This window comes from uncultured Bacteroides sp., assembly GCF_910585845.1.
In the GTDB taxonomy this organism is placed as follows: domain Bacteria; phylum Bacteroidota; class Bacteroidia; order Bacteroidales; family Bacteroidaceae; genus Bacteroides.
In genome coordinates this window covers 57,672-115,342 of record NZ_CAJUHF010000006.1, presented here as the reverse complement: position 1 = coordinate 115,342, position 57,671 = coordinate 57,672, and the positions used below count along the sequence as shown (strand labels likewise).

Genomic DNA, 57,671 nt, shown 5'->3' with positions numbered 1-57,671 from the left:
ATTAGGCGGAATTTGTATAACTTCTTCACCATATATAGCTTGTAGTGCTTTATACTCACCTATGTTTATACTGTTTGAACGGCGTATCACTGCTTCTTCCACAGCAATCAATGCTTGTTCGTTTTTACCATGTAAATAATACAATACAGGCAAAAGATAATCTCTTACATTCCCTATATTTGAATACTTCGAAGTGGCAAGCCCATAAATCACCTGATCCATATCTGACAATTCTTCAAGGTAGGGTAATCCATAATCTATAATGGCACTTGCCATGTCATCTACCCCATCACTGACATCTACATCTATGGTAAATTTCCATTCTTTAAAATAATGTTCAGGCATAAGATAACCAATGGGACGACTAATCATAGGAGCATACATCTTGAGACAACTACTAATTCCATCTCTAAGTTGTAACATCACCTCATCCACATCCTTATAAATAACTCCTACAACAGGATTCAGATAAGTTACATGCCTTTCACCATGAGTAGCCGTAGTAAATCCTATATCTTGCACAACATTGCCATCTTTAATACGTATAAAATTATTAAATCTTGCTTTTTTAAAGCCATATTGGGAAAAATGTTTGTCCAATAATAATCGTATTTTCTTTTTTTGCTCTTTCATCAGAAATAATGTTTAATTACTACTACATAATGACTTGTAAACTGTTTATCTATATAATTTTGAAACTTAGGGACCTTAATTGCATTTGCTCCCCGTGGAATAAGAGTTGATTTATTCGTCAGATATTTAGGTATATTTATCTTTTGATTTGGAGTAAATCCTGCATGTGGGCCGGTTTTTACCTCAACTAGATGTAACTGTTCATCTAATGAACCTACAAAATCAAATCGAGTTCTAACACCATCCAGTTCCACCGTAACTTCCTGTGCATGAACAATTCCACCTTCTGCCTTAAATTCCCTCATCGCTTCCTGAACACCCAAATCACCTTTCTGACGGGGAGTCATCGGTTCATGATTCAATAGTGGATCATCAGACGCAGGTATAGCACTTTCATTAGAGGGTTTAGAAGTTACTCCCGCCTCAGGATGTTCTATATCACCAATCGATGTGTTTTTAAGAGAGAATGGATTACGTCCTTTTGCAATATCCGCTCCAGTCCATACATTTTTTCCTTGGAAATAAGAAATTGCCCCTCCAATGATTGCTCCGGACGCCATTCCTGTTGCAGCTCCCATAAACATCCCTGTTGTTGCATCCCTCATGACATCCCAGAAATCACCTCCGGACAGAATCGCATTACCACCTCCAAGTACAAAACCGGATGACGCTCCTGACGCCGCTCCAATAACAGCACCTCCTGCAAATCCGGATAAACCTCCTAAAGCAGTAGATACAGCACCACCCGTTACATATCCCAAGGCACCAGAAACCGCACCAACACCAAAATATCCCAGTCCCTGCCAGAAATTATCTATACGATTCCAATTCATCGCGACATTTATGATTCCTCCAGCGACTGCAGCGGCTACGAACCACCATACTTCACCATTCTCATCTACATAACATAACGGATTGTTCATGCCGTATGTGTAGCGATTGAACCCTTGCAGGTTATCCGGCAGTTGCACGTATGGATCCGGAGAAAGGAAACGCCCAAGAATAGGATCGTATAAACGGGCATTCATGTTAACTAAACCAAAGACCGCCAAATGTTCATGACCGGTATATCCACGCCCCAGCAGAAGATCAGGCACCGATTCCGGCGCATAAACCGATTGATTGACCGGATTACGCAATCTACCCCATGCGTCATAACTATATTCAGTCAGTAAAGTGCCAGTATTGTTTGTAATGTGAGTTATACTTCCCAAATAATCCCGGCAAATATAATTCAGTTGCCAAGCACCTCCCTGTTTGACATAGACTGCATAAGCATCGTAATAACTGCCACCAAAATACAACTTTTCTTTGGTTTCTCCAACTTTATTGTCAATTTCATAAACATTTCCAAGATAATAACGTGTCAGGTAATTATTTCCGTCCTTTTTAATCTGCATCTTTACGCGTTGATTATCCACGTTGTACGAGAATGTAGCTTGATAACCGTTCTCCGTAATCGAATTAGGACGCATGAAAGAGGTGTAAGTAATCTCCTGCTGTTTGGAGAGTGTATTGTACAGCCCGTTAACTGGCGTGATGGCCTGTACCTTATATTTGTCATATTCTAATGTACCGGCATCACTTTTCGATATAATATTACCTAGATTGTTATAAGAAACTGTTGCATTCTTATAACCTGTCAGCCTATTCAAACCGTCATACGTAAAGTTCTCGGTAAGGTTCCTCGTCATGTCTTTACGGAAATTCAGGTTTCCGTTAATCGGTTCAAAATCATAAGCACTATTTAAGAAAGTGCCACTTGCCGTCGACGAAGCTGTTCGTCCAGTTGGGAGACCATATTCATCATAAGTGTAATTCCGCGTTATATTGCCGGTTACAATTTTAGTCGGATGACCGAAAACATCTACTGCCTGCAAATCCCAAATAGAAGTGTTTCCTACTTTGACCGTCTTAAGATGATTGTTTACATAGGTATAATTCTCCGAAGCAATCGTTTCTGTCTGAGATACATAAGTTGTTCCCGTAATTCTTCCATTGACATACGAATAATTCTTCTGCAACCACTTACCATCCACTCCTACTTCTTTTTCCGTCAGAATATTTCCATAGCTGTCGTATGTATAATTAAAAGAAGTGCTGTTCGTTCCTGATACAGAAGATAATAATTGGTCAGAATTATATGTATAAGTAAATGTAGTTTCCGGAGTAATCCGTTTTAAAACCCTGCCAAACTTATCAAGCGTTGAACTAATCGTTTTCCCTCTTGCATCCGTTTCCGTATTCCTGTTGCCATATTCGTCATATCCATAGGTTATTGTCCCCGCCGACGGATCAGTTATACTGGCTAATCTTCCATACGTATCATAGGTGAAGGTCGTACAAATATCATTCGATATACGAATAGTGTCAGGTTTTCCATTACTCAAGTAACTATAGGTAATATTACCGGATGTATCGCTGACTTTTATTAATCGGCCTAAATTATCAACCGTACGAGTTGTTGTTATCCCATTTTTGGTTTCTGTAATAGATGTTCTGGCGTAGCTGATGAGATCTTCCTTCCCAGATGCATACCGTATCTTTACCGGACGGTCGAACTCGTCATACGTATAAGTGTTCCAAAGTGTTGCCGAAGTCCCTACAAACGGTAAAGATTCTTTTTGCAATAAACAATTCCGGTCGTAATAGGCATCTTTGTATACAATCTTACCGTCAAACCGAGTAGTTCCTGCCCTGACAACTTTATCAAAAATGTTGTAATAAGTAGTAGTGGTGGGGCTTAAAGTGGATGACTTCACAACAGAATACAAGGATTGTGGAGCTGTAGATTGCGCCCATGATATATGATTAGTCTCAACCACATTGTCCGGATATGTCGTCTTAATCAAATTGCCCATATCATCATATTCATATCGGGTAATCTGATTTTTATGATTTTTCTCCTGAATCACTTTCCCGCGTCTATCGTAGGTATAAGTCGTCTTAAACCCATACGAATTTGTCATTTCCGAAAGAGACTTTCCATTGGTAGAGTACTTATAACTGACAGTTATAGGATTTGTAGACGTATACGGTTTACTTGATTTTGTCAGAACATTGCCAAAGGAGTCATAAGTATAGCTTTCTTCTAAAGTGGTGGATGTAGTATTAACAGAAGAAACTTTCTTAACCAGATTATAATTGGAATCATAAGTAAAATCTTCCTGCTCCATCCAAGGAGATTTCTTTTTATCCTCTTTCTTTATTGTTTTTTTTAGTGGTGCCCCAAGCAATATCAAATCCGAAGTCACGACATCGTTATAAGTTATGGTTTGTGTTTCAGTAGTATTTCCCATAACTTTCGTAATACTCTTAGGATTTCCATTTGAATAGTTATAAAATAGTTGCCCAATAGATATGCCCCTCAAACTGTCAAGCTCCATTTTAGCAAATAGTTGCAATTCAAAACGCTTGTTACTTTTGTTTATTTTTATATAGTTATTAGTTATTTCATGCACTAAGGTACCACTGGTCGTTTGTACTGTCCGCTTGGATAAATAAGGAGTGAAACAAGTTGTGTTATAAGAGTATAGACTGATTGTTTTCATTTTCTTATTATAATCCGTCTCTTCAATATTCTTAAAACACAACAATCCTTTCCCTTGCCTATGTACACAAATATCTGTATACTTATAATTTAATGCTTGATAATAGTTTCCAGCAGTAGTATTTTTAGCACTAACGACATACAAGGGTATCCGTGTTTTTACTACCGGGAAAGCTACAGATGTATTGGTCTCTGTATAATATCCTCTTTCCGTTATCGGTACATACTGAAAGTTAATTTGCTTATTATAACCATCTGTGATTCTTTCTACTTGCAAGCGCAGTTTATCATTAAATGTGAGAATCATATTCATGTCCGCATAAGCAGACAATATAAATTCAACACGTCCATCGCCATCAAAATCCTTAACGGCTATATTTGTTTGACCGGTTTCGATATTTTCTCTAATATCACTATACTCCATTAATGTTGAAGTATAGTATTCATTATCAAATCCGGTTCCATTAAAAGTACCTACCTTTATACGCAACTTACTGTTTCCCGAAGGGGGATCCAAATGTATAATTTCGTCCTTTCCATCCTTGTCACAATCGCCTACTATAATTTTGGCTTCAATATCATGGTTTGATATTGTTTTTTTCACGAATGAACGTCCTGTTGACAAATAAAGAGAGACATCAGAAGTATTGCTTGAACTTTGACATAAAACATCCGTTTTACCATCCCCATTGAAATCTCCGAAATAATTAAAACTCCAGTTCTTGAGTCCCGTACTATTAAAGGATGTCAACTTGGTAAACGTACTGCCACTTAATGTATAAACCCACGAACTACTGCCATTCATGGCCAATACATCGGATTTTCCATCACCATTGAAGTCAACTATATAGTTATTATTGGGATAACAATAAACATATTCACTTCCCCAGTTATCAATACCACCGGAAGCTATAACAGAAGCACTTTCATTATATAGTTTGGCGTCCCTTGTGAGGAGTTCCATCTTTCCATCACCATTGAAATCACCAACCATAATTCTTGAATCGCTATTATTGAATCCGCCAGTGTTTGTAAAAGATTCACCATTGAATATGAAATATTCAAACCGATAATTATTTTTTCCAGCCTGGTGTAGACGTATTACATCCAATTTTCCATCACCATTCAAATCCGCATAAATAAGCCCAAGAAAATCTTTAATCAGCGGAATCGAACACTTTTTAGAAAACGAAACATTGCCATACATTGAGTAGGCCAGATATAAAACAGCATTGTCAGAAGAGCTATAATACGAAGATGGAGTTTTGGTCGGATAAGTCATCATATCCGCTAAACCGTCTCCATTGAAATCTTCAAAATTAGGATAGATCCCTTCACGACTCACGTTAACATAAGAGAAATACTCATCGGTGTTTTTCGAATATTCACCATAGTAATCTCCCCAATCAATTACGGTCGAATTATATTTAGATCCATTTAATCCATATTCTTCTATTTCACTTAATTTAGAATAATAATGATCGAATATATACTTAAACTTATATTCACAGATAGCAACTCCATCATTCGTACATTTTATACCGGTCAACAGCACTTTCTGGCTTATAATATTACCAGCGACATAAGAATCTATTATGTCATTGCGTGTATTGTATATAAACTCAATACGATTATATGGACTTACATTAGCCGTGGAATTACCTGTATATTCTATACTTGACAAATAAAATTCACCCGTATTTATGTTCGTATCATAGTGATAGAGCATATAGTTCCCATGACGGTCAGTTACTTTCGACAGAAGCCAATAAAGTGCATTCGTACTATTCTGCGCCCGAATATATGAATCACTATTTGTTCCGTATTCATACACCAGTCCGTCTTTGGTTCTTACCCGGAAAGCATCTCTTGCATTTATAGTCATATAGTCAACCCTACTAAATTCTTCGATTTCCGGAGCATAAGTGGAGCCTATTGTCAAGTTATTGCCTGATACTAACATTAACCTCTTTCCATCCAACATCAGATTATCAGATGTATTAAGCTTTAGTTCATCAGCTTCTCCATCAAAATAATAATTTTTCCCAACCCGTGTTATAGCAGATGTAGCACTTATATTCCAGCCATAGCCCATTATCCCATTGCCAGACTGGCTATTATAAACTACAGATATCTGTGGTTGCATCCGATTAGTACCATCAAGCACTTTAATGGGAATTTGATAGGTAGCCGCACCCGATGGAGATACATCTGCTATCCCTTCTATTTTGCCGACTTTCAAAGATGTGTTAAGAGAACGATCCGGATCAGGTATTTCCTGATAAACAACAGGCTGCACATTAGTAGCCAATGAATAGTTATTCACATTACCCCAATGAAAAACAGGGAAATCATTGAATGAATTTGCCGCATAAGCAAAAACGCTATAACCTAATGATAGCAGTATCAGAGACAGTAATATTCGGTAATGTCTTTTCATAATAGTAGTTATTTAGTTTAGATACTTATTTCTTGACAATCTTCCAAGTGGTAACTTTTTCATCAATCATTATTTGCATAATGTAGATCCCATTCGGAGCATCGCTAATGTTGATATTTACCCGTTCCGTAGCTGTGTTTTCCTTCCTTATTAATTTGCCATTCATATCATATAAAGTAATGGAGATTTGATTGTCATAGCTAACATTTGAAATATTAATATTCAAGTCGCCTTCTGTGGGATTGGGATAAATTTGTATTTCGTGCTCAGATATCATGTCAGAAAACGGTTCTACACTACCTGCATCTTCCATAGCTTCATTTCTGGTGAGCACAATTTCTCTCTTGGTACGGTTTCCTGCATTGTCGTAACTGTAACGAATCTTATTTTGTCCATACAAATTACCTATACAACAAAACAAAATGGGGAGTAACAAATATTTTTTCATACGTATCTATTTAAGGAATTTCAATTGTAGTTTTAGGTAAAAGAAAGCAAGGTGATGGGCAAAGCCCACCACAAAATCACGCGATTTGCCACAGATTTGTCTTAAGACATACCTGCCTATCTCTTCTTAAAGTATCATAAAGGGAAATATCCCTCCAATGCGATTTCATCAGAGATTATTTCCAATCTATAATCTCCTGAATCGGCTCCATTTAAATCAATGGAAACATTTGTCGGATTGACGAGTAATTCGGAATAGACCGTTTCTCCCGTAACATCACTGACCACGTTGACCGTAACGGCGGAGAATGTAGCTTGAAAATCGACTGTCACTACCTTATTATATAGGTAGGCATACACAGGTAGGAAAATAGGACTACGTGTCACGGGCATATCCTCCGGATCTACGTTATTGTCGTTTTTTATATCTTTATAGAGGGCAATCTCCATAACGATGTTAGAACTTTGGGCATAAACAGAACCTCCCCAAGCGAGAAGTGAAATCAGAATAAATAGTAATCTCTTCATAATCTTTGCTTTTTGGAATTATTAATGCTGTAAAGTTAAGACAACTCCACCCTAAACAAGTGTATCGAAAGTGTATCATTTTTGAGAGAAATACCTTTTGGGAGGCAGAATAATGCTGTTCCAGATGTCATATTCTAATAATTTTCAAGAAAATCCCTCAATCTGCCAGTCTCAGGTGGACAACCGATTTTCTTTTTGATTTCTTTTTCTTTTCGGTAAATACTATTCCGTGTCAATTGTATTATATATACTAAGTTAGCGATAGGAAAATCTGTCAATAGTAGACAACATAAGTGTATCTCTGTCTTTGATAATTTATATTGGCTGTTCAGTCGTGTGATAATACTGTTACAACGCACGTCGGTTTCGACTATGAGACATTCCCAATCCTCTTCGGATAGTTGCTCGTCCGATTTATCGTAAGTTTTATAAGAATTGATTATTCTTTCTATTTTTGCAAAAAGTTTAGAATGGTCAAATGTTTCTTTCACCAAAGCATTCCGTTTTTTCTGAAGTATATCCAATTCCTCTTGAAGTTGCCGCGCTTTTTCTTTTTCGGCTTGTTGTTGGTTGATTTCTTGCCGCAACGAGGTAATTATGGCATCCATATTGTAGAGTTCCTTTTTAGCTTGCCGATATTTTTCTTGCAACGTTTGTTGCTCTTGCCTCAAATAAGACTGCTTTTGTTCCAAACAACGTGTTCTCTTGTAGTGTTTGTATAGAATCATGCAACCGATTATAACAAGACAAAAAAGTATCGCGCTTGCTGTTATCCACTTTTGTTGCTTTTCCTTATTATGCTGCATGGCATTCATATATTGTTGTTTTGCCACATTTTTTTCCGCATTAAGTATTTCTTCGCTCTGTTGCGTAGCATGTAGACTGTCCGAATAGAGCGCATATTTATCCATTAAGGTGAGTGCCTTGTCCGATTCTCCCTGCATACGGGCTATTTCAGCCAATCGCATACAAGTATTGGCTTTAGTGCCATATCCTCCACCCGCCAAACTCTTATTAAGATAAATGACAGCGGAATCATATTTCCCGTTTTGGAAATAAGCATCACCTAAAAGAAAGAAAGTTTTGTAACACCGGACGGTATCCTTTCTTAAAAGCAAGTTTAGTTTGGCATATCGTACAGCCTCTTCTTTTCGTTCCATATAGCTATATAGCGAACTAAGCGAAGCGGCTATATTGGCTTGTGCTCGTTTATGTCTCAAAAGGCCTGCCATATCAAATGCTTTCAGAAGTTTTTCTTCGGCTTCGGGATAGCATGACATTCCTTTTTGCGTGTTGATTTTTCCTTGATATGTCAATGCATCTATCCAAAGACTTGTATCTTTTAATTGTATTGCGATTTTCTCATTCAGGCGGTAAATAGAAGCGGCTTCTTCTGTCAGGCCTTGCAGGTAATACAAATATCCGGTATGGTTATAAGCTATACCTAACAATCTCATCTCGCCTGTTTCCTTTGCCAATGGTATGGCTATCAAATATTCCATAATGGCTTTTCCACACAAATTCATATCCCTATACACACATCCCCGATAGTAATGTGCCTTCGCCTGCATCCGCGAATCGCCAATCTTGTTATAATATGCTACAGCATAACTAATCAACGAATCATCCTTCTGTATAACAAAGTTCTTATCCCTTGCTTGTGTCAGCAGCAATGCATAATAAGCACTGTCATCCCGTGTAGCCAATTCCCCCATCGGAATACCTTGCAAGATACGCAATGCGCTATCCGGTCGCGATTGCATCAACAAATCAGCCTCCATTAATCGTCGGTCATTTTCCTGCCGGACGCTGCATTCTGTCAGTAAGAAAACTATCAAAAAAAGTAATGCTAAGGCGGTCTTATTTTTCATTGTATTTGTAATTCTATTGTATATTATTGCGCAAAGATAGGATTTTAGATTAATAAGTATTCCAAATTGCCATAATTCAATGAATTATAAGAGCCTGTTTGAAAATGACATCAATCGCCATTCAGACTTTCGATATGAGCATGATAGAGTTAAGGTTTAGCATGACAGAGTTAAGGTTTAGTATAACAGAGCTAAGGTTTAGCGGCATAAACGTGAACTTTGCCACTCCGTAAACTTTAGCCACTTCCGGCTGAGCAAACCATTTTTCATCTTCCAGTGCCTTATGTTTCACCACAATGTAGTGTAAGTCATGTTCTTAACTAAAAGGTGAAAGACATGAAAGATGAAAAGTGATATAAAAACATGGGTAGAGAGAGTAAAGCATATACTTCTTTACTTCTTCTAAACCAGTACAGGCATGAGATTTCTCTACATCAATGCGAAGTCCAGCTGCTTCTTCTCCAGATTGGCACGTGCCACTTTGACCGTGATGGCATCTCCCAGACTGTACGTGCGGTGCTTGCGACGTCCGCGCAGACAGTAGTTCTTCTCGTCGAACTCGTAGTAATCGTCGTCGAGGTCGCGGATGGGTATCATGCCCTCACACTTGTTCTCGTTCAGCTCGACGTACAGACCCCACTCCGTGACACCGGAGATGACACCGTCGAACACCTGCCCCATGCGTTCCGTCATGAACTCTACCTGCTTGTACTTGATGCTGGCACGTTCGGCGTTGGAAGCTATCTGCTCCATGTTGCTGGAGTGGTCGCATAAAGCCTCGTACTTCTTCTCCGAAACGCTGCGTCCGCCATCCAGGTACTTGGTCAGCAGGCGATGCACCATCATGTCCGGAAAACGGCGGATGGGCGAGGTGAAATGGGTATAATAGTCGAATGCAAGCCCGTAGTGCCCGATGTTGTGCGTGGAGTAGCGCGCTTTCTGCATGGCACGGATGGACACGGTTTCAATGAGATTCTCCTCCTTCTTGCCCTGAATGTCATCCAGCAAGTGGTTGATGGACTTGGAGACGTCCGTCTTGCTGCCGCTGGTGCGCAGTTTGTAGCCGAAACGGGCGATGAATTGCGCCAGGTTGTCCAGCTTCTCCGGGTCGGGCAGGTCGTGGATACGATAGGGGAATACTTTGGGTTTCTTGCTTTTCGGCACACGGCCTATCCGCTCGGCTACGGTGCGATTGGCAAGTAGCATGAACTCCTCTACCAGCTTGTTGGCATCTTTGGACTCCTTGAAGTAGACGCTGACGGGTTTTCCCTTCTCGTCTATCTCAAACTTCACTTCATAGCGGTCGAAGTTGATGGCTCCTGCCGCGAAGCGTTTCTGCCTCAGTGCCTTGGCGATGGTGTCCAGCATGAGAACCTCCTCTTTGAAGTCGCCCTCCTTGGTCTCGATGATCTGCTGTGCCTCTTCGTAGGTGAACCGGCGGTCGGACTTGATGACCGTGTGCACGATACGCGAATCCTTCACGTCGCCTTTCTCGTTGATGTCGAAGATGGCGGAGTAGGCCAGCTTCTCTTCGTTGGGGCGCAGGGAGCAGATGAAGTTGCAGAGTCGTTCGGGCAGCATCGGGATGGTGCGGTCCACCAGATAGACGGACGTGGCGCGCTTCTCGGCTTCCTTGTCGATGATGCTTCCTTCGGTGACGTAGTGGGTGACGTCGGCGATGTGCACACCTACCTCCCACAAGCCGTTTTTCAGCGGGCGGATGGAGAGGGCGTCGTCGAAGTCCTTGGCATCTTTGGGGTCGATGGTGAAGGTGGTCACGTTCCGGAAGTCCTCCCGTCTGGCAATCTCCTCATTGGAAATCTCGGCAGGGATTCTGTCGGCGGCTTTCTCTACGGACGAGGGGTAGACGTAAGGCAGTCCGAACTCGGCGAGGATGGCGTGCATCTCGGTGTTGTTGTCGCCTGCCTTTCCCAGGATGTCCAGCACTTGTCCGATGGGGTTCTTGGCTTTGTCGGGCCATTCCACGATCTTTACGATGGCTTTGTCGCCGGTCTTTCCGCCTTTCAGCTTCTCTTTGGGGATGAAGATGTCGTTGGCTAGCGTACGGTTTTCCGTCACCAGGAAGGCGTAGGACTTGGCCACTTCCAGTGTGCCGACAAAGGTGTCGTTGGCGCGTTCCAGTATTTCGATGACTTCGCCTTCTGCTTCGCGTCCGCGGCGTTTGGCGTAGAAGGCGATGCGTACTTTATCGTTGTTCATGGCGTGTGCGGAGTTTCGTTCGGCGATGAATATCGGGTCGCCTCCTCCTTCGGGGATGAAGGAATTCTTTCCGTTGCTTTTGCGCTGGAAGGTTCCTGTCATTTCTATGCCGTGGTTGTTGAGTTTGAATTTGCTTTTGTCCACTTCGGTGATGTAGTCGTCCAGCAGCATGTCGTTCAGGATGTCCTTGCAAAGCATTTTCAGTGGATGCGTGGTCAGACGCAGTTGTTCGAATATGTATTTCAGGGAGAGTATTTCGTTGGGTTTCGAGTGGAAAAAATCCATTAATACGTTTACAAGCTCTTTTTTCTTCATGCGCTTGCCGGCTTTCTTTTCTTTCTTCTTGGACATAGTTTTTCTTTTCTTTATGATCGTTTTTTCTTTTCTTTATGGATGTACTTTGCAAAGTAAACAAATAATCGGTTAGATTGGTTGAAAGCGCGCTTGATTTTTCCATTTTCAGACAAAAGAACAGAAGAACGTATGGTGGAGCCGGGCTGTGTCGTGACCATCTGTGTAATTCCTTTAAATGAGAAAGTAGTATCTGCATGATTGCTTATCAATGAGAAAGCAGTATCTGCATGGTTGCTTCTCAATGAAAAAGCAGTATCTGCGTGGTTACTTATTGCTTTTATTCATTATATTTGCGGCGTTTTTCCTTAACAATCAGGAGCGAATGCGGTTTCTTCATCTCCGCATGCGGTGCATCGGCAAAAATAGGCTGAAAGAGATGCTTGGCGAAGGAACGCTGATCAATATTCATGTAGAACCTAAGAAATGATGGAAAGTATATTAATCACAGGAGCCAGTGGATTTATTGGGAGTTTCCTTGTGGAAGAGGCTTTGAAGCGGGAGTTTAACGTATGGGCGGGCGTACGCGTGAGCAGCAGCCGCGAGTATTTGCGCGATCCGGCGATACGATTCCTTGAGCTGGATTTTGCGCATGCCGAACGGTTGCAGGCGCAGCTGAGGGAGCATAAGGAGGCGCACGGAAGATTCGACTATGTGGTGCATTGCGCCGGTGTCACCAAATGCACGGACAAGCGGGATTTCGACCGGGTCAACTACCGGCAGACGAAGCTGTTTGCCGACATGCTGTGCGCGCTGGACATGGTGCCGCGGCAGTTCATCTTCATCAGCACGCTGAGTGTCTTTGGCCCGGTGCAGGAGAAGACGTACCGACCCATCACGGACGAAGACGTTCCCCTGCCGAACACGGCTTACGGGCAGAGCAAGCTCAAGGCGGAGCGTTACTTGCAGGGGTTGTCCGGATTTCCTTACGTCATCTACCGCCCTACGGGGGTCTACGGGCCGCGCGAGAGGGACTATTTCCTGATGGCGAAGTCCATCAAGCAGCATGTGGACTTTGCCGTGGGATTCCGCAGGCAGGACCTGACGTTTGTCTACGTGAAGGACATTGTGCAGGCGGTCTTCCTCGGCATCGAGAAACGGGTGTGCCGGAGGGCTTATTTCCTGGCCGACGGGCAGGTGTACAGGAGCCGCGCTTTCTCCGACCTGATCAGAAAAGAGCTGGGCAATCCGTTTGTTATTCGGCTGGTATGCCCGTTAATTGTATTGAAAATCGTATCTTTGCTCGCTGAATTTTGGGCGGTGCGCAGGAAGAGGAGCTGTACGCTCAATTCGGACAAGTATAATATAATGAGACAACGCAATTGGCAATGTGACATCGACCCTGCGGTCCGCGAGTTGGGATTCATTCCCCGCTATGATCTGGAGAGGGGTGTGAAGGAGACGATTGCTTGGTATAAGAACGAGGGATGGCTTTAGATTTATTTAAAAAAGTAGAGACCCGGAAGGGGTTGTTTGCGGTAGAGAAGGTGACGCTCATTTATGATCTGTTGACTTCTATCTTGATATTGTTCCTTTTTCAGGAGATGGATCATCCGGTGCGGATGCTGGTAGACCGTGCGATGATAGCGGGGATGACTTTCCTGCTGATGTATCTTTATCGGTTGGCGCCGTGCAAGTTTTCGGCGTTTGTGCGTGTGGCTATTCAGATGTCCTTGCTTTCTTATTGGTATCCGGACACGTTCGAGTTCAACCGTCTGTTTCCGAATCTCGACCATGTCTTTGCTTCGGCGGAGCAGTGGATGTTTGGCGGGCAACCGGCGGTATGGTTCAGTCTTCATCTGCCGTATATCTGGGTGAGCGAGCCGTTCAATATGGGGTATTTCTTCTATTATCCGATGATACTGCTCGTGGTGTTGTGGTATTTTGTCTATCGTTTCGAGCTTTTCGAGAAGTTATCGTTCGTGCTGGTGACTTCTTTCTTCATTTATTATCTGTTTTATATTTTTGTTCCGGTGGCGGGGCCTCAGTTCTATTTTCCGGCTATCGGCGATGTGAATGTGGCTCAGGGGGTGTTTCCCAGCATTGGCGATTATTTCCATCATCATCAGGAGCTGTTGCCGGGGCCGGGCTACGAACATGGTTTCTTCTATAGTTTGGTGGAGGGTTCGCAGCAGGTGGGCGAGCGGCCTACGGCGGCTTTTCCCAGTTCGCATGTGGGCATATCCACGATATTGATGATTATGGCGTGGCGTGGCAGCCGCCGTTTGTTTGCTTGTCTGCTGCCTTTCTATTTGCTGCTGTGCGGGGCTACGGTCTACATTCAGGCGCATTATCTGATTGACGCGATTGCCGGGTTTGTTTCGGCTTTCGGGCTGTATGTGGTGGTGACGTGGATGTTCAAGAAGTGGTTTGCGAAGCCGATGTTCAAGGTGTGAAGGGGCTGCGGGCCACGGGCTGCCGGAGGGCAGATCATGTGCTTGGCACGGACATACGAAACCAACAATGCAAGCATAACGGAGGTAAAAAACCTACAATTAACGTTTCGCAGCGCCACGGAGCCGGTATGTTAAAACTATAGCTCCATTTTAACACCAGTCTTTATTACTGGCGAGGTACTGGGGAGGTACTGGCGAGGTACTGGCGCCAAAGTGGCGGAAAAACGGCGAAATTTTGATAAAATCATTAAGCTTATTTAACCGGTTTTCGTGAACCGTTTTTGGGGCGGAGGCGGGGAAGGCTCTTGTTGCGGGGCTTCGGAATTTATATCCTACGGGGTGAAAAAATCCGTCCCGTGGGATGACAAAATCCGTCCCGTGAGGTGAGAAAATCCGTCCCGTGAGGTGAGAAAATCCATCCCGTAAGGCGAAAAAAAACGTCCCGTGAGACGAATCGGTCGGTCTCACGGGACGAATCTTTCAGGCAGATATCCGTTTTCAGTTCTTATTTCCGGTCTCGGTTCCCGGCGTGGGGTTGTCGTCTCCTCCGGGGGTGGTGCGCAGCGTGCGGAACGTGGTGTAGTAGCTATAACCCGTGCCGTTCTTGTTCTTGGCGTAGGCGCGCACGTAGTAGTAAGTGTAGGCTTTCAGACCCGTCACGTTGACTTGGAACGAGTTGTCGCTGTTCAGCTTGGCGGACACGTGGTTTCCGTTCTCCAGCGTAGGCTCCGAGGTGTTTTCGCTCCAGCAGAAACCGACTTCGGTGATGTCGATGGCTTCGCTTCCGTCGCCGCCGTCGGTGGTGATCTTGCCGCTCATGGTGGCGGTGGTGCTGCCTATGGTGCCCTCTTCCACCTGCATGAAGGTGCTCGGCACGGAGGAGGAGGAGGTGACGAACGTCGTGGGCGAACTGTATGAGGTGCCTTTGGCATTGGTGGCGTACGCACTGATGTAGTATCGGGTGCGGTAGGCAAGTCCGGTCAGCTCGGCCGTGAACGTGTCGTCCTTCGAGGCGGAGGCGACCTTGGTGACTCCTGCGGCGCCCATGACGGGGCTGACCACGGTGGTGGAGTAGACGAAGCCCCGTTCCGTCACCTCAAGCCCGCCCTTGTTGGAGATGACGGCTTGCGCGGTGGCGTGGTCGTCGTGGACGGCGGGCATGGTCATGTTCACCACTTCCGGCTCCTTGGTCAGTGCCGTGGTGAATTCGAAGGCGGGGCTGTAGCCTGTGCCGTTCACATTCTTGGCGTAGGCACGCACGTAGTACTTCTGCCCTTTCTCCAGCGAGGTCAGTTTCAGGCTGAACGCGTTTCCGCTTCCCTCGTACTTCATCACCTGGTCCGCTTCCAGTGTCGGCGTGGACGAGGTGCGGCTCCAGCAGATGCCTTTCTCGGTCACCTCGCGTCCGCCGTCGGTGCTGATGCCGACGTTGACGGTGGCTTCGGTCTCGCCAATTCCGGTGATGTCGATGGTCACGGTAGGCTCGTAGGTGCGTCCCAGGGTGAAGAGGACGGCGTCGCTGTAGAACGTACCGTCGCGCGTCACGGCGTATGCGGTGGCGTAGTACGACGCTCCCTCGTTCAGGTCTTTCAGTTCAGCGGTGATGCTGTTGCCCTGCGTCCGGTCGGCGACGTGCGGGCCGTCTGTGGCGGGTCGGGTGGAGAAGATGCTGTAGCAGATGCCTTTCTCGGTCACTTCTACGCCGGCGGGCACCGTCAGACTGCTGCTCAGCGTGGCGGAGGTCACCTCGATGTGGCTTGCCACGGGCGTCGTAAGGGTGGCCACTTGCTTCTCTTTGGTCGTGAAGGTCAGGATGTTGCTGTAGCCGGTGCCTTTCTCGTTGATGGCGTACGCGCGCAGGTAGTAGGTGGTCTGTGGGTTCAGGTCGTTGATGACTTCGCTGAACTTGTCCGTCTCGGCGGTGCCGGTCACGGTCTTCAGGTTCTCGATGGTAGGCACTTGGCTTTCGGTGCTCCAGCAGAAGCCATATTCCGTCACCTTGAACCCGCCGTTCGTGCTGATCGTGGCGGTGGGCGTGGCGGCAAATGCCGTGACGTCTCCCATGATGCAGGTCAGCTGGGGTATCTTCAGCTCTTCGGTGGTGAAGATGACCGCCTGTCCGTATCCCGTCCCTGTGTTGTTGGTGGCAAATGACCGGACGATGTAGCGGGTCTGGGGTTGCAGGTCGACTAACCGGGCGCTGAACTCCTCGGCCTCCAGGCTCACGGTACGGTACTTGTCGAGGAGAATGGTCGGTTCGGGCATGCCTTCCTGATAGACCTTATAGGCAAAACCTCGTTGCTTGATGTTCTGTCCTCCGTTGTCGGTGATGTCGCTGCTCAGCGAGGCGGCGTTTTCGCTCACTCCGGTGGCAAGGGTAGCCTCCAGCGTGGGGGCGCTGCTCGATAGGGTGGAGAACTGGATGACTTCTCCCCGGGCTACGCTGCCCCCGCTGCGGGCGCAGATGCTGTAGCAGTAGTCATTTCCCGGATTCAATCCTTCGATGAGGCAGGTGTATCTGCCTTCCGAGGCGTTGTCCGGCGTGGCGGCAAGCTCTTCCGCATCCGTCAGCGAACTTCCTTTGGCAAAGAGGAAGAAGACTTCCACCTTGGCCACGCTGCCGGTGTGCTCGATGACGTTGCCCGACAAGAGAGCCGCGAAGCGGGTCATGTCGGCGGCACTGTTGGTCACCAGCGTTGGCGGGTATGTTTGCGGTTCCTTGTCCTCGCTGCACCCCGTCAGGCAGGGCAGGAGCAGCAACAGGGAGAGGAGCGCATGCTTTATCTGATTCTTTTTCATGTTGAGTTTTTTCTGTTTAGAGTTTTTCAGTTCCTGAGTCCGTACGGAAGAGGCGGACCCTTCGTGCGCGGTCTCAGGAGCTTGGGTAGAATGTTAGAATACGAGTCCCACGCCGGCGGTCACTTCATGATACTTGAAGTTGACGGTGTGGAAACCTGCCGAGATGCAGAACTTGCCGAAGCGGAGGATGCCGCCCAGTTCGCCCGCCACGCCGGTGGCGGAGTTGTCCGTGTCTTTCACCTGCGTGCCTGCGTCATACTCCTTGTCGCCTATGGTCATGGGGGCGGCAAGTTCGTAGGTCAGCGTGCGTGCACCGTATCCGGCACCGGCATAGAGGTAGAACTTCTTGCCCAACTGGCGGAAGTAACCTGCCGTGACGGACATGCGCGATTTGTTCTTCACGCCCTCGCTGTAGAAGGGTGCTCCGGTGGCTTCGCTGCCTGCTATCACGCCCTCTTCGTTGCACTCCAGTTCGCCGCTTGCCGAGCCGAAGTCGCTGCGGAAGCCCACGTAGAAGCCGTTCTTCCGTCCGAAGCCCAGCATGGCGCCGAAGGTGGTGCCGTTGGGGTTGTAGCCCGCCTGTAGTATGACGAGGGTGTTCATGGGCACTTTGGGCTTGATGGTCGACTCCATGTGGAACGTGGGGCGTACGGTCTCTCCGGCAGCCACGCTCAGCACGGTGTCGATGGGGAAGTAGGTCGCCTTCTCGATGCGCACCTTGTAGTCCTTGATGGCCATGCGGTCGCTGCGGTAGGGGGTCTTGCCCACCAGCACGCTGTCGATGTAGACGTCGGCATCCTGCTCGGGCAGGGAGAAGATCTCCACGTAGCCGAACTTGGGTTTCAGGGTGACGCTCTTTATCACCTGCTCGCTGCCCAGGGTGACGATTCCGGCGTCGGGCTGATACATGGGAGCTTCCACGCGGTAGGTGTGTTCGCCCTTGGGCATGGTTGCGGAGAAGAGTCCGTTTTCGATAGGCACCTGTTCGTCGTCTACGTATACATTGGCGTTGGCAGGTTCGGGACGCAGCACGAAGAACTGCATGTTGTTCTCCACCACGGGCTTGTCTTCCTTGTCGCCGGTGTTGAGCACCATTTCATAGACGGTGCCCTTCTCGATGATGTCCGGATAGAAGTAGTTTCGCATGATGCCCAGCTGGTCGTGCAGGATGGAGATGCGTCGTGCGCCTCGGGGCACGTAGAGCCAGATCTCTCCGGTCTTGTTCTCGCGTGCCGTGATGCCGAGGGCGTCGGGTTCGAACATCAGGTCCTTCACGTTGGTGACGATGCGTATCAGGGCGCAGATTTCACCATTCTGGTCCTTCTTCGGTGCGGTTACGCGTGCCGTGATGTCCGTCTCCATGCGGTTGAACGATGCCACGGCTATTTTGCTTTGCTGCGCCAGTGCGGCGGGGCAGCAGATCACTGCCACCGCAACCGCTGCCAACCAGCATTTCAGTCTGTTTGATTTCATTCTAATTGTTCGTTTTCACGTTGTTGTTTCGTTTTCTTTGTTTTCTTTGTTTCTCAGTGCTTGGCGTGTCCGCTTCGTGCGGTGTGCGCTTAGCGTCCTACGGCCACTTTCTGACCCTCCAGCATGTAGATGCCACTGTCCAGTCCGTGCACTTCGTTCACGCCTTCGCATGCCTCGACGATGCGTACGGTGCGTCCCGTCACGTCGTAGATGCGGATGGTGCGGTCGGCGTCGGTGTCGATGTAGAGCACTCCGTCGCGGCTATAGGCTTTCGTAGCCTTGTCGGGAGTGACGGGCAGACCCGGTATGCCGGTGATGTTACCGTTGCCGCCTCCGATGCTGTAGAACTTGGGGGCGCCGCTGGCTGCTGACGGGGTTTGGCCTTCGTTGCTGACGAGGTAGGCTTGGAACGGATAGACAGCGTTCGTAGTGCCATTCTCACTATAATTCTTTACGAATACGCTGCCGTAAGGGTAAGTCTTGTCATCACCATAATATCGGTTGTCTTCATTCAATACATAGACAGTGTCGTGCTGTGCCACTCCTTCGTATGTCGGTACGAAGTCGAACTTGGTGCCTTTGCTGCGTATCAGCTTTCCGGCTGTGGGTTGCAGCGTGACTCCGTTCGCCTCATCGGTAGCCGAGAAGTTGACGTAACCGGAGATGTTGTTCTCGCTCGGATACTTGTCGTTGTTGGGCATACAAATCAGGTAAGCCTTGTGCGCCTTGATTTCGGTTGCGGCTTTGTAGTTGCCGTCCGTGCCAAGCTCATAGAGCCAGAAGGGAAGCGTACCTGCCGTTTCCAATGCCGGGCTGCCGAAAGGAGCCAGAGCGATGGTGTCTTTCTCGTAGTAGCTATCTTTCTCATAGGAGATTTCTTTGACGTCGAAAGGCAGTACCAGAGTCTTCCATCCTGCGGCCTCACCGTAACCGCTGGTTGTGTTGAATTGCTTCCGATAGTTTATCATCTGCGTCTTCATCTCTTTGTTGACGGAGAAACTGTACTTGTTGTTCTCTCTGGAATAGGCAAGGTCGATGCGCTTTGTCATACCGCCGTAGAAGATGTAGCCGATGTTATCAGCATTGCTTACTGTACCGTCTTTGGGCAGGTAGAGGTTGTCTATCTGTCCGAACTTATCTTTGGGGAATTCTGCAATGGAGTTCCAGTGGACATCCGGCAGATGCCAGTATCTGTTATAACTGCCGTTTTCGCTTTGCACGTATTCACTGCCGTAGCAGTAGAATGGAGCACTGCTGTCTCCCCATACCAGAGAGGCGTTGGGAGTGATGTTCAGCGAACCTCTAATTTCAGCATTGTAGAAGGCTCCGGAATTAATCTTGGTTACGGTGCTTGGTATTTCCACACAGTTGAATTTGGCATAGTAGAAAGCATTTTGTCCGATCTCAGTGACGGAGGCAGGCAGACGCAGTGTGTCGATGCGGCAATATCTGAGCGCGCGCGCGCCGATGGTCGTCAATGCAGCAGGGAAGTTGATTTCTTCGATATAGCAATTAGCAAAAGCACCCTCAGCCAGGCTTGTTACGGTTTCCGGCAACTTCACGGTTCTTAGTTTTCCATTTCCTGCAAACCAGTTGTTGATGGTCGTAAGCTGGGTAGCAGAGAGGTCTACGGTTTTCAGTTGATTACCGTCGAATGCATAATTACCGATTGTGGTAAGTCCGGCAGGGAAATTGATTTCCTCGATAGGACAGCTGCTGAAAGCGTTTTGCCCGATTTCAGTAACAGTATTGGGCAGTTTTACGATACGTAAGCTATCTATGCCGCTGAACCAGTTATCTATTTTAGTAAGAGAAGTGGCAGACAGATCGATACTTCTGATTTTCTTACAGTAATTGAAAGCTTCTTTTCCTATGTTCTTTAACGTAGCCGGGAAAGTGACTGCTTGCAAGCTGTCGCAGGAGTAGAAAGCATAGGTTGGTATTTCTTCCAACTTGGTGACCGTGAGGTCGATGTTACGGAGCTTATCGCATTCTCCGAATGTATAGTCACCCAATACGGTTAATGCGGCACCGTTGAGGTCAATGGTCTCCAATTCTTTACAGTTTTGGAATGCGCCGCTATCATATCTATACATACTGATGTATTTTCGGAAGTTACTGTATTCATTAGGTAGATTTCCTAAAGTATAGCTTCCACTATTATTGGTAATTTGTTTTAAAGATTTGGGTAATTTGGCACTTTTCAGCTTGCTGCTACCAAACATACCCGGTTCAATCGTTGTTATTCCTTCGGGCAATGTGATGCTTGTGAGACCAGTGCTGTGGAAACAGCCAATCCCTATGGTAGTCAATGCTGAAGGCAGGGATATCGCAGTCAGTTTGGAACAAGCGGCAAATGCCTCAGCTTCTATTTCCGTCACACTTTGGGGGATTGTGATGCTCTGCAGGAAACCACAGTGGTAGAATGTCTGCTTGGCTATTTTGGTTATGCCGGTAGGTAGGGTTACGCTTTTCAGCGTGTCGCAATCATAGAATGCTCCTGTTCCGAGGCTCTTGATGGAGTTGGGCAGTGTGATGGCGCTCAGGCTGTCGCAGTTGAGGAAGGCATAATCGCTGATAGCTTCCGGTGCGGCTCCTTCGGCAAAGGTTATTTCCTTGATACCGGTGTTACTGAAACCGCCAATGGTCTTCATGGTAGTGGGGAAGGTCACTTTCTTCAATAACAGACATCCGTCGAAGGAGTTATTGCTCAGACTCATGACACCTTCTTTCAGGATTACTTCCGTCAGTCCGCTATTCTTGAATGCACCCGGGCTGATGTTTTGTACACCGCCGGGAATGGTTACTTTACCTAATGAGGAACAGCCATTAAAAGCGTAGTCTTTAATATAAATCAATCCATTAGGTAATACGATGTCTTTCAACTTTTCACATTCGTTGAATGTATACTCCTTGATTTCCGTCACATTGGCCGGAAAATTGATGGAAACCATATTTTTGCATCCGGCAAAGGCATACTGGCCGATAACAGTGACATTGCGTTGCAGGGTAATATTGGTCAGGCCGGTATTTTGGAATGCACTTGCCCCAATGCTTGTCAAAGGTTCAGGTAGGGTGAGTTGGGATAGTGAAATACAATTCTCAAACGTATGGTCGCCAATGATGGCTATTTCACTGGGAATATTGATGCTTTTCAGAGCTGTACAACCTTGGAAGGCACTTGATATAAGTCGGGTACCTACATTGCCTTTGAATTCAACAGAAGTTAATCCCGTACAACCACTACAATCGAAATAATTCGCATTCACCTTGGCAGGGATGGTAAGTGAAGTCAATCCCGTACAGTTTTCCAAACTTCCAATCTGGGTTACAGTTTCGGGAAATGTGATTTGTGTCAGGCCTGGGCATTTAATGAAAGCACTATTCACGCGTTCCAAGGTAGAGGGCAACGTGATAGCGGTCAGTGAAGGACAGTTCTCAAACATTCTGTTCATTAGAAACTTGATTCCCTCGGCTAAAGTAACGTTTTTCAATTTAGGGCAGTCTAGGAAAGTTGCTAAACCACCGTAACTTTCATTATAGTTTATATAGTCATAATTAGGGGTGTCCATAGTCCCGTTAATATTGTTCCAACCTATTTCGGAAGTCCAGCTGTTGCTTGTATTTATCTTATTCTTATTACCCAAGGTCGATGGTAAGGATGCACTTACCAACTCTGTACAGTTGCGGAATATGCTATTTCCCATTAGTTCAACTCCTTCGGGGATGGTAACAGAAGTCAGTTTCACACAGTTACCAAAGGCTTTGGAGCAGATATAGACTAATGCTTCAGGGAATACGATTTCTTTCAGGTTAACGCATTGATAGAAAGAGGCACAACCGAATTTGTCGTAATCAGCATAGTTTGAAGAATAATTTTCGGGCCATCCTGAAAGTTGTGTCTTGTCCGCATTCCAAGGATTATTTTCACTCCAACTTCCAATCACCCACACGTCTTTGGGCATTACAATCTTTTCCAAAGCTGTCATGGCGTAGAACATATAGTCGCCTATCACATCATTTTGGGTGAATTTATCAGTCAGGTAATAGCTGTCGCCTCCTTCTACGATTTGTGCGTTCTTTATATCGAGGATTTTTAGTGTACCCCCCAGGGCGCGGATAATTTTGATGTCGCTACCGTTGATAGGCCCGCTCACTGTGAGTTCTGTCAATGTGTTCAGTTCGGCATCGCTGATATAATTAGTCAGCGTTCCGGCTTCTTTCAATGTGACACTTTTGGCTTGCAGGCTGCCGATGCCTATAAGCAGCATGCACACACATGCGTAGAAATGTTTCTTTAGTCTCATGATATATCTTTTTTATATTATTCTGAATAATGTTATTTGTTTAAACTCCTGCTCTTCGGTTCCGGTGTCGGATTGTCCCCTTCTCCCGGACCGGGCTTGTCGGCATCCTCGGTAGTGAATCTTTGTTCGCTACTGTAGCCTATGCCTTTGGAGTTGATGGCGTATGCACGTACGCGGTAAGTGGTTTTGCCTTTCAGTCCTGTCAGCTTGGTCTTCATGTTGCTGCCGGAAGTGGTAATCACAATCTTGGTACCATTGTCCACGGTCAATTCCGTGCCGTTGTCCACCATGTAGATAAATCCTTTTTCGGTAATCGGCAGATTGCCCTCATCGTCAATGCTACAGTTGAGCCATGCCGTGGTGGCATACACTTCGGAATAGCTAATCCAGCCGAGACCAGGGCGGCGGGTATTGTCATCATCTCCCGGTGTCGGGTTGTCTCCCGCGCTTGGCGGCAGTTTGGCTGTGTTGAAACTGTTGTAGTAACCGGTTTCCACCGTTCCGTTCTTGTTGGTCACGTAGCCGAGCACATAATAGGAAGTATTCTCCGTCAGTCCGGCAATGGTACCTGTCATTGTCGTTCCGTTAAGAGTGCCTTTTACGGTGGTTTCGTCGCCTCCACTTGAGGGGCGCCATTTGAAGCCGTAGTCGGTCAGAACAGCTCCTCCCGTAGAGTTGACTTCAAACTCGAAACTCAGACTGTGGGCTTCTGCCTTGACGCATTTCAGATCGCCTAAAGTAGCAGTGGTACTGCTTCCCGTCTCGAACAAGAGCATGCTGCTGTATCCCGTACCGATGCTGTTCTTCGCGTATGCGCGTATATTATATAAGGTGTTGTATGACAAACCGGTCAGTGTGGCGGTGAAACTGTCTGCTGCATCTTTCGATACGAATTTGAGCGAGCTGTTATCGTCTACTGCCGGTGTCCCTCCCACAGAAACAACGAATCCGCGTTCGGTGATCTTTTCTCCTTCGCCACCCACGTTGGATATGGCGGCCGATGCCTGTGCGTTGTCATCGTTGATGGCAGAGATGTTCAGACCGTTCAGCGCCGGTTCGGTGTGTTTGGTGGTGGTGAACTGTTCTATCGAACTGTAGCCTGTTCCCTTGCCGTTGATGGCATATGCACGGACGTAGTAAGTAACGCCGCCTTGCAAGCCGCTGAGGCTGACAAGGATGTTATTGCCTGCTTCGGTGGAGATAACTTTGGTATCGTCTACGGTCGGTTCGGTGTTTGTGCTGCTGTAGCAGATACCTTTCTCGGTTACTGCCAGTCCGCCGTTGGTGGATATGGTAGCACGCACTTTCGCACCTGTATCCGTTTTGTCATATACCGTTGGCCTATCAAGCGAGGGGGCATGGGTGGTTTCGGTTGTCACTGCAATGTCGCCGCTGTAGAACGTACCGTCTCGTGTGATGGCGTATGCGCGGGCATGGTAGGTCTTTCCTTCTTCCAGCCCGGTGATGGTGACGGATATGTTCTTCTCTGTACTGCTATCCGTGACCTTGCTTCCGTTTATTGTCGGGTTCACGGTTTCCGCGTAGCAGATACCTTTCTCCTTTATTGTGCTAAACGATTCGTATGCCATCTGTGCGGTGATGCTGACAGATGAGGAGGTACGGTCGGTGACGGTTGCTTGGGTGAGTGATACCACTTGCTCTTTGTCGGTGGTGAACTCTACGGTTGCACTGTATCCGATGCCTTTTTCGCTCTTGGCGTATGCACGCATGTAGTATTTCGTGCTTGCCGTCAGTCCTGCCAGCGTGGCAGAGAAACCTTTGGTTCCGTTCTGTGCCTGTATGCTTTGGCTGCTTTCGAGAGTCGGTTGGCGACTTTCGGTGCTGTAGCAGAAGCCGTATTCAGTGACGGTGAATCCGTGGTCTTCGGTGACGGTTCCCATGCAGACGGCTTCGTAGGCGGTGGTTTCCACCGGCTTGTCGGCAAGGCTACCCGAACCGTTGGCTATTACCATCGGTATTTTTTGCTGGCTGGTAGTGAAGCGGTCGGATTCGCCATAGCCTGTTCCTACGTTGTTGGTGGCGTAGGGACGGACGATGTAAGTCGTATTGGCTGCAAGATCCGACAACATGACTTCAAATTGATCACCCGTTACCGGTTTGTTTTGGGTGTTGTAGTCGTCGAGAACCGGATCGCCAGCGTTTTCCACGTATATGGCATAGACAAATCCGCGTACTGTAGGTTCGTAACCACCGTTGTCTGTGATGGTGGCAGTGAGAGTAAAGCCCGATTCAGTCACATCAGTTGCTTTGGCAGCACTTAGTGAAGGCTGAATAGCGTCTTCAGTGTCGAAACTACTGGTCTTTCCCTTGACGATGGATTTACCGCTTCGGGCAAAGATGCAATAGTAATACTTCACTCCGGGGGTCAGTCCTTCAACCTTGGCAGTGTAGTTACTGCCGTCTTCCGGAGTCGCGTTCACTTCTTGTGCGTTGCTTAGGCTGGCAGATGTGGAGTAGAGGAAACCGATAGTCAGGTCTCCTGTACTGTCAGGGTGCTTCATGACTGTTCCTTGAAAGGTCGCTCCGAAACGGTTTACCCCCGTCACACTATTGGTGGTCAGGGTAGGCGCGTAGACGGATGGTTCCTTGTTTTCATCACAGCCCAGTGCAAACGGTAACAAGAACAATAGCATACATACATGTCTTAACATATTCGCATGCTTAAATGCGTATTGTTGTCCCATAAAATAAATATATAAAAGGTATTTAATATTCTTCGTTACAAATATATACTTTTTTTGTCTGATCACTCTATTTTTTGTCTTAATATTCAAAATATGTTAGAAAATACTTATTTCTTGTAACGGAAAACCGTTACAAATTTATAGAAATTGAGACATTGCATCTCCCCAAAAATAGTTTTAGTCTTCTTTTTCGAGTTAATACTTTGGATTTTGTTCTTTCAACGGTGTATTTTGTTCTGGAGAATTTTTAGTGAAAAATTAGTGGGGTTTTACTAAATTTCCGTTGTCCTTTTGTTAAGCTTTAGCAGGGGGTATAGGGTCAATTTTTGATGAATTCTGATTCTATTCATATGATACGACATGGAGGTATGTCAAAACTCACTATAAATTATCCGGATTGCCACAAATATATTTAATGATCAAGTTAGATAATTTGTGATAATCCGGATATTTGTAATAAATCGGTTCTGACATACCTTCACGGTATGCGACTGTAAGAATTAGCAGAGGATTTTTAGAAATGGCTCAGGTCTATCAGCCCGAAGTTCGGGTCTTTTTCCGGTTGCCAGGTACGCACGTGGATAACCGGTTCTTTGGGATTATTCAGGTCGACCATCAGGAACAGGTATCCCGTGTCCCCATAGCTGGACGAGAAGTAGTCCTGCTTGATCTGTATACCATAGATTTCGCCTCCTACACCCGACTTGCGCACTTGGTTGTCGGCGAAACGCAGGTTGATGAACTCCGAGCTGCGGAAGATGTGTTGCAGTTTCTTCATATACTCCGACTTGGTCTGACGGGTGTATTTCACGGCCTGCTTGCTCATGGGTTGTCCTTCGTTGGCCACGGTATGTTTCAGTACCGAACCGGTGATGATCAGCGCGTCGTCCGAGAAGATACTGTTGATGTATTCGTAGCGTTTCAGGGCGTATGCCGTCTTGTAGCTTTCCAGGAAATTGATAAGCACGTTGCGTACGGTATCGTTCCATGAAGTCTGGTTCATGATGTCGTCCACGGCAGGCTTGTTGAGGCCGAAGGAAAGGCAGTCTATTTTCCCCTCCTTGTTGAGGGTGAAGACGACGTCTTCCACAAAGGTGCGCTGGTTGCTCTTGAACTTGAAACTCATAGGCAGGCTGCGGCACGTGATCTCTCCATTGCACTCCAGGAATTTGAATTGTGGTTCGCTGATAATCTTGGCTTGCCCGTACTTGATAAGACGGTTGAACATGTCGTAGCCGCTTTCGGTGCAGAGTGACTGGATGCCGTCGTAGTTGCGTGTGCGTATGGCACTCTCCACCTTCTTCATAGTCTCTTCGTAGGCAGCAGATTCTATGTTCGATAAGAAATGCATGCCACTGTTCGTGGTCGTGGCACTGTCGGCATCGGCCATCAGGACGTTTTCCGTCTTTTCTTCACCGGGCTTAGGCTCTTCTCCTTCCAGTTTCAGTGCGCAGTTGCGCATGGATATGGGATTGATGGTTCCCATGACTTCCGCCAGTTCGTTGTCGATGTTGGCTTCGCCCTCGAACATGTATTCTGTGCGCAATTGCAGGTTGCGTGCGCTGGCAAGTGCCGGCAGTTCTACGATGCCCGTGCCATCCTTGGCAGAGAAGATGTTGGACCAGTCTCGTCCGTCGAAGTAGGTATAATCATAGTTGCGTGCCGGTTGTCCTTTGTAGGTCACTCGTAGATTGATGGTCTTCAGATCACCGTCCAGATGTGTGCTCTCCATGCTCACTTTCAGGTTGGAGAAGATGTCATTCATCTGTTTGGGTATCCACGTGGCGAGTAACAGCTCTTTGCCATCATCTTCGTCTTTTGTAGTGAGGAAGTTTCCATCGGGATAGCTTTGCAGCAGGACGAGAGCCCAATAGTAGTAGCGTAATGCGTCTGCCACTTGTGCTTTTTTCTCGGCATGCATACCCTCCTGCACGAAATCGAGTATTTTAGTTTTTCGTCCGTCGAAGATCTTTTGTATCTCGGCTACCTTGATGTAGCGCATGACAACGGCTTCCGGTTCATTCTGTATCACAATGCGCCGGGTGTTGTTCAGCGTGGCGCGCGAATAGGTGTTGATGACCGATTTGAATGTCTCGTCTACGGTTGCTTGGTCGCCATTCGTTCCGCCTTCCGTCAGTTGTTCGAACTTGGAAGATACATTGGTGGAGATCTGACTGATGAGTGCAGCAAGGGCTTCATTGTCGGCTTTCTTCAGCGTGGAGGCGTTTCCGGTCCCCCAGATGTAGTCTTTGCTCGACTGTATTTCCTCAATGGACTGCCCGTTTGCAGTAATGGCGAAAAGCAAGAATGTAATAATGGCAAATGCGCTCCTTTTCATATTGTAGTATGTTTTCCTGTTATCAAATACCCTGCAAAAGTAGGCTTTTTTTCTGTATTTCAAGTTTTCGGACAATTATTTTTTTATTCCGAATGTAGGAAGTATTTTCAGAAAAGGCTCCGCAAGTATTTTCAAGGCAATAGTTCTTCTATGGTTGCAAACAAGTCGAACAGTTCTTTTTGAGTCTCTGCGCGTAACATTGCGATGCGCGTTTCCCTGAAATTGGGTATTCCCTTGAAGAGCGGACTTGCCGCCAAATGCCGGCGTACGTGTAGTATGCCCCTTCTCTCGTCCAGCAATCGGACACTGTCTTCCACTTCTTGCCGCAGCACGTTCAGTTTCCATTCGGAACTGAGCGGCGTTAACTCTTCGCCTGTCTCCAGATAGTGTTTCACTTCCTTGAAGATCCATGGCCGTCCGAAGCTGGCACGTCCTATCATGATGGCATCCACTCCGTAAAGGTCAAAACACTCCTTTGCCCGTTGGGGGGTAGTGATGTCACCGTTGCCGATGATGGGAATATGCATGCGCGGGTTCTTCTTCACTTCGCCAATCAGCGTCCAGTCGGCTTCGCCGGTGTACATCTGTGCACGGGTACGGCCATGTATGGTGAGTGCGGCGATGCCACAATCTTGCAACTGTTCGGCAAGTTCTACAATGATTTTGCTGTTCGCATCCCAACCTAAGCGGGTTTTTACGGTGACGGGGATGTTTACAGCATCTACTACTGCGCGGGTAATTTCCAGCATCTTAGGGGTGTTTTGCAACATACCTGCGCCTGCACCCTTGCCTGCCACCCGCTTTACGGGACAACCAAAGTTCAGGTCCAGCAGGTCCGGACGAGCCTCTTCTACGATGCGGGCAGCTTCTACCATCGTTGCCGTATCCTTGCCGTATATCTGTATGGCGACGGGACGCTCTTCATCACTGATGTTCAGTTTCTGTTCGGTCTTGCTGACGGAACGTATCAGGGCATCGGCCGAAACAAATTCGGTGTATACCATGTCGGCGCCGAAGTTCTTGCACATCAGTCGGAAAGCAGGATCGGTGACATCTTCCATTGGGGCTAAAAATATGGGGCGTTCGCCCAAGTCTATATGGCCTATTTTCATGAATCTATAGAAGTAATATGATTATTTCGCTGCAAAAATACGGAAAAAAGAACGCTCTGCTACAAAAAAGAGCTACCTTTGTCTCCGAAGTCTCATTTTAAGTAATGAAGAATAATGAAACTGAATGATTTTGAAATCATGGCGCCCGTCGGCTCCCGCGAGTCGCTTGCGGCGGCCATACAGGCTGGAGCCGATTCCATCTATTTCGGCATTGAGAATTTGAATATGCGTGCCCGTTCGGCAAATACGTTCACTATCGACGATCTGCGGGAGATAGCCCGTACCTGCGACGAACATGGGATGAAGAGTTATCTCACAGTCAACACCATTATATACGATCAAGATATTCCACTGATGCGTACCATTGTAGATGCCGCCAAGGCAGCGGGTATCTCTGCCGTGATTGCGGCAGACGTGGCTGTGATGAGTTATGCAAGGCAGATCGGACAGGAAGTGCATCTCAGTACCCAACTGAACATCTCCAACGTAGAAGCGCTCCGCTTCTATGCCCAGTTTGCCGATGTGGTGGTACTGGCACGCGAACTGAAGCTGGAACAAGTGGCGGAAATCTACCGGCACATTTGCGAAGAGAACATCTGCGGACCCAGTGGTCAGCCTATCCGTATCGAAATGTTCTGTCATGGCGCGCTCTGCATGGCGGTCAGTGGAAAGTGCTACCTCTCGCTGCATGAGATGAACAATTCGGCCAACCGGGGTGCCTGCATGCAGGTGTGCCGCCGTTCGTACATCGTGCGCGACAAGGAGACGGATGTGGAACTGGAAGTAGATAACCAATACATCATGTCGCCCAAGGATCTGAAGACTATCCATTTCATGAACAAAATGATGGATGCCGGCGTACGTGTCTTCAAGATAGAAGGTCGTGCCCGTGGGCCTGAGTATGTGCGTACGGTAGTGGAGTGCTACAAAGAAGCCATCCGCGCTTATCTGAACGGCACTTTCACCGACGAGAAGATTACTGCCTGGGATGAACGGCTGAAAACCGTCTTCAACCGTGGTTTCTGGGACGGATATTATCTGGGACAACGTCTTGGCGAATGGACCAAGAACTACGGCTCTGCCGCTACCGAACGTAAGATATACGTAGGAAAAGGTATCAGGTATTTCTCCAATATCGGTGTAGCGGAATTTCTGGTAGAAGCTGCCGAACTGAATGTGGGAGACAAACTGCTGATTACAGGACCTACCACAGGGGCAGTGTTCACTACACTCGAAGAAGCACGGGTTGACCTGAAGCCCGTACAGACCGTGAAGAAAGGGGAACATTTCTCGATGAAAGCGGGTAAGATACGTCCCAGCGATAAACTCTATAAGTTGGTCTCTACCGAGGAACTGAAAAGATTCAAGGGACTGGACATTGAGAAAACCCGTGGATGACGTGAGGTATGATGGCGTGTCTTTTTACAGTTTAAGTATGACTTTATAGTTTAGTTATGGGAAAATATATCTATGAATTGGAGATGAAAGTGCGGGACTATGAGTGTGACCTGCAAGGCATCGTGAACAATGCGAATTACCAGCATTATCTGGAGCATACGCGCCACGAATTTCTGCTGTCAACGGGTGTGAGTTTTGCCAAACTGCATGAGCAGGGAGTAGATCCGGTAGTGGCACGTATCAATATGGCATTCAAGACCCCGCTGAAGAGTGGAGACCTGTTTGTCTCCAAACTTTATATGGTAAAAGAAGGCATCAAGTATGTGTTCTATCAGGACATCTTCCGGAAAAGCGATAATAAAATAGCTATAAAAGCGACAGTGGAAACCGTATGTGTGGTGAATGGGCGTTTGAGCGACAGTGAGTTGTTCGATACTATCTTTGAACCTTATCTTGCCGCCAACCGTTAACCATCTGCCCTTCATCATTAACCATCCCCTGCCATGAACAACGACGAACGTATTTGCAGCATAGCACTCACTCTCTGCCCCGGTATAGGACATATCGGGGCAAAACGTTTAATTGACGGCATGGGTAGTGCCGCCGAGGTTTTTCGCCAGCGTAAGGAATTGCCTGATTTGCTGCCTGGCGTAACTCCCGCTGTGGTTGCTGCACTGGATAGTCCTGCGGCTTTCTCTCGTGCCGAGCAGGAGATGGAGTTTGTGGAGAAGAACCGTTTGATGTGTCTTACACTGAAAGACGAAGCCTATCCCTCGCGCCTTCGGGAGTGTGACGATGCTCCGGTGGCTCTTTTCTTCAAAGGGAATGTTGACTTCAATCGTCTCCATGTTATTGCCATGGTAGGTACGCGCAATGCCACGGAATATGGTAAACAGTTCTGTGCCGATTTCCTTCGCGAACTGGCAGCGCTGTGTCCCGATGTGCTGGTCGCGAGCGGATTGGCATACGGCATTGATATCCATTCGCACCGTGCGGCATTGGCAAACCATCTTTCTACGGTGGCGGTCTTGGCGCATGGTTTAGATCGCATTTATCCTTATGTACACCGCAATACGGCCGTCGATATGTTGGCAAATGGGGGACTGCTTACTGAATTTCTGACTGAGACCAATCCCGACCGGTATAACTTTGTCAGTCGCAATCGCATTGTGGCAGGTATGAGTGATGCGACTATCGTTGTGGAGTCTGCCGAGAAAGGCGGTTCCTTGATTACTGCCGATCTGGCTGTGGGTTATCATCGTGATTGTTTTGCCGTTCCGGGGCGTATCACGGACGTAAACTCACGAGGTTGCAATATGCTGATACGCGAGAATAAAGCCGCTCTTTTCCAGTCAGCTGAAGATTTTGTGGCTGCTATGGGCTGGAACTCTGCCGCAGTATCCGCAAAACAGAAGGGCATACAGCGTGAACTTTTTCCCGAACTGAGTGAGACGGAAGAGATGATCGTCCGCATACTGTCTTCCCGGGGAGATTTGCATGTCAATGCTTTGGTGGTGGAAGCCAACCTGCCTGTGAACCAAATGACTGCCTTGCTTTTCGAATTGGAGATGAAGGGAGTGGTCAAAGCAATGGTGGGAGGGATGTATCACCTGCTGATATAAGGTCGGGGCATAAAAAAAGGAGTACCGCCGTACTCCAACCTTTGTTAACCTTAAATCTAATACTATGAAAAAAATCACTGCACAAAAGTAGCTATTTGCTGCATTTCCTCCAAAATAATAGTTTTTGTTTGGGTTTCTTTTAAATTTCTTTCACCGATATTCACTGTTTTCGTGCACGAGATTTCTTTTTGGTAGTATCGTTTCGTTCAGTCAGGAACTGAAAATGGAGAGTTGAGGGCTTTTAATCGTTAAAAAAACTCCCCTGCCAGTTGCCCGACAGAGGAGTTGTTGATATTAATCAAATGTAGAAAGGGCTGGTTAGTCTTTCAATTTAGCTTTGATGAAGTCACGGTTCAGGCGTGCGATGTTGCTGATGGAAATGTTCTTCGGACATTCAGCTTCGCAGGCACGTGTGTTGGTACAGTTACCGAAGCCGAGTTCGTCCATCTTGCTCAACATGGCCTTTGCGCGGCGCAATGCTTCCGGTTTGCCTTGCGGCAACAGGTTCAGCTGGCTCACTTTGGCAGAGACGAACAACATGGCAGAACCATTCTTACAAGCAGCTACACAAGCGCCGCAACCAATGCAGGAAGCAGCATCCATAGCTTCGTCAGCGATAGGCTTCGGAATCAGGATAGCATTGGCATCTTGGGGAGCTCCTGTACGTACGCTGACGTAACCGCCTGCCTGCATGATCTTGTCGTATGCCGTACGGTCTACCATCAAGTCTTTGATCACCGGGAAACCGGCAGAACGCCACGGCTCAACCGTGATGGTGTCGCCATCGTTGAAGCGACGCATGTAGATCTGGCAGGTCGTTGCACCTGTTGCAGGACCGTGCGGGTGTCCGTTGATGTAGAGTGAGCACATACCGCAGATACCTTCGCGGCAGTCGTGGTCGAATACGATGGGCTCTTTACCTTCCGAAATCAGTTGTTCGTTCAGGATATCCAGCATTTCAAGGAATGAAGTATCGCCGGGGATATCTTTCATCTGGTATGTTTCAAAAGCGCCTTTTGCTTTCGGGCCCTTCTGGCGCCATACCTTGAGCGTAAATGATATATTTTTATCCATTGTTTCTTTTAGTAATAAGCTACAAGCTATAAGCTACAAGAGCTCCAGCCCATAGCGGGTTAATTAATGCTTAGACAGGCCGTAGCCTTGAGCTTGTCACTCATAGCTACGTAGCTTGTCACTCTCTTAGCTCTTATAGTTACGAGTTTGTACCTTAATAGCTTCGTAAACCAGCGGTTCTTTCAGCAATTCAGGTGCTTTTTCGTCAGAGCCTTGATATTCCCAGCAAGCAACGTAGAAGAAGTTTTCATCATCACGTTTTGCTTCGCCTTCCTCGGTCTGGTACTCTTCGCGGAAGTGGCCACCGCAGCTTTCGTTACGGTTCAGGGCATCGTAGGCAACGAGTTCACCCATGGTGATGAAGTCGTACAGGCGGATTGCCTTGTCCAGCTCTACGTTCATGCCTTCCTTATCTCCCGGGATGAACAGTTCTTTCTCGAATTCCTTGCGGATCTCTTTCAGTTTGGCAAGACCGGTCTTCAAGCCTTCTGCCGTACGGCCCATACCTACATATTCCCACATCACGTGACCCAGTTCCTTATGGATAGAGTCTACAGACTTCTTACCCTTGATGTTCATCATCCAGTCTATCTTGTCCTGAATGGCCTTTTCGGCAGCTGCGAACTCAGGCAGGTCGGTAGAGAAGCGGGGAACCGTAATCTGGTCTGCCAGATAGTTCTGGATCGTATAAGGCAATACGAAGTAACCGTCTGCCAAGCCCTGCATCAATGCAGAAGCACCGAGGCGGTTGGCACCGTGGTCGGAGAAGTTACATTCGCCGATGGCGAACAATCCCTTGATGGAGGTCATCAGTTCGTAGTCAACCCAGATACCACCCATGGTGTAGTGGATAGCCGGATAAATCATCATCGGGTTGTAGTATTTCACGCCGTTGATTTCTTTGGCGAGTTCGCCCGGATTAACATCGGTGATCTCTTCGTACATGTCGAAGAGGTTGCCATAACGTTGGAGTACAATGTCAATACCCAGACGGCCGATAGCTTCGGAGAAGTCGAGGAATACGGCAAGACCGGTGTTGTTTACGCCGAAGCCGGCATCGCAACGCTCTTTGGCTGCACGGCTGGCAACGTCACGCGGAACCAGGTTACCGAATGCCGGGTAGCGGCGTTCCAAATAGTAGTCGCGGTCTTCTTCGGGAATATCGCTTCCTTTGATTTCGCCTTTCTGGAGTTTTACGGCATCTTCTTTCTTCTTCGGAACCCAAATACGGCCGTCGTTACGCAGAGATTCTGACATCAAAGTCAGCTTGGACTGCTTGTCGCCGTGTACGGGGATACAGGTCGGGTGGATCTGTACGTATGCCGGGTTGGCGAACCATGCACCTTTGCGATAGCAAGCCATTGCTGCGGAGCAGTTGCAAGCCATAGCGTTGGTAGACAAGAAGTAAGCATTACCGTAACCACCGGTGGCGATAACCACTGCATGGGCGGCGAAGCGTTCCAGCTTACCTGTCACGAGGTTCTTGGCAATGATACCGCGGGCACGTCCGTCGATGAGGACAACGTCCTGCATTTCGTAGCGGGTATAAAGTTTCACGGTACCTGCATTCACCTGGCGGCTCAGTGCTGAATAGGCACCCAGCAACAGCTGCTGTCCGGTTTGGCCTTTGGCATAGAAAGTACGTGATACCTGTGCGCCACCGAATGAACGGTTGTCGAGCGTACCGCCGTATTCGCGGGCAAAGGGAACACCTTGTGCCACACATTGGTCGATGATATTGTTTGATACTTCAGCCAGACGATAGACATTGGCTTCGCGTGCGCGGTAGTCACCGCCTTTCACTGTATCGTAGAACAGACGGTAGACGGAGTCGCCGTCATTTTGATAATTCTTGGCTGCATTGATACCACCTTGTGCGGCGATGGAGTGTGCGCGGCGCGGTGAATCTTGAATACAGAAGTTGAATACTCTGAAGCCCATTTCACCGAGTGAGGCAGCGGCAGAAGCACCTGCCAGTCCTGTACCTACCACGATGATGTCCAAACGGCGTTTGTTGGCAGGGTTAACTAATTTCTGGTGAGCTTTATAGTTGGTCCATTTCTCAGCCACCGGTCCTTCCGGAATTTTTGAATCTATCTTAGTCATAATGATTTTAGTTTATTAGTTTTTTAGTCTATCAGTTTCTTAGTTTATTGGTTCCCGGGTTGTTTCCTAAGGTTTCTGGAAGGCAACTCAAGAAGTCAAAAAACTCAAGAACTCAAAAACTTACATCAACGATTTTACGAAGAATACAACAATTACCAGGGCGAAGCATGCAACAACGATCGTTGAGTAGATGTTAGAGATGCATTTCCAACGGTTGATCCATACTTTGTTGTTCCAGCCCAGAGACTGCATAGAGCTCCAGAAACCGTGGGTGAGGTGGAACCACAGTGCAGCAAGCCAAATGAGATAAAGCACTACGAGCACCGGATTACCGAATGTGTTCTGAATGTGATAAACGCCGTCGGCAGCAAACTGCAATGCTGCTGTATCAGTGCATACCCCCATGTTGTGCATCAGTTCGGGGAACTGCATCTTCGACCAGAAGTTTACCAAGTGGAGGCATAAGCCTACGATTACGATAAGACCCAACACGAGCATGTTCTGTGAAGCCCATTCCACAGTTTTGGGTTTGTCTACTACGGCATAACGTTCGCTACCGCGTGCTTTGCGGTTCTGCATCGTCAGCCAGAAAGCGTAGATGATGTGAATGATGAAAAGGGCGGCCAGACCTGCCGTGCCGGCCAAGGCGTACCAGTTTGCTCCCAGGAACTCACAAACCATGTTGTATCCCTCTGCCGAGATCAATGCAACCAGGTTCATCGCCATGTGAAACGTCAGAAACAGGACAAGGGCGATACCGGTAACGCTCATCACCACTTTCCTTCCTACAGATGAATTACTTAACCACATAAATGATTGATTTTAAATTATTTAATAGTTAGAAAATATATTTTCTTTTGGGTATTCTGCTTATCTTCCGCAAAAATAGAAGAAATACATCGATTAAGCAAGGAATTAAAGAAATAATTCCGTAATTAAGCACAGCTCTTTTATTTTGAGTTTTTAAGTTTTTGAGATTTTGGGTTTTTAAGTTATTCTCGTTAGTATGCCAACTTACCAATTCACTAATTTACCAACTTACAGACTCACTAACTTACCAACTTACCAACTCAAAAACTTACTAACTCAAAAGGGTATCGGCCGATAATTCCCGTTAATTCCCGAATAACTTTCGATAACTCCCTCTCCCCTCCTTTCGCTCTGAATGTTAAGTTGCCGGATTGCCCCGGACTTTGTGTCCGATTCCCCTGGGGTTTTCCGGACAAATGCGGGGCAACATTCCGACAAACCCCAGGGGATACGGCAGCAAATGCGGCGGCTTTTTATCCGTACTACGGCGTTTTTCCAGGTGCCGCTCGTGGTGGCAAGGACGGAGGAGCGGACGGGACGTTCCGGTTGTTTACGACATTTTCCGCCTTTTCTTTTTCTTCTTCTTTTTCTGTAGAAGAAATATTTTTCTTTCTTTCTTTTTTTCTTTTTATATATATGGAGGTATTGGTGTTGCTTGTTTCAAAGGAATTATGTACAAATATTTGTTTATCAGTGTTTTGTGCTGCTTATGTGACGTTTTTATCACTTGTTTTTCACTGTTTTCCGCTTGTTTTTCATTAAAAATCGCTTGTTTTTCGTCATTTTCCGTTCGTTTTTTGTCATTTTCTGCTTGTTTTCCGCTGTTTTTTGATGAATTTTCATCGTTTTTCACTGGATTTTCGTTGTTTTTCATCGGATTTTTGTCGGAAACGGAAGGATTTTCGCTGTTTTTTGTCCATTTTCTGTTGTTTTTTGCTTCGGTTTCGCTGTTTTTTTGCTTCAAAATTATCTTCAGAAATGATAAAAGTAAAGCTGTTTTTGGGTTCATCTGACATTTCGAGTGATACGTTATCGCATCGTCCAATGGGCTGAAAGCCCGCGGGATGATATGACAAACATTCAAAAATATGACATCACTCCAAATTCCGGATGAACCCAAAGACATCAGTTACCGAACAACCATTTGTTGAGCCAGCGGTTTACATAGATATTGACCACTGCACATCCGGCACCGATAGCTGCTCCTGCCAGTACATCAGAGGGGTAGTGTACACCCTCGTTCATGCGCGATACTCCTACGGAACATGCCCAGAAGGCGGAAGGGGCGATCACATACCACTTCGGATATTTTATGCTGAGCGAAGTGGCCAGGGCGAATGCGGTTGCCGTATGTGCTGAGGGGAAGGAGGGGCTGGATTCATAGCTATAGGCATGAACCCGGTCGGGATAACGGTCGAACGGACGTTCGCGGTCCACAAGATACTTCATACCGTACGTCAACACGAACGTACCGGCAACACTGGTACCTACGTATACGGCGTCTTTCAACAATTCGCGGTCGTGCTTTGCCCAAGCAGTCAGTGCCATTGCCACCGGAACTCCTATGGCGATATAAGGTTCGGTGCGGGAAATAACCTTGTTATAATTGCGGATGAATTTACCGTCCCAGCTGTTTACTTTGTGCAAAGTGTTTATGTCCCAGTTCTGCGCAGAAGCATTGCACACAAGCAGGCAGGCGAGAAACAAAAGAGAGATACTTCTTTTCATATTTATTGTTCTTAATAATCAAACTGTTTTTTGTGAGAAAGAGAGTGTATCATATTGCCCGAATTGAAATATTTATCCCTGCTACAGTGTTCTGTAGCAGGGATAAATATTTCATGAAAAGAGCGTTTTGATATACTCTTCTAATCTTTTCTGACTCTTGATAACTTCCATAAAATGTCACCGTGGCAACTTCTCTTCGTAAATCTTCTCGTTCAGAATCCTGAGCGCCTGTTGCACACTGTTGTTCGTGGCGTTCATCACCTGATAGTACTCGTTCATATCCCACAGGTCGCGGGCTATCAGTGCTTTCAACTGTGTCTTTATCAGGGGCAACGACTTGTTGTATTGTTCTTCGTTGAATTCGACCTTCTCTTTCTCGGCGGCGGCGCGTATGTCTGCAAGTATTGGTTCGCCAATGTTGAATTTGCTGTTGAAAGCTTCAAACTTTTTGTACTTCTCTTGCAGTTCCTTCCGATGGTTCTCGATGTACTTTGTCGTAGCCTTGATGATAATGCCTTTGGCTACAAGGTTACGGTGATAATCGGTGTACTGCGTGGTGTCAATCGGCACAAAGTAGTCGGGCATGATGCCGCCTCCGCCATATACGGTGCGACCCAGCTTCTTGGTGGAACACTTCAGGGAATCGGGGAAGTGGATACTGTCAGCGTGCATCATTTCTCCGTGGTTGAAGCGCTCCAGTAGCTCCATGTTGTATTTCTCCTGTCCGTTTCCTTCGCCTGCACCCTTGCCGTCCAGATTGGCAGTACGGTCGTACGGCTTCTGTATGCAGCGGCCCGAAGGGGTATAATAGCGGGCGATGGTCAGTCGTATCATGGAACCGTCGGGCAGGTCGATGGGGCGTTGCACCAAACCTTTGCCGAAGGTGCGGCGGCCTACCACTACACCTCTGTCCCAGTCCTGTATGGCGCCGGTCACGATTTCGCTTGCCGAAGCCGAATATTCGTCCACCAGCACGATGAGGCGTCCCTCCTTGAAGTTGCCTGTGCCGCGGGCATGGAAATTGCTGCGCTGTGCCGCCCTGCCTTCCGTATATACGATCAGTTCCTTCTGTTGCAGGAACTCGTTGGCAAGGTCGATGGCTGCATTCAGATATCCTCCTCCGTTGCCTTGCAGGTCGAGTATCAGGTCTTTCATGCCTTGCGTCTGCAACGCCTTGAGGGCAGTGGTGAACTCTTCGGCGGTGGTTGCCCCGAAACGGTTGATGCGGATGTAGCCGGTCTTCGGCTGTATCATATATGAAGCATCCAGGCTGAGGATGGGAATCTTGTCACGCTTTACGTTGAAGAACAGGGCGTCGTCCACACCGCGGCGGACAACGGTCAGTTTCACCTCCGAACCTTTCGGGCCGCGCAGGCGCGACATGATGTCTTCCGTGGACATCTTCACACCGGCGATGGCACTGTCGTTCACTGCAACAATGCGGTCGCCTGCCAGAATGCCTACCTTCTCGGAAGGGCCGTTGCTGACGGGCTGTATGACCAGCAGGGTATCTTCTATCATCTGGAACTGTACGCCTATACCCTCGAAGTTGCCTTGCAGGGGCTCGTTCATTTTCTTCACTTCCTCAGCGTTGTTGTACGTGGAATGCGGGTCGAGCTGCTCCAGCATACGTATGATTGCCTCTTCCGCCAGTTTGTTCTCGTCCACCGGGTCGACATACAGGTTGGCGATGGCAAACTCTGCCATCTGCAACTTACGTGCAGCCGTGTTGTTCCTGTTCTGTGCCTGTACGGAAACGAGGACACCTACACATACCATTAAGACAAGAAGTCTCTTCATTATTCCTTTCATATATTGTTTAATTCAAGTTTCGTAAATAAAAAATAGGCTGTAGTCAAGGAGTCAAGTAGTTAAAGGAGTTAGGCCGACAGACGTAAGAAGACTTGCCCGACGCTTATTCTTCCCTCTCTATCTTCATCCCTTCGGGAATGAACTGGCTGATGTCTTTCCCGAAGTGCAGCAGTTCGCGGACGGTGGTCGAGCTGATGCACGTCAGTTCAGGCTCGGTGAAGAGCAGGATGGTCTCGATGCCCGCCAGTTTGCGGTTGATGTCGGCAATGGTTTCCTCGTACTCGAAATCCTTCACGGTACGGATGCCCCGGATGATGAACTGTGCATCTACCTGCCGGGCAAAATCAATCGTCAGGCAGTCGTACGAACAGACTTTGATGCGCGGTTCGTTCCGGTAGAAATCCTGTATCATCTTCACGCGTTGCCCAATGGGGAAATACGTGTTCTTGTTCTCGTTGATACCGATTCCGATGATGACTTCATCCATAAAAGTCAGTGCACGCGTCACTATCGACAGGTGACCGATGGTAAACGGGTCGAACGTCCCCGGAAAGATTGCCCTTCTCATGATGCCAAGTCTTCTTCTATAACCAGATTGTTGATGATAAAGTTCTGCCGCTCCATGGTATTCTTGCCCATATAGAACTCTAATAGTTCTTTCACGAGGTCCGTCTTGCGCAGAGTAACCTGCTCCAGGCGCATATCCTTACCGATGAAGTGGCGGAATTCGTCGGGCGATATCTCTCCCAAACCTTTGAACCGGGTGATTTCGGGGTTCGGTCCCAGTTCCTCGATCGCTTTCACCCGTTCTTCTTCCGTATAACAATAGATCGTCTTCTTTTTGTTGCGCACGCGGAACAGCGGGGTTTGCAGGATATATACATGTCCTTTCTTGATCAGGTCGGGGAAGAATTGCAGGAAGAAGGTGATGAGTAGCAGGCGGATGTGCATGCCGTCCACATCGGCATCGGTAGCGGCAATCACCTTGTTGTAGCGCAGCCCTTCGATGCCGTCTTCGATGTTGAGGGCAGCTTGCAGCAGGTTGAATTCCTCGTTCTCGTAGACCACCTTCTTGGTCAGTCCGAATGAGTTGAGCGGTTTACCGCGCAGGCTGAATACGGCTTGTGTGTTCACGTCGCGGCTTTTGGTAATGGAACCGCTGGCGGAGTCACCCTCGGTGATGAAGATGCATGATTCTGCCTCCTGTTCCTTTCCCTTGCCGTCGTTGAGGTGATAGCGGCAGTCGCGCAGCTTGCGGTTGTGCAGGTTGGCTTTCTTGGCGCGTTCGCGTGCCAGCTTGGTGACGCCGGCGATGGCTTTGCGCTCCTTCTCGGAGTCCTGTATCTTTTGCAGCATGACTTCTGCCACCAGCGGATTCTTGTGGAGATAGTTGTCCACTTCCGTCTTGATGAAGTCTCCCACGTACTTGTTCACCGTGGGACCGGCAGGCTTGTTCTCCTGCGGCACGGCGGGCCACATGTTGTTGCTTCCCAACTTCGTTTTGGTCTGGCTCTCGAACATTGGCTCTTCTACGTCGATGGCAATGGCTGCCACCAGCCCGTTGCGGATGTCGGCGTACTCCTGGCTCTTGTTATAGAACTCCTTGATGGTGCGGGCGATGTGCTCTTTCAGGGCACTCTGGTGTGTACCGCCCTGTGTGGTATGCTGTCCGTTGACGAAAGAGTAATACTCTTCGCCATATTGGTTGGTATGCGTGAAGGCTATTTCGATGTCTTCCCCTTTCAGATGGATGATGTCGTAAAGGCCCTCGCTGGTCATGTTGTCTTTCAGCAGGTCTTCCAGTCCGTGGCGGGAGACGATGCGTTGTCCGTTGTAGATGAAGGTAAGCCCTGTATTCAGGTAGGTATAGTTGCGCAGCAACGTCTCCACGAATTGGTTCTGGAAAGCGTAGTTCAGGAAGAGCGTGTTGTCCGGTTCAAAGAAGATGAACGTACCGTTCTCTTCGGTGCTCTCTTCGGTTCGGTCGCTTTGCAACACGCCTTTCTCGAAAGTGGCGGCACGCATCTTGCCGTCGCGGTAACTGCGCACTTCAAAGTGGCTGCTCAACGCATTGACCGCCTTGATGCCCACACCGTTCAGTCCGACACTCTTCTTGAACGCCTTACTGTCGTACTTGCCGCCGGTATTCAGCTTGCTGACTGCTTCTATCAGCTTGCCTTGCGGGATGCCCCGTCCGTAGTCACGTACGCTGACGCGCAGATCGTCTTCTATCTTGACCTCTATTCGTTTGCCGGCTCCCATCTTGAACTCGTCGATACTGTTGTCCATCACTTCTTTCAGCAACACGTAGATACCGTCGTCGCTTTGCGAACCGTCACCCAGGCGGCCGATGTACATGCCCGAACGGACACGGATGTGTTCCATGTCGTCAAGGTGGCGGATGTTGTCGTCGGTGTAGGACACTGCCGGTTCATCGAGGGGGAGACTGTTGTTGGTATTTTCTTCTTTCATGGATTTCTGGTGGTTAGAATAGCCGTAGCTTCCATAACCCTGCTCTTTTTTCTGTTTTCCTGCAAATATATGATTTATATACAATATATACAAAAAGAGTTTTTTAGGTTTATCAAAAGTTCACAAATTCCAGGTAGTTCGCAGGGGGCACCACAGCCGTTTCCTTTATCGGATAACTCTTCAGGAAGGTGGCAGGGAAAACAGGTGGGTCGGAAATAGAGACTTTTAGCGGCTAATCCAAAAAATCATAGTAATATTTTGGATTACGATCCAAAAAGTTATGGTAATATTTCGGATTAGCCGCTAAATTCCGTCGGGATTCTTCAGATTATTTCAGCTTTCCTATCTCCCTTACAAAGCAGCGTCTGCGCTTATGCTGTTCGGTCCTGAAGTACTCCCACTGGGCTTGCACTTTGCCGTTCATTTCCAGTTCGGGGTTGCTTTCGGCGTACTCGAAGCCGAGTTGCTGATAAACAGGGATAAGGTCAGAGAAGAGCAGCGCGTTTACCCCTTTGTTCTGGTATTCGGGTTTTACGGCAACGAGCAGCAGGTCGAGCGCCTTGGGATATTTCTTCAGGAAGAGGGTCTTGAGCAGGTGATACCATCCAAGGGGTAACAGCCGCCCGTGTGCTTTCTGAAGGGCTTCGGAAAGTGACGGCATGGAGATACCTACGGCAATCAGCTGGTCGTCGGCGTCCGTGATGAGCGTCACCATGCGCAGGTCTACGATGGGGAGATACATCTTTACGTATTGGTCAATCTGCCGTTGCGACAGGGCGGAGTAGCCGAACAGGGGCTTGTAGGCTTCGTTCATCAGTTCGAAGATGGCTTGTCCGTATTCCTGAGCAATCTTCTTGGGTGATGTGTATTTTTTTATCTTGAGGTTGTATTTCCGCTGGATAAGGTCGGAGATGCGTTTATGCTTGTCCGGTATGGCGTCGGGGATGTAAATCTTGAATTCCACCCAGTCGGCGTCTTTCTCGAAACCCATACGCTCCATGTGTTGCGGGTAGTAGGGATAGTTGTAGATGGTTGCCATTGTACTGAGTTGGTCATATCCTTCGATGAGCATACCTTCGGCATCGAAGTCGGTGAAGCCCAGCGGGCCTTGTATGTGGGTCATGCCGCGTTCCTTTCCCCATTCCTCCACGGTGCGGATAAGGGCTTCGGAGACTTCCGGATCGTCGATGAAGTCGATCCATCCGAAGCGGACGTCTTTCTTGTTCCAGGTCTGGTTGGCCTTGTGGTTGATGATGGCGGCTACGCGTCCTACTATCCGGTTGTCCTTGTAGGCGAGGAAATAGTCAGCTTCACAGAATTCGAATGCAGCATTCTTTTTCTTGTTGAAGGTGTTGAGCATGTCATCGTAAAGGTCGGGGACAGAGTAGGGGTTGCCCTTATATAGTTGGTAGTTGAAACGGATGAACCGTTTCAAGTCTCTGCTTGTGGAAACTTTTTTGATTGTTATTGCCATGGTCATACGTCTAATAAAGTGGCAAAGATACATGATAATCTTTAAAATACCACGTGCTGAGAGAGTAAAAATAATACATTTTCCTATATTTAGTCGTTTTTCTTGCGAGACGGCTAAATTTGGCTCATGAGCTGAATAAAATCGTCTCGTGGGCTGAATAAAATCATCTCATGAGATGATTTTATCTGTCTCACGAGGCAAAATCATTCATCTCACGAGGCAAATTTATGCGTTTGCGGAGGTCTGCCTTGTACTGGATTTATCTTTTCTTGGGCTTCCGGTCCGTTCATACATTACTTGCGAAAGTTAAATTATTTATAGATCAGCGCAATCGTATATGCTATGTAGCAAAGCACCAGTATGCTGCCTTCGATGCGCGTGATGGTCCGTTTGGCGAAGAACAGGCCGAACAGCCACAACAGGATGCCCGAACCGACCAGCGTCAACAGGTCGAAATTAGTGATTCCCGTGAAGTGCAGTGGCGTGATGGTGGCACTGCAACCCAATACGAAGAAGATATTGAACAGGTTGCTGCCGATGGCGTTTCCGATGGCAATCTCCGGATTCCTCTTCAGGGCGGCAACGATGGATGTGGCAAGCTCCGGCAGAGACGTTCCGCCTGCCACAAGGGTAAGCCCGATGACCGATTCGCTGGCTCCCAAGCTGCGGGCGATACCGCTGGCACCATTCACGAACAGGTCGCCGCCGACTATCAATGCCCCCAGACCGCCTACGATGTACAGGACAGACCGCCACATCGGCAGCTGGCTGACTTTCTCTTCCGTCTCCCCCTCCTGCTTCCCTTGGAAAGCGATGGAGAACGTATATCCTAAGAAGATGACAAAGAAGCAAAGCAACAACAACCCGTCGGTGGTACTGAGCAGGTTCTCCGGCTCATGGTTCAGCAGGACATCGTTGGCGCAGACCAACAGGACAACGGAGGAGAGGATACAGAGGGGAATTTCCTTCCGTAAGGTGTTCTGTGAAATGACGATAGGGGCGAAGAGTGCCGTGCAGCCCACAATCATCAGCGTATTGAACAGGTTACTTCCCACCACGTTTCCGATGGCGATATCCGCGCTCCCTTTCAGGGCGGAAGATACGCTGACCGCCAGCTCCGGGGCAGAGGTGCCGAAGGCGACAATAGTCAGCCCGATGACGATGGGCGAGATACGAAAATGCCTGGCTACGGAGGAAGCGCCGTCCGTCAGCCCGTTGGCTCCCGAAAGTATGAGCAGGAGGCCTCCGATAAGATAGATGATATCCATAAAAATATAGTTTTTGGTGCAAATATAGTTATTCCTTTCATGAAATGTGGAAAACATTCCGTATGTTTGGCGCGTTAATTTTATTTGAGTATTCTTATGTTTTGAGATAAAGTATAAAGTTATCCGTCAAAAGGCTTTTGTATGAGAAAGATTAGTGCATTGTGCATTTGTTTGTTGTTTCTGCCCCTGTGCGGGGCTTCTGCCCAATTGGTAGAGAAGGTCAGGGATATTTTCAATCAGGACACCGTGGGGGTGGATGTGCCTCTTCGGACGGACACCGATTCGCTGGATCGGTCGGACATGCGGCGTAAACTGGAAGCTGCGCGGCTGAACGAGGCTAATCTCAGGATGGAGATCGAGCAGATGAAGCTGAAGTATGATGCGGCAGATTCCATCAAGCTGGCACGGCAACGCCTGCGTATCGACTCGCTCCGTAGGGTGACACCGGGTGTCCCTGTGGTGGTGGAGGACGACACACTCTATTATTTGTATGCTAAGCGCGGCGGGCACACGCCGCAGCAACGTGCTGAGATGAACGCCGAGGCGATTACGGAGCTGGGCAAACGGTTCAACTTGCAGCCGGATTCGGTCTATATAGATAGTAGTGACATCGTTGCCGACCTGATGTACGGCAACAAGGTACTGGCATCGTTTACCGACCAGGACGGGCTGTGGGAAGGCTGCACACGCGACGAATTGGCTGCTGCCAAGCGGAAAGTCGTGGTGGACAAGCTCAAGGTCATGAAAAACGAGCATAGCTTGTGGCGATTGGGCAAGCGTATCTTCTATTTCATTCTGGTCATTGTCGGGCAGTATCTGCTGTTCAGGCTTACGACGTGGCTGTTCAATAAACTGAAAGCCCGCATCCAGCGCTTGAAGGATACCCGGCTGAAACCAATCTCCATACAGGACTATGAGCTGCTGGATACGCAGAAGCAGGTGAATCTGCTTGTCTTCCTTGCCAACCTGCTGCGCTATGCGGTGATGCTGCTTCAGCTGGTGCTGACGGTACCGTTGCTTTTCTCTATCTTCCCTCAGACGAAAGACTTGGCATACAAGTTGTTCTCGTATATCTGGGAGCCGATAAAGAGTATCTTCCTTGCCATCGTGGAGTATATTCCTAACCTGTTCACTATCTTTGTGATATGGCTTGCCGTGAGGTATCTGGTGCGGTTGGTGCGCTATCTTGCCAACGAGATACAGTCGGAGCGCCTGCGTATCGGCGGGTTTTATGCCGACTGGGCGATGCCGACGTTTCACATTGTGCGTTTTCTGCTCTATGCGTTCATGATTGCAATGATTTATCCTTACCTGCCGGGATCCAAGTCGGGTGTCTTCCAGGGGATATCGGTCTTTGTGGGCTTGATCATTTCGCTGGGTTCAAGCACGGTGATCGGGAACATCATTGCGGGGCTGGTGATCACTTATATGCGCCCGTTCAAGCTGGGCGACCGTATCAAGCTGGACGACACGACAGGCAACGTGATTGAGAAGACGCCCTTGGTGACCCGCATCCGCACGCCGAAGAATGAGGTGGTGACTATCCCGAACTCCTTCATCATGTCCTCGCATACGGTCAACTTCAGCCAGTCGGCACGCGATTACGGGTTGATTATTCACTCTGAGGTCAGCATCGGCTATGATGTGCCTTGGCGGAAGACGCACCAGCTGTTGATAGAAGCGGCACTGAACACTCCTGGGGTGGTGGACGACCCGCGCCCGTTTGTGTTGGAGACTTCCTTGCAGGATTATTATCCGGTCTATCAGGTGAATGCTTATATCAAGGATGCCAATTGCCTGGCACAAGTCTACTCCGACCTTCATCAGAACATTCAGGACCGCTTTAATGAAGAGGGCATCGAAATCATGTCGCCGCACTATGTCGCTACGCGCGACGGCAGTGGGACAACGACGCCCAAGGATGATCTACGTGGGAAAAAGCCGGAATAAGCCATGACGGAGCTGGACGGATAACAATAGCTCCCGCCCAGCATCGCTTACCATGTCAGTGCGATTTCGGAATAAGGCTTTATCAGGACCGGAAATTCACGTTTCATCCAGATAAAGCCTCTTCTTCACTTAACACTAATCCTAACCTAAATTTAATAAACTATAGTCAAATGTAGATATTTCTATTTGATGTGGATTATCAGGAGTGAGACGGAGTGACAACTCCTTCTCACTCCGTTATTCAGTTCTGTTCCACTTTTTATTCTCAGCCTGTCTTTTTATTCTTCAGGAATGAAAGCAGCGGAAACAACTTTACTTTTATTTCTCCGGGAAGATAATCCGATAGTTTCCGCTCAGGTGCATGAAGGCGAAGAGGCGGAGCAGTCCATCGTAGTATGCATCGAAATAACCATCTTCGTACGGTTCATGCCGGGCATTCCATAACTTGTCTACGAACTTCCGGCTAATCTCGTGCGTGCACATCAGAGAAGCGGCGGCAGAAGTGGCGACGAGACCTACCGAATGACGTAAAGCCTTGTAACCTCCGGCACCGAGCGTATCTTTCACTTGGGTACCGTCTATGTTGTATTGGTCTACGAAGGTGTCGATGCCTTGGCTGTAGAGGAAATTCTGAATCTTATTTCCATATTTCTGTTGCCAGTCTTTGTCGGCACATGCCCAAGAATAGTCCAGGGCTATGTTCATGGGCACACGCCAGGAGTCGAATCGGAAGGCGTCGCCAATGAGGCGGTTACTATTCAGCAGGCTACCGTCGTAGTTGTTGTAGTCGGGGCTTAGGCCGGTTACGGGGTGGATGCTTTTGTGCAGGTATTCGCGGCTGCGTTTGGCACATTCACGCCAAAGGTCGGCTCTACCGTCGTTTGCCCAGCGCGCCCACACCTCGTAGAAGGCAGGGACGTGATAGGAGGGGTCGGTGAAGCGTCCGCCATATGTGTCAGGAACGAAGGTGATGAGCTTATGTTCCAGATTGATGAAGGGCGTCACGCGATTGCTTCCGTCCTTCTCCATTGAGCAGTTGAGGATGTGTTGGGCTTCGGCAAGGTAGTTGATACCGGTGTCATTACCCCAACGGTTGGAGGCAAAGATAAGGGCGGTGACATAGTAGAGTTCTCCGTCGGATGCGGGACCTTGAGCATTGCGAGTGCCGTCTGTCCGGCAGCTCCAGGCAAAGTAGCCTTTCAGCGGACCTTCCTGATGTTGCATGTAGGTCTTCCCCCACCGCCAGAGGCGGTCGAAGATATCTTGTCGATTGAACTGGACAGCAATCATCAACCCGTAAGACATGCCTTCGGTGCGCACGTCGTGATTCTTGATGTCGCTGATATAAGCCATTGAGTCGCCTACTTCAAAGTAGACCTTGTTGGGGCCATGGAACACGTCGTCGAAGACAGACCTGAGTTTGGACTCTACATCTATTTGCTTGTAGCCCATCTCTGCGAAGAGATTACGGTATTTCTGTGTTTCAAAAGCACCTTTCTCCCAAGGTTTTATCAGACTTGTCTGCCGGGAACAGGAGGTTCCGATGATGAGGCAGAGGAGGAGATAGAGTAAATTCTTCATGATAAATTAAGATATTATAGATATAAAAGTTCTTTTTGGGGTTCGCGATCTTAATATTGTTTGATTATGATTATCTAACTGGGAATTAGTTATCATTTCACTGTAACAGCTATCGCCTTTAGCTTCCCGAATTCGGAACAGCCACCGTAAAGCAGTTCATAATCACCCTCTATCGGACGCATGGTATTGGTTTGGGTATCAAACCATTCGAAAGTTTCCTTATTCAACGATATGGTTACGTTTTCCGTTGCACCGTGGGCTATGCTGACACGTCGGAAGGCGCGGAGGGTATGTGACGGACCTTCCTTGTCGCCCGGGCGGCGCAGGTACACTTGCACAACTTCATCGCCATCGCGAGTGCCTGTGTTGCTGACGGGGATGGTCAGGGTGAGGGTTTCGCCATCTTTTATTTCCGGTGCGCTCAGTGCGGCATTGCCGTAGCTGAAAGTAGTGTAGCTCAAGCCATGTCCGAAGGGGAAGAGCGGCGCCTCCGTCATGTATCGGTAAGTACGTCCTTTCATTGAGTAATCTTCAAAGTCGGGTAACTGCGATGTGCTCTTATAGAAAGTGACCGGAAGGCGTCCTGCAGGGTTGTAGTCTCCGAAGAGAACGTTGGCAATGGCTGTGCCTCCTGCCTGACCAGGATACCATGCCTGCAGAATAGCGTCGCATGTCTTGGTTTCCGGTGTCAGGGCGATGGCGGAACCGGAGAAGTTGACAAGCACGACTTTCTTTCCTGCCTTTTTCAGCTCGGCAAGCAGGCGGCTCTGAATAGAGGGCAGTTCGATAACTTCGCGGTCTCCGCCTTTGAATCCGGGGATAGTGACACGCATCTCTTCGCCTTCTACTGCGGGCGAGATACCTCCGGCAAAGACGATGACGTCTGCATCTTTGACGCGCTGTACGGTTTGGCTCAGGTCGACGGGAATCTCACGGCCCATATCGAAGTCGAGTGCCGCATCACGGTTGTGGAAAGCGAAGTCGATGCGAATATGATATTCCTTTCCGGCTTCTGCGGAGAGGGCGTAGGTTCTGATGTTGTTCTTGAAGTTCATGCCTTTTGCCACCTCTTCATTGTTGATAGAGAGGCGTGTGAAGCCTTGGGTCTGGAAGTGGAAGGCGATCTCTTCACTTTTCTCGGGGCGGAATACGGATTCATAGCTGGCGGAGAAGTCGGTAAGATTGACTCCTGCGGCAAAGGCAGTGGCACCTGTGGTGATGAAGTGGAACGGGGTAGTGATTTGGGTGGTGACATCGGGTTCGCCTTCTTGCTTGGGATTGTTCCAGTACTTAGCACTGAAGCCTTGCTTGCCGTCCATGCTGCACTGCTGGAATACGCTTTGCAGGGTGACGTCGGAGGTGAGGTCGCATCCCGGTTCGTAGATGAGTCGGGATTCGGGAAGGTACTGGCGCAGCCCTTCGAGCAGGGTGGCGGTATGTCCTGGGAAACCGTTGTAGTTGCCCCATTGCATGACAGAATCGTTGGCATTGGGTCCTACGAGGGCTATCTTCATCTCTTTATTCAGAGGCAACAGGTTGCCGTTGTTCTGCAAGAGGACGAGGCTTTCGCGTGCCATACGAAGGGCAAGCTCGCGATGTTCTTTGCTGTCCACTACGCTGTAGGGTATTTGTGCCCACGACACCAGTTCGGGACGGTCCATTTCGCCCAGTTCAAAGCGGGCTTTCATCAGGCGTTTCAGCGAGACGTCTATCTTCTCTTCGTCAATCAGACCCTCGGCAACGGCTTGGGGGAGCGAGGCATAGCTCTGTCCGCATTCCACGTCCGTACCTGTTAGGACGGCTTTGGCGGAGGCATGTTCCTTGTCCGGTTCCGTCTCGTGGGCGCCGGGATTGAAGAAGTCGTTGATGGCCCAGCAGTCGGATACGATGATGCCTTTGTAATTCCATTCGTTGCGGAGAATCTGCACCAGCAGGCGGTTACTTCCGCAGCAGGGTTCGCCTTCGAAACGGTTGTAGGCACACATCACTTCTTTCACGTCAGCCTTACAGACAAGGTCTTTGAAGGCGGGGAGATACGTTTCCCACAGGTCACGCGGGTCTATCTTTTCGGCATTGAAACTGTGCCGGTTCCATTCGGGACCGGAATGTACGGCAAAATGCTTGGCACAAGCGTGCAGCTTGTCATACTTCTCGCTGTCGGGACCTTGCAGTCCGCGTACGACCGCCATGCCCATTTGTCCGGTCAGGTAGGGATCCTCTCCATAGGTCTCCTGTCCGCGTCCCCAGCGCGGGTCGCGGAAGATGTTGATGTTGGGCGTCCATACGGTGAGTCCCTGATAACGTTTCAGTTCGCCCTCGCGGCTGAAGGCAGCGTTCTTGGCGCGGGCTTCGTCGGAGACAGCAGTAAATACGTCGTAGAGCAAGTCGCTATCGAACGAGGCTCCCATACCGATGGCTTGCGGGAATACAGTGGCAAGTCCGGCGCGTCCTACGCCGTGTAAGGCCTCGTTCCACCAGTCGTAGGCTTTGATGCCCAAGCGGGGGATGGCGGGTGAGGTGCTTTGCATCAGGGCGGCTTTCTCTTCCAGTGTTAACCGGCTGACTAAGTCGTCGGCACGTTCTTCGGGAGTGAGCGCCGGGTTCTTGTAAGGAGGTTGTGAGCACGAAAGAAAGCAGAGGCTGAGGCAACCTGCTGCAACGAGTAACTGAATTCTTTTTTTCATGATATTGATATGTCTTTATGATGTTAGTAATCGGTTCCTGTTTCGCCATTTGGCGGACAGTTACAAAAATAGGCAGAATATCGGAAACGGGAAAAGAATAATGTATCAGATATATTATCCTATGTTTCAGAAAGCGGTTTCTGTGTTACATTTTGCTTCACTGAGGTTACATCGGAGGGTGCAAGAGCGGCAGCAGGACATCTGTAGGCACATTTGACATTTTGCTTTTCGGAGGTCACGAGAATGCGCTGTTTCCGTCCAGAGGAAGGGATGAACGAAAAGAAAAGAACGAAAATTCGTATTTTGATGATTTATAGGTTAATATATAAATCTATACAACTCTAAAAAAAGAAAAACGTATCTTCCACTCTCCCTTTTCGTACTTTCCGGTGACGAAATATAGTGGATTGGGTGAAAACAATATATCTAATGCATCGGAACAATATATCTAATATACCGGAACAATATATCTAATGCATCAAAACAATATATCTAATGTGTCCGATCAACCTATTTGCCATGTCGGATTGTCGTTTTTAAGGTGGAAAAAAGCGATCCGCACGGCATAAATAGGGTATATTTTGTCAGCAATATGTATAATTAGCGCATGTTTATTCCGAAGTTGGAGTGGCAGGATTCTATTTCTTCGCTTTTAGAAAAAACGTTTGTCAGTAAAATCGTTATTTAGGTGATATTTTATTCTTAAAAGGAGACTTTATTGCACTTGATGATAACTTTCTGCTCGTTGCCAAGTGTGGTGGCAAACAGGTAAACATCTCCTCCTTCCGCGAGTTTGAGGCGCTTTCGCAGTTCTGCTACCGAGGCGGGGAAGTTGCGCACTGTGATGTTTGCCTTCTTCGTGTTTCCCAGTGTGGCTTTCATCTCTTTCTTGTTCAGCGTGCAGAGTCCCGCTATCTGAAAACACCTTCCGGGGAAGCCTTCCACCGGAAGTTCCGAGGTGTAAAGGTGGCTGTTGGGGTGCAGTTTTTCTACACGGTAGATACGGGCGATGCTTCGGAAGGCGCCTGCCTTGAGGAGGGAGGCATTGGGCTCATACAGATACTTGCCGGGAATATCGGCATAAATGCTTGCGCTTGCCTGCTCCTGAGCACGTGTGAAACAGAAAGCTGGTTGCCCGTCGGGCATGCATCTGCCACCTTTTGCCTGTAGGTTGACGCAATGAATGGGAATCTCTTCCGGTGCAAGGTCGGCATGCCCCAGTATCAGCAACAGTTCCTTGCACTCGTTATTGACGGAGACAATGTGTGCCTCCTGTACGTGCTTCAGTTCCTGCAAGGCGAGTGAGAGGTCCAGCATGGGCGATAGCTTCACCATCACATGCTGTGCTTTGGCAAGCAACAGCGTTTCCAGTGCCGATACGTCCGGTTCGCAGTCGGCAATGGCGACGGTCTTCCCGCCGTGCCCGTCGCGTCGGGCGGGGTCGATGAATATCCAGTCCACGGGAGACATCTCTTGCAGATGGCGGACGCTGTCTGTATTTTCTATTCGGATATGCGTCAGTCCCAGTTGCGGGAAATTGTGTGCGGCAATCTCGCAAAGCTCCTCCTGACGCTCCACATACGTTGCCTGTTGGAATTTGCCGGAAAGAAAGGCGCAGTCGATGCCGAAGCCTCCGGTCAGGTCGGTGAGTGTGCCCGCAGGAAGTGCGGGGATGAGCGATGCCTTATAGCGTGCCGTAGCCTCCGAAGAGCATTGCTCCAAGGATAGGTGGCGGGGATATACAAGCTCTTCCACCTTGTGCCACGAAGGAATCTTCTCTGCTGCCGCCTGTCTGCCCGCTATTTGGGTCAGGGCGGCGGGCATGTCCACACCCGGATATTTCGGTGCCTGCAAGGCAAGCGTACGTACATCGTCTTTGCTGTGTTCGCGTATGAAACGCAATGTATCGTTGTTCAGTTCCATAAATCCTATCGTTTGTTGGTTTCCTTGGCTTCGTCGTCCGACGGAGAAACGTCTGTCCGACACGCTTCCGCCTCCCGGAGCATCGTTTCCATAATGTCTAGGTCCGAGAAGACCTCACCCTGCATCAGATACTTGTCCTGCTTGCCGGACACTTCCTCATAAATCTCCTTTGCCCGCTCCGGCTGATGTTCCCAGTGCAAAGCCAGTGCGCAGAGCAGGCGTGGTTTGGAAGACATGACAGCCTTGTACAATTGGATATGCTTCTTTACTCCATCTGTATAGAGTCGTTCCACCTCCTCTTTCCTCCGCTTGCCTATCAGCTCGAGGAAGAGCAGTTCGCACTCGATCTCTCTTGCATATAGCCCGATGATTTTCCCTTTATACGGTTCCATTTCACTGAACAAGGCGTGTGCCGTCTCAAACTCTTTCCGGTCCATATAACGCGAGATATAGAGCAGCCTTACGGCAACTTGCAGGAGGTCCCTGTAGTCAGTCACTTCGTCATTCGGGAACCACTCGTCCGGCATGTCTTTCAGTCTGACGCCTTTCTGTGCTTCCGCGTTTACGGCCAACTGCAAGGCAAGATACCTCCGTGCGTTTACGTCTCGTCGCATCAGTATCAGGTTGTAAGCATCATTCGTAATGCCCGCCGCCTTCATGGGGATGCCGTTCATCAAGGTAAACAAGAATCCGCAGAAAAAGAAGAACAGGAGGAACACGTGCAACGGTAGCGGCATGTCGGGATAGGCAATCCAAAGGGCGAGTGCTCCGCTTGCCGTTAGCAGGTTCATCAGCACGCCTCCCGCGTTATACCAGAAGTAAGGCATCTGTTCGTACGGTCCGTCCGGTGGAGAGAGCAGGCATTGTCCACCCGTGCCGGAGATGGAGAAGCGTTTGAAGCGGAACTTTCCTTCCTCCTTTATCAATGTAAGGTTTCCTATCCGGAAAGAGACGAACCGGTAGCCGGTGACAAATCCCAGCAACAAGTGACCTCCCTCATGCAGGATGACTTGCAGGAAAATAGCAAGAATCAGGCTGATTAGTGATAATAGGCAAGAAAGTACTAATTTGCTTGCCTGTATTTCCTCCACTTTCTCAAGGAATCCGCTTGGCATAATGTCCGTAAAGAGCACAATGTAAAGCATCACTGCGCCACAGCCGATACACGCTCCCAGCAGGAGAGAAAATATGATTTTGAGAACTTGTTTCATGATTGTGTCCTATTGGTAGTTTTTATTTCATTTGCGCAAATATAGGCAATTTCCGCTTAGTTCGGTCAGGCTCAGGAAGATAAAGTGCTTTTCGACTATACTATCCACGGATATTACCAAATATAAGTGCGTGTGTCATAGCAGGATAGTAAAAAAGCCCAATTAGTACTAATTGGATATTTAGCACTAATTGCCGAATTAGTACAATAACTCCTTCGTATCATTCCTCATGGGATCACCTTATACCTTTGTTTAGCCTCCTGCCGGCTGCACCAATTAAAGTGCCACCACTCGCTGGGCAATGTACGGAACCCTGCGGTACGCATGACATTGCGCAACAACTGGCGGTTAGCCTGCTCCTGTGCGGTCATCTTTCCGCTTCGCACCAATGCAGCTTCGTCCGTAATATGGGCTTCTATACCAAGATGGTCCACCTTTGTACCCATCGGCAGGGGAGTACCCGTTTCATCTAAGATACTGATATCTACTGCCAGACCGTAGTTGTGTAGTCCGCCGCCACGGGCGGGATTGGAGACATAGATATATCGGGGAGTACCCTTTACCATATTCCACATTTTCTGCTGTATGCTCATGGGGCGGGCGGCGTCATATACGATCAGGCGGTAGTGCGGATGATGCTTTTTCAGTTCCTGTTGCGCGCGTAGCAATCCTTTTAGGGCATCGGGGTGCAGGTATGCTTCGCGCAAATCTTCGTACAGCACCTGCCCGGTGAAGTTGTCGGCGTGGGCGTACATCAGGTCGACGGCGATGGTACTGTCTGCTTCGGCAATGTTTACGAAGCCGAGGCTCTCCAAATGGCAGGCAGTCTGGCTTTGTTGTGCCGCAAGAGGAACAAAGCAGAATGCCAGTAAAAGATAAAACAGATGTCTCATATCGTTCTTTTAGGGGCGCAAAGATAAGAATTAGCAAAGACTTTCGGTGTGGCTCTGTTGGAGAATTATGTGGTTCGGTGGTGAGTTCATCGGGCGCGGGTATCAGAATACACTATCTTCAAGCAAATTTTGTTAAATAAGGATGTGTTTCTTTGTATATATCCTGCTATTGCCTATATTTGGATAATATATCTAAATTTTCGCAAAAGACAATAACCCAAATATTCATATTAAAACTAATGGTATTCAGATTATGACAAAGAAACTTTTAGGCGTAACATTTCTCGGGCTTGCCTGCTCGATACTTCCCCTTGCGGCAGCCTCCGATTCGGACACGATAAGCCTCGACCGGGGTTGGTTGTTCAGACTTGGCGATGTGGCAGATGCCTCCATTACTGTAAAGAAAGCGCTGGAAGAAGAGTGGCGCGAGGTGAACGTGCCGCATGACTTCCAAATCGAACAGCCTTGGGTGGCACCATCGGCGGACGAGATGGCGGACATGAGTGATGCCGGAGCCAATATCAAGAGCCGCCTTTCTGCACGTGGATTCAAGGAGATGGGCGGAGGATGGTACGTCAGGACCATCACTCCGGATGCCGCACAGAAAGGAAAACGGGTGTTGCTCGATTTCCAGGGAATCATGTACTATGGAGACGTTTACCTCAACGGGACGCGCATCGGAGGTACGGACTACGGCTACGTCGGATTCGAGATAGATGTGACGAACAAACTGAATTACGGACAGGAGAACACGCTCGCCGTCTATGCCAACACGGGAGAGCCGAAGCAATCGAGATGGTATACTGGCGGCGGGCTGATCCGCGATGTGAAGCTGATATATACTGACCCGCAATTGTATTTTATGCGCCATCCGCTCTATATCACTACCAAGGAGAACAAGACAGTCAGTATCATCGCCAACGTACAATGCACCACCAAGGAGAACACTTTGAAGATGCATCTGATGGTAACAGCCCCCGACGGTTCGGTGGTAAAGGATGAAACCTTCGACGTCAAACGCAACCGCAACTACAGACAGGGACAGGAACTGGCTTTACCGCCTTTCGATGTAGCATCGCCTATGCTGTGGGACTGCGACACTCCCAATCTGTATACGGCACGCGTAGAATTGCTGCGTCCCGATGGCACCATAGCTGCCGTCACTTCACAACGTTTCGGCATACGTACCGTCGAGATCGGACCGGACTACGGACTGAAACTTAACGGAAAGAAGGTACTGCTGAAAGGCTATGCCAACCATCATACCAACGGCGCACTGGGCGCAGCCGCCTATCCGCGTGCCATGGAGAAGAGAATCAAACTCATGAAGGAGTACGGAATGAATCATATTCGTACGTCGCACAATCCCTACTCGGAGTCGTTCCTCGACTTGTGCGACGAGAATGGTATCCTTGTGGTGGACGAACTCTATGACAAATGGAACGACCAGTATGTAGGTGCCGGACGTCGCCCCTTTGCCGAACTCTGGTCCGGACATATACAGGAATTTATCACCCGCGACAGAAATCATCCGTGTGTAGTGATGTGGTCGTTAGGAAACGAGTTGCAGTCGTACAGCGACATGCCTTACAATGACTTCGGCGTGACCATGTTCAAGCTACAGAAAACACTCGTCAACCGTTACGACGACACCCGCAAGGTGACCGTAGCCATGCATCCGCGCTACCGCAACTGGGAGACGGATTCACTGCCCTGCGACCTGGCAAAGGTGACGGACATACAGGCATACAACTACCGCTATATGTACTTCCCCGGCGACGGCAAACGTTTCCCTTGGATGACGTTCTACCAAAGCGAGGCATCCGTAGCCGCTATGGGTGAGAACTACTTTTCCATGAATCTCGACAAGGTGATAGGTCTTGCCTATTGGGGTGCCATTGACTATCTCGGCGAGAGTCACGGATGGCCGGCTAAGGGCTGGGCGCAGGGCGTGTTCGACATTGCGCTCGAACCCAAGCCGAAGGCATACTATATGAAGTCGTTCTTCATGCCCGACGAACCCTTGGTGCACATTGCCGTGACCGATACTAAAGGTGACCAGATGTGGAATGGCGTCCAGACCGGAAACGACGGACAGAGCGATCACTGGAACCGCAAGCCGGGAACGAAGCTCAACATCACCACTTATACTAATGCCGAAGAGGTGGAACTACTGGTCAACGGCAAGAGTTATGGGGTGAAACGCAACGACATCAAGAGCGCCAAGATGCGCAATCAGATACGCTGGAGCGACATCGAATATCAGGACGGTTACTGCGAAGCCATTGCCCGGACCGGCGGCAAAGTAGTGGCACGCCACAAGATCGAGACCACCGGTCCTGCCGTGGCACTGAAGATAGAGAGCGATAATCCCGATTGGAAAGCCGACGGACAGGATTTGCAACATGTGCGTGTAGTGGCGGTAGATAAGAAAGGACGCCGCGTGCAGACGGCGTTGGGCGAAGTGACCTTCACCGTAGCAGGCAACACTCCAC

General features: G+C 48.4%; 34 protein-coding genes (2 of these 34 cut by a window edge). 7 read left to right on the top strand and 27 right to left on the bottom strand.

Annotation, left to right across the window (positions count from 1 at the left end):
- The 6 genes from QZ323_RS03400 to rnr all read right to left on the bottom strand — a co-directional run.
- A protein-coding gene (locus QZ323_RS03400; RefSeq protein ID WP_294632775.1) for a hypothetical protein crosses the window boundary here: on the bottom strand, positions 1-633 show its 5' portion. The gene continues 63 nt to the left of window position 1, outside the view; the window shows 633 of its 696 coding nt (coding positions 1-633); the start codon lies at positions 631-633; the stop codon falls past the left edge of the window.
- A complete protein-coding gene (locus QZ323_RS03395) occupies positions 633-6,623 on the bottom strand; it encodes an FG-GAP-like repeat-containing protein (protein ID WP_294632774.1) in 5,991 nt (1,996 codons plus the stop codon). Before QZ323_RS03395 ends, QZ323_RS03400 begins: the two co-directional genes overlap by 1 nt.
- 25 nt (positions 6,624-6,648) lie before the next feature.
- Positions 6,649-7,071, bottom strand: a complete 423-nt coding sequence (locus QZ323_RS03390) for a T9SS type A sorting domain-containing protein (protein WP_294632772.1) — start codon at positions 7,069-7,071, stop codon at positions 6,649-6,651.
- A gap of 134 nt (positions 7,072-7,205) precedes the next feature.
- Entirely contained in the window at positions 7,206-7,598 is a 393-nt protein-coding gene (locus QZ323_RS03385) for a DUF3244 domain-containing protein (RefSeq protein ID WP_294632770.1), read from the bottom strand.
- A gap of 134 nt (positions 7,599-7,732) precedes the next feature.
- The gene (locus QZ323_RS03380; RefSeq protein ID WP_294632768.1) at positions 7,733-9,469 is read right to left on the bottom strand and encodes an OmpH family outer membrane protein; all 1,737 of its coding nucleotides are present in this window, start codon (positions 9,467-9,469) and stop codon (positions 7,733-7,735) included.
- Between the two features lie 429 nt (positions 9,470-9,898).
- Positions 9,899-12,040 (bottom strand): ribonuclease R, encoded by a 2,142-nt coding sequence (gene rnr, locus QZ323_RS03375; protein WP_294632766.1) that lies wholly within the window; start codon positions 12,038-12,040, stop codon positions 9,899-9,901.
- A gap of 429 nt (positions 12,041-12,469) precedes the next feature.
- Between rnr and QZ323_RS03370 the strand changes: the two genes are divergently transcribed.
- Positions 12,470-13,477, top strand: a complete 1,008-nt coding sequence (locus tag QZ323_RS03370; RefSeq protein WP_294632764.1) for an NAD(P)-dependent oxidoreductase — start codon at positions 12,470-12,472, stop codon at positions 13,475-13,477.
- On the top strand, positions 13,468-14,436 hold the full coding sequence (locus tag QZ323_RS03365; RefSeq protein ID WP_294632762.1) for a phosphatase PAP2 family protein: 969 nt from the start codon (positions 13,468-13,470) through the stop codon (positions 14,434-14,436). Before QZ323_RS03370 ends, QZ323_RS03365 begins: the two co-directional genes overlap by 10 nt.
- A 498-nt stretch (positions 14,437-14,934) precedes the next feature.
- Here QZ323_RS03365 and QZ323_RS03360 read toward each other — a convergent pair whose 3' ends face one another.
- The 6 genes from QZ323_RS03360 to dusB form a co-directional block, all read right to left on the bottom strand.
- Positions 14,935-17,235: a hypothetical protein gene (locus tag QZ323_RS03360; RefSeq protein ID WP_294632760.1), complete on the bottom strand. Its 2,301-nt coding sequence runs from the start codon at positions 17,233-17,235 to the stop codon at positions 14,935-14,937.
- Positions 17,236-17,328: 93 nt separating this feature from the next.
- Positions 17,329-18,708, bottom strand: coding sequence for a PEGA domain-containing protein (locus QZ323_RS03355; RefSeq protein ID WP_294632758.1), 1,380 nt, complete (start codon positions 18,706-18,708; stop codon positions 17,329-17,331).
- Between the two features lie 89 nt (positions 18,709-18,797).
- Positions 18,798-23,015, bottom strand: coding sequence for a leucine-rich repeat domain-containing protein (locus QZ323_RS03350; protein WP_294632757.1), 4,218 nt, complete (start codon positions 23,013-23,015; stop codon positions 18,798-18,800).
- A gap of 32 nt (positions 23,016-23,047) precedes the next feature.
- Complete coding sequence (locus tag QZ323_RS03345; RefSeq protein WP_294632755.1) at positions 23,048-25,669, bottom strand: fibronectin type III domain-containing protein; 2,622 nt, start codon at positions 25,667-25,669, stop codon at positions 23,048-23,050.
- Positions 25,670-26,234: 565 nt separating this feature from the next.
- Complete coding sequence (locus tag QZ323_RS03340; protein ID WP_294632753.1) at positions 26,235-28,058, bottom strand: LPP20 family lipoprotein; 1,824 nt, start codon at positions 28,056-28,058, stop codon at positions 26,235-26,237.
- 131 nt (positions 28,059-28,189) lie between these two features.
- On the bottom strand, positions 28,190-29,170 hold the full coding sequence (gene dusB, locus QZ323_RS03335; RefSeq protein WP_294632751.1) for a tRNA dihydrouridine synthase DusB: 981 nt from the start codon (positions 29,168-29,170) through the stop codon (positions 28,190-28,192).
- Positions 29,171-29,284: 114 nt separating this feature from the next.
- Between dusB and QZ323_RS03330 the strand changes: the two genes are divergently transcribed.
- Genes QZ323_RS03330 through dprA form a run of 3 tightly spaced genes read left to right on the top strand, consistent with a single transcriptional unit; the run spans position 29,285 to position 32,190 of the window.
- Positions 29,285-30,568, top strand: coding sequence for a peptidase U32 family protein (locus QZ323_RS03330; protein WP_294632750.1), 1,284 nt, complete (start codon positions 29,285-29,287; stop codon positions 30,566-30,568).
- Between the two features lie 56 nt (positions 30,569-30,624).
- Entirely contained in the window at positions 30,625-31,038 is a 414-nt protein-coding gene (locus QZ323_RS03325) for an acyl-CoA thioesterase (protein ID WP_294632749.1), read from the top strand.
- Between the two features lie 33 nt (positions 31,039-31,071).
- Positions 31,072-32,190, top strand: a complete 1,119-nt coding sequence (gene dprA / locus QZ323_RS03320) for a DNA-processing protein DprA (protein WP_294632747.1) — start codon at positions 31,072-31,074, stop codon at positions 32,188-32,190.
- Between the two features lie 318 nt (positions 32,191-32,508).
- Here dprA and QZ323_RS03315 read toward each other — a convergent pair whose 3' ends face one another.
- The 10 genes from QZ323_RS03315 to QZ323_RS03270 all read right to left on the bottom strand — a co-directional run bounded on the left by QZ323_RS03315 (position 32,509) and on the right by QZ323_RS03270 (position 44,934).
- The gene (locus QZ323_RS03315; protein ID WP_294632745.1) at positions 32,509-33,264 is read right to left on the bottom strand and encodes a succinate dehydrogenase/fumarate reductase iron-sulfur subunit; all 756 of its coding nucleotides are present in this window, start codon (positions 33,262-33,264) and stop codon (positions 32,509-32,511) included.
- 126 nt (positions 33,265-33,390) lie between these two features.
- Positions 33,391-35,370, bottom strand: coding sequence for a fumarate reductase/succinate dehydrogenase flavoprotein subunit (locus QZ323_RS03310; protein ID WP_294632743.1), 1,980 nt, complete (start codon positions 35,368-35,370; stop codon positions 33,391-33,393).
- A gap of 120 nt (positions 35,371-35,490) precedes the next feature.
- On the bottom strand, positions 35,491-36,180 hold the full coding sequence (locus QZ323_RS03305) for a succinate dehydrogenase/fumarate reductase cytochrome b subunit (RefSeq protein WP_294632741.1): 690 nt from the start codon (positions 36,178-36,180) through the stop codon (positions 35,491-35,493).
- Positions 36,181-36,808: 628 nt separating this feature from the next.
- On the bottom strand, positions 36,809-37,189 hold the full coding sequence (locus QZ323_RS03300; RefSeq protein WP_294632739.1) for a hypothetical protein: 381 nt from the start codon (positions 37,187-37,189) through the stop codon (positions 36,809-36,811).
- Positions 37,190-37,305: 116 nt separating this feature from the next.
- A complete protein-coding gene (locus tag QZ323_RS03295; RefSeq protein WP_294632738.1) occupies positions 37,306-37,908 on the bottom strand; it encodes a phosphatase PAP2 family protein in 603 nt (200 codons plus the stop codon).
- A gap of 177 nt (positions 37,909-38,085) precedes the next feature.
- Positions 38,086-39,708: a S41 family peptidase gene (locus tag QZ323_RS03290; RefSeq protein WP_294632781.1), complete on the bottom strand. Its 1,623-nt coding sequence runs from the start codon at positions 39,706-39,708 to the stop codon at positions 38,086-38,088.
- A gap of 115 nt (positions 39,709-39,823) precedes the next feature.
- The gene (gene coaD / locus QZ323_RS03285; RefSeq protein ID WP_294632735.1) at positions 39,824-40,288 is read right to left on the bottom strand and encodes a pantetheine-phosphate adenylyltransferase; all 465 of its coding nucleotides are present in this window, start codon (positions 40,286-40,288) and stop codon (positions 39,824-39,826) included.
- Complete coding sequence (locus tag QZ323_RS03280) at positions 40,285-42,192, bottom strand: DNA topoisomerase IV subunit B (protein WP_294632734.1); 1,908 nt, start codon at positions 42,190-42,192, stop codon at positions 40,285-40,287. Before QZ323_RS03280 ends, coaD begins: the two co-directional genes overlap by 4 nt.
- Before the next feature lie 328 nt (positions 42,193-42,520).
- Entirely contained in the window at positions 42,521-43,666 is a 1,146-nt protein-coding gene (locus tag QZ323_RS03275; protein WP_294632733.1) for an N-acetyltransferase, read from the bottom strand.
- Between the two features lie 311 nt (positions 43,667-43,977).
- Complete coding sequence (locus QZ323_RS03270) at positions 43,978-44,934, bottom strand: calcium/sodium antiporter (protein WP_294632731.1); 957 nt, start codon at positions 44,932-44,934, stop codon at positions 43,978-43,980.
- Positions 44,935-45,075: 141 nt separating this feature from the next.
- Between QZ323_RS03270 and QZ323_RS03265 the strand changes: the two genes are divergently transcribed.
- On the top strand, positions 45,076-46,884 hold the full coding sequence (locus QZ323_RS03265; protein ID WP_294632730.1) for a mechanosensitive ion channel family protein: 1,809 nt from the start codon (positions 45,076-45,078) through the stop codon (positions 46,882-46,884).
- A 318-nt stretch (positions 46,885-47,202) separates the two neighbouring features.
- Here QZ323_RS03265 and QZ323_RS03260 read toward each other — a convergent pair whose 3' ends face one another.
- The 5 genes from QZ323_RS03260 to QZ323_RS03240 all read right to left on the bottom strand — a co-directional run bounded on the left by QZ323_RS03260 (position 47,203) and on the right by QZ323_RS03240 (position 55,176).
- Positions 47,203-48,465 carry a glycosyl hydrolase family 8 gene (locus QZ323_RS03260; RefSeq protein ID WP_294632729.1) on the bottom strand — a complete coding sequence of 421 codons (1,263 nt, stop codon included), beginning with the start codon at positions 48,463-48,465 and terminating at the stop codon, positions 47,203-47,205.
- A 92-nt stretch (positions 48,466-48,557) separates the two neighbouring features.
- The gene (xyl3A, locus tag QZ323_RS03255; RefSeq protein WP_294632728.1) at positions 48,558-51,149 is read right to left on the bottom strand and encodes a xylan 1,4-beta-xylosidase; all 2,592 of its coding nucleotides are present in this window, start codon (positions 51,147-51,149) and stop codon (positions 48,558-48,560) included.
- 702 nt (positions 51,150-51,851) lie between these two features.
- The gene (locus QZ323_RS03250) at positions 51,852-53,072 is read right to left on the bottom strand and encodes an SAM-dependent methyltransferase (RefSeq protein ID WP_294632727.1); all 1,221 of its coding nucleotides are present in this window, start codon (positions 53,070-53,072) and stop codon (positions 51,852-51,854) included.
- 5 nt (positions 53,073-53,077) lie between these two features.
- Complete coding sequence (locus QZ323_RS03245) at positions 53,078-54,283, bottom strand: hypothetical protein (protein WP_294632725.1); 1,206 nt, start codon at positions 54,281-54,283, stop codon at positions 53,078-53,080.
- Positions 54,284-54,510: 227 nt separating this feature from the next.
- Positions 54,511-55,176: a M15 family metallopeptidase gene (locus tag QZ323_RS03240; RefSeq protein WP_294632724.1), complete on the bottom strand. Its 666-nt coding sequence runs from the start codon at positions 55,174-55,176 to the stop codon at positions 54,511-54,513.
- Between the two features lie 253 nt (positions 55,177-55,429).
- On the opposite strand from QZ323_RS03240, the gene QZ323_RS03235 reads away from it, so the two are divergent.
- Positions 55,430-57,671 carry the 5' portion of a glycoside hydrolase family 2 TIM barrel-domain containing protein gene (locus QZ323_RS03235; RefSeq protein WP_294632722.1) on the top strand. It continues 179 nt past the right edge of the window, so the window shows 2,242 of its 2,421 coding nt (coding positions 1-2,242); the start codon lies at positions 55,430-55,432; its stop codon lies off the right edge, out of view.

Excerpts from the sequence above, each read along its gene's own strand:
- QZ323_RS03310 (WP_294632743.1), bottom strand. The coding sequence starts at position 35,370 with ATGACTAAGATAGATTCAAAAATTCCGGAAGGACCGGTGGCTGAGAAA.
- QZ323_RS03385 (WP_294632770.1), bottom strand. The coding sequence starts at position 7,598 with ATGAAGAGATTACTATTTATTCTGATTTCACTTCTCGCTTGGGGAGGT.
- QZ323_RS03360 (WP_294632760.1), bottom strand. The coding sequence starts at position 17,235 with ATGAAAAAGAATCAGATAAAGCATGCGCTCCTCTCCCTGTTGCTGCTC.
- QZ323_RS03365 (WP_294632762.1), top strand. The coding sequence starts at position 13,468 with ATGGCTTTAGATTTATTTAAAAAAGTAGAGACCCGGAAGGGGTTGTTT.
- QZ323_RS03315 (WP_294632745.1), bottom strand. The coding sequence starts at position 33,264 with ATGGATAAAAATATATCATTTACGCTCAAGGTATGGCGCCAGAAGGGC.
- QZ323_RS03330 (WP_294632750.1), top strand. The coding sequence starts at position 29,285 with ATGAAACTGAATGATTTTGAAATCATGGCGCCCGTCGGCTCCCGCGAG.
- QZ323_RS03275 (WP_294632733.1), bottom strand. The coding sequence starts at position 43,666 with ATGGCAATAACAATCAAAAAAGTTTCCACAAGCAGAGACTTGAAACGG.
- QZ323_RS03270 (WP_294632731.1), bottom strand. The coding sequence starts at position 44,934 with ATGGATATCATCTATCTTATCGGAGGCCTCCTGCTCATACTTTCGGGA.
- QZ323_RS03305 (WP_294632741.1), bottom strand. The coding sequence starts at position 36,180 with ATGTGGTTAAGTAATTCATCTGTAGGAAGGAAAGTGGTGATGAGCGTT.
- QZ323_RS03355 (WP_294632758.1), bottom strand. The coding sequence starts at position 18,708 with ATGAAATCAAACAGACTGAAATGCTGGTTGGCAGCGGTTGCGGTGGCA.
- QZ323_RS03240 (WP_294632724.1), bottom strand. The coding sequence starts at position 55,176 with ATGAGACATCTGTTTTATCTTTTACTGGCATTCTGCTTTGTTCCTCTT.
- QZ323_RS03395 (WP_294632774.1), bottom strand. The coding sequence starts at position 6,623 with ATGAAAAGACATTACCGAATATTACTGTCTCTGATACTGCTATCATTA.
- QZ323_RS03250 (WP_294632727.1), bottom strand. The coding sequence starts at position 53,072 with ATGGAACTGAACAACGATACATTGCGTTTCATACGCGAACACAGCAAA.
- dprA (WP_294632747.1), top strand. The coding sequence starts at position 31,072 with ATGAACAACGACGAACGTATTTGCAGCATAGCACTCACTCTCTGCCCC.
- QZ323_RS03380 (WP_294632768.1), bottom strand. The coding sequence starts at position 9,469 with ATGAAAAATAAGACCGCCTTAGCATTACTTTTTTTGATAGTTTTCTTA.
- QZ323_RS03295 (WP_294632738.1), bottom strand. The coding sequence starts at position 37,908 with ATGAAAAGAAGTATCTCTCTTTTGTTTCTCGCCTGCCTGCTTGTGTGC.
- QZ323_RS03300 (WP_294632739.1), bottom strand. The coding sequence starts at position 37,189 with ATGAACCCAAAAACAGCTTTACTTTTATCATTTCTGAAGATAATTTTG.
- QZ323_RS03260 (WP_294632729.1), bottom strand. The coding sequence starts at position 48,465 with ATGAAGAATTTACTCTATCTCCTCCTCTGCCTCATCATCGGAACCTCC.
- QZ323_RS03390 (WP_294632772.1), bottom strand. The coding sequence starts at position 7,071 with ATGAAAAAATATTTGTTACTCCCCATTTTGTTTTGTTGTATAGGTAAT.
- dusB (WP_294632751.1), bottom strand. The coding sequence starts at position 29,170 with ATGAAAATAGGCCATATAGACTTGGGCGAACGCCCCATATTTTTAGCC.
- QZ323_RS03345 (WP_294632755.1), bottom strand. The coding sequence starts at position 25,669 with ATGCTATTGTTCTTGTTACCGTTTGCACTGGGCTGTGATGAAAACAAG.
- QZ323_RS03325 (WP_294632749.1), top strand. The coding sequence starts at position 30,625 with ATGGGAAAATATATCTATGAATTGGAGATGAAAGTGCGGGACTATGAG.
- rnr (WP_294632766.1), bottom strand. The coding sequence starts at position 12,040 with ATGTCCAAGAAGAAAGAAAAGAAAGCCGGCAAGCGCATGAAGAAAAAA.
- QZ323_RS03350 (WP_294632757.1), bottom strand. The coding sequence starts at position 23,015 with ATGAGACTAAAGAAACATTTCTACGCATGTGTGTGCATGCTGCTTATA.
- QZ323_RS03280 (WP_294632734.1), bottom strand. The coding sequence starts at position 42,192 with ATGAAAGAAGAAAATACCAACAACAGTCTCCCCCTCGATGAACCGGCA.
- QZ323_RS03245 (WP_294632725.1), bottom strand. The coding sequence starts at position 54,283 with ATGAAACAAGTTCTCAAAATCATATTTTCTCTCCTGCTGGGAGCGTGT.
- coaD (WP_294632735.1), bottom strand. The coding sequence starts at position 40,288 with ATGAGAAGGGCAATCTTTCCGGGGACGTTCGACCCGTTTACCATCGGT.
- QZ323_RS03340 (WP_294632753.1), bottom strand. The coding sequence starts at position 28,058 with ATGAAAAGGAGCGCATTTGCCATTATTACATTCTTGCTTTTCGCCATT.
- QZ323_RS03265 (WP_294632730.1), top strand. The coding sequence starts at position 45,076 with ATGAGAAAGATTAGTGCATTGTGCATTTGTTTGTTGTTTCTGCCCCTG.
- QZ323_RS03370 (WP_294632764.1), top strand. The coding sequence starts at position 12,470 with ATGGAAAGTATATTAATCACAGGAGCCAGTGGATTTATTGGGAGTTTC.
- xyl3A (WP_294632728.1), bottom strand. The coding sequence starts at position 51,149 with ATGAAAAAAAGAATTCAGTTACTCGTTGCAGCAGGTTGCCTCAGCCTC.
- QZ323_RS03290 (WP_294632781.1), bottom strand. The coding sequence starts at position 39,708 with ATGAAGAGACTTCTTGTCTTAATGGTATGTGTAGGTGTCCTCGTTTCC.